Source organism: Gilvibacter sediminis (assembly GCF_028561565.1).
Classification (GTDB): domain Bacteria; phylum Bacteroidota; class Bacteroidia; order Flavobacteriales; family Flavobacteriaceae; genus Gilvibacter; species Gilvibacter sediminis.
Window position 1 is genome coordinate 1,077,241 of record NZ_JAQQTE010000001.1, and the last position, 57,332, is coordinate 1,134,572.

Consider the following 57,332-nt stretch of genomic DNA (forward strand, 5'->3'; position numbering starts at 1 on the left):
AGGTTTAAGGACCACACAGTTTCCAGCAGCTAGGGCAGGAGCCAATTTCCAAGCAGCCATCAGCAAGGGGAAGTTCCAAGGAATGATCTGAGCGACTACTCCAAGAGGCTCCCAAATATTTAAGGATACTGTTGTAGCGTCAAGCTCGGTAGCTGTGCCTTCTTCTGCACGAATGACTCCGGCGAAATATCTAAAATGATCTACGGCCAAAGGCAGATCTGCATTTACCGTCTCACGAATGGGCTTACCATTGTCCCAAGTCTCAGCACGCGCCAAAACTTCTATATTGTTTTCAATGATGTCGGCGATTTTTAATAGTAGGTTGCTGCGCTCAGCTGCGGATGTTTTATTCCACGATTTGGCAGCCAGATGCGCTGCATTCAAGGCAAGTTCAATATCTTCTTCTGTGGAGCGGGCCACTTTAGTAAAGCTGTTTCCGTCTACAGGAGAAACGCTTTGAAAATATTCGCCTTTTACTGGCGCAAGCCATTTTCCTCCTATAAAGTTGTCATAAGTATTTTTAAATGCAGGTTTTTCTATCGCTACGCCTGCTTGTGTTTTGATATCACTCATAATCGTAAAATTTTAATAGTTTAATTGCTGATTTGTAATTTGTTATAAAAGTATTTTACGAATTTGGTAGTCAATTGTACGATTCTCCAAAAAAGTGATACATATCATCATTTAAGTCGATGGAATCATTCAAATTGCGTAACATTAACCTATGGAACACTCCTTAGCCAGACATAAAGAGAGCAGAAAACTCCACACATTAGTGGAGAATCGCACGATTTACAGTGCGGATTTTTCAGAACTCAACATCTTTGAAACCCACACGGTTGCTCACAAAGTGGCACTGACTTTTGATTTTCCGGTCATTGCCAGTATGCTTACCGGGAAAAAGGTGATGCATCTTGAAGGGCTCCCGAGTTTTGACTTTCTCCCGGGTGAATCTGTGGTCATGCCCAGCGGTGAGACTATGGTTATAGACTTCCCAATTGCCAATAAAGAGACTCCTACCCAGTGTTTGGCTTTAGGAATCGATCCAACAAAGATTGATGAGGTTGCACACCGTTTTAATGAATCTGTAGCTATAGAACGGGAGAACAATAATTGGACCTTGGATCAAGGTATCGCTGCTCACCTTACCAATCAACTTGAGGTGAACTTTCTTATTGAACGCCTTGTTCGGACCTATACCCATGGAGATCGCAATAAAGACGTGCTCTTGGATCTGATGTTGCAAGAACTGATCGTGAGGCTTTTGCAGACTAAGGCACGCAAAAGTATTCTCAACGGCCTTGAGACCTTTAGTGATACGCGTATTGGCACTGTAGTTAAATACATCAAAGAGAATTTGACAGACAGCACCATCAATGTGGATACTTTGGCTACAAAAGCTTGTATGAGTACCTCGAGTTTTTACAAGAAATTCAAGAATACTTTAGGAGTATCTCCAGTCGATTTTATGAATGCAGAGAAAATCAAATTCTCCAAGAGACTCATGAAATCCAACAGAAAACTACTGATCGCTGAGGTGGCTTATAAATCCGGATTTAATAATGTGAGTTATTTCAACAGACAATTCAAGCGGATGGAGCTCATGACTCCGCAACAATTCAAGAAGTCCATTCTGGCCTAATTAAGCCCGACTAAAAAGACTTTTAAAGAATACGTATCCGAAGCCTATAAAAAGCATCAAGTGGAAGGGGAAGAGTCCAAAATCACCACCTTGGTCGCCAACCACAAAGGCCAGGTACATTCCAAATCCAAAATAGAGCATCAACAAACCTTCAATGATGATGTTTGGAGACAGGTTCTTTCTGAGGTATTTATTGCCTTTCCAACTGTCTTTTAAACTGCTGATGTTGAATTTAGGCGTTCGGATAAACTCGCTCTTTTTACCTAAATGACCTTCCAGCACGGCGATTGAATTGTGTAAGGAAAAGCCCATGGCCACGGAGAAGAATGTAAAGAACATACCTACATACTCCAGGAAATTCTTCCATCCGCCTCCATAGATATTTTTATAAGTGAACCAATAACATATAAAGAAGATCACCGTACTGATCACAAAGAAACTCATCACCACAAAGTATACCTTGAGGTGTTCGTATTCATTTTTGATATAGAGGATAGGAATACTCAAAATCGCTACGATCAATACGTTTAAGAACATGGTGCTGTTCAACAAATGCAGTATGCCGTGGACTTTAGTTTTGGCCGAGATGTTTTGGCTTTTTAAAAGACGCGAAAGCATCTTTCTAAAGTTCTCTGCGCCTCCCTTATTCCAGCGGAATTGTTGCGAGCGCGCTGCAGAAATAACCACAGGCAGTTCTGCCGGAGTTTCCACTTCTTCCAAATATTTGAACTTCCAGTCTTTGAGTTGGGCGCGGTAGGAGAGGTCAAGGTCTTCCGTTAAGGTGTCGCCTTCCCAGTTTCCAGCGTCAATGATGCACTGCTTACGCCAAACACCGGCCGTCCCGTTGAAGTTTATAAAATGTCCTTGAGAATTACGCCCAACCTGCTCGAGGGTAAAGTGCGCATCCAAAGCAAAAGCCTGTACACGAGTGAGCAACGAATAGTCTCTGTTAAGGTGCCCCCAACGGGTTTGTACTACACCAACTTGCTCATCTTTAAAGTAGGGAATGGTCTTTTTAAGCCAGTCCGATTGTGGCAGGAAATCTGCGTCAAAGATCGCAATGAATTCTCCTTTGGCAGTCTTCAGTCCTTCTTTAAGCGCTCCTGCTTTAAAGCCAACCCGATCTTCTCGACTCAGGTGAATAATATCCAACCCAGTCTTTTGAAGTTCCGCAACTTGGGCTGCAGTTTTAGCAAAGGATTCATCCGTGGAGTCGTCCAAAACCTGAATTTCCAGTTTGTCTTTTGGATATTCTAGCTTGGCAATATTGCTGAGTAGACGCTCCATGACGTACATCTCGTTGTACACAGGAAGCTGAACAGTGACGTAGGGAACTTCATCACTTTTACTCAGGTCAAACTTGGGAGAGTCTTTTTGGGTTTTTCGGGCACGCAGATAATTGAATAGTAGATTCAGCTGTGCCAAGGCGTACATGAAGATCATGATCAAGGCTGCCGAATAGACAATCAATATTAGCGTTTCAAGTATCATCCTTTAAGACTGTATTTAAAAATCCAACCCAAGATTTTTACGCCAGCAAAGATAGCACCTTTTACCGTTCCGGAAACCTTGGAAACCCCTATTCTGTTGCGATAATTCACGGGTATTTCGCGATAACTGTATTTCTTTTTTAAGGCTTTGAGTTGCATTTCCACGGTCCAGCCGTAGGTTTTGTCTTCCATATTCAAAGCCAAGAGCTTGTCGTATTTGATCGCTCTAAATGGGCCCAAATCGGTAAAGCTAGATCTAAAGAAAAGCTTCATCAATGTGGTGGCTAACCAATTCCCGAAGATTTGAGGTCCCGTCATAGAACCAGCTTCGCGCAATTCTGGGACCCGAGCTCCAATGACAAAATCTATATCGTCCTCAATAATTGGAGCTACAAGTTTAGTGAGTTCTTCAGGGTAATCGCTGTAATCTCCGTCTAAAAACACAACGATATCGGGCAAGGGTTCAGATTCTGCGATATAGTGCATCCCCTTTAAACAGGCATAACCGTATCCTTTGCGAGTTTCTTTGAGTACCGTCGCACCAGCCTGAGCTGCATTGGCTTCAGTTTGGTCCGTGGAATTGTTGCTCACCACGATCACCTCCTGCACCAGCTCGGGAATGTCTGCAATGACTTTGCCTATAGAATCTTCTTCGTTAAAGGCGGGAATAATGACTTTAATACGGGGATTCATCGAAACGAAACGTCGGGATTATCTTTTTTAAAGGCGCGAATTGAAGTCCATTGGCCCACTTTTTTGTCGGCTATATACTTCTCGGCTAAAATAAGCCTACTGCCTTCATAACGCAGGCAAAACCCGTTTTTTTGGTTGTTTTTGAATTGAAACTTGCTCTTCTTACGGCTGCCAAGTTCGTAAAAAATCCACCAATTCTCTATGCTTCCCAGGACAAAGTGGCCTTCCTTCTTCAATTTTCCCTGCGGATAGTAAAAGTGCCAATAGCCGTGCATGGTATTGGCTTGGTAATGACCTTTTGAGGCTACTTTTCCGTTGGGATGATAATAGATCCAAAAGTCAACTTTTTGAGTGTCCATCAACCAGCCTTCTGCTTTGATGGTTCCATCCGGGTAATAGCTTTTATGGTAGGACTTTTCCATACCAAATGCAGCTTGCATTCCCAGAAGGAAAAGCAAGCTGCAAAAGATTATGGTTTTTTGAAGTTTCATTACACAACCTTAGACGAAGCCTCGGGTTGACCCTAACGACTTTCTTCAATAAATTTTCAACTTTTTTAACGCTGATTCACTAAGTCCATTAGATCTACATCATTTCCTAACAATACATCATTAGAATTGATGCGTCCTTGGGTATCAGCGTTCTCTAGTTTTAGCACTCCACGTGGACAAACTGCTGAACAGATTCCGCAGCCAACACAACTAGCACGTACAATATTGGCGCCTTTTTGGGCGTAAGCACGAACGTCGATTCCCATTTCACAATAGGTAGAACAGTTCCCGCAAGAAATACATTGTCCGCCGTTGGTGGTGATTCTAAATTTAGAGAATAATCGTTGTTGTAAGCCTAGAATTGCTGCCATGGGGCAGCCCATTCTGCACCATACGCGATTCCCGAAAATAGGGTAGAATCCCGTTCCGATCACACCGCTGAAAACCGATCCAATCAAGAAGCCGTAGGTAGATCGCACCTCATGAGTTTGAAAGATCAATAAGTTGTCTGAAGCAGCACTGAAGTGCAGTCCAATTAGCGCCAAAATGATCACTAAATATCCTATTGCCCCGTAACGAGCGTCTTTTTTAAGTTCGTGTCTTTTGTACTTCCAGATCAATCCGAAGAGAACAGTAAGCACCACACCTACGGTGATCAAGAAAGTGCCGCGGCTAAACCAGTACTGGCTGCCATCGCCTAAATACGAATGAATAACTCCCGTAGTGGTCACCACAGCGAATACCAATACAGAGTGTACCACCCAGCGTTCCACACGCCACGCAGATCTGGATTTATCGCTGAGTTGTCTGAAGGAGTCTCCGGCAGTTTCGGCTAAACCTCCACAACCACATACCCAGCTACAGTACCAACGCTTTCCGTAACGGTAGGTTAGAATAGGTGTGATCACCAAAATGGAAGCAATTCCCCAGATGAGCAAGGTCAGTCCAAAGCTCCCGTTGATCAAAAGGGCGTCTACGTTCCACTGGTCAAAAAGGTAGTAGTTCAAGGGCCAAACATTCTTAAGGTCATAATACGGCAGATCGCCGTTAAGTCGCGCCATGATCTCTGGGATCAAAAAGGCAAAGACCGTTTGAAAGAACATCACGCTACCTGTACGGATCTTTTCATAACTGTTGTGGCGGTACTTCCAGATGAATTTGATTCCGAAGGCAAGAATAGCCAGTGTGTAAAGCGTTCCGTAAACAAACCATTGGCTGGCAGGTTGTCCTTTTAAGGCGTAACTCAAAGGATCAAAAAGACCGATGAGCCCTGTATTCTCCGCACCGTCAACGCCTTGCCCCAAAAGCTCCGCATAGAAATAGAGTACGATGTAAAATCCAGTTAAGGCAATTCCAGCCACCCAGGCCCAAAAGCCTCGACTCGAAACCGATTTTAACCAAACTCCGTGATTCTTTATACCCGGAAGGGTGTCTTTATACAAGGATTTGCTGTAAATTATTATTCCTCCGCCTATAGACAATAAGGCTAGGGCCAGCCACAATCCTTGGTTGGGTAGGCTCACATTAAAGGTTGCCAAGGTTAGAATTCCCAAACCGAACAAACCGAGCAGGGTTCCAATTTTTTGACCTGTTTTCATAGCTACTGGAGGTCCTCCAGCTAAGCTCATGGATTTATCAACTCTACTCATGATTATGCGGTTTGTAATTCTTTGGCGAATGCCCGATTAATATTGTTTTCAAAATGTGCAAAGAACTCGGGGTCAAAGTTCGCTTGCTTTAAATGGGACATAACGTAGTCCACATCGCGGCCTTCTGTGAGCCAGCGGTCAAAAACTTCATGACGCATGCGGATCCCAAAAGTGTTGATCCCTAAGAACAAGCGCGAGTCTTTGTGATAGGCTACGGTGATACATTTGGTGTCGTCCTCATGGGCCCAGTGGAAGTGTTGTTCGTGGTCTGCTTTGTTGCGATCACTAAACACCCAACCGTAAGTTTGGTATTCAATATCAAAGAACTTAGCAGAATTGAACCAATGACCGGGCTTGTACTCTGTAGGATTTCCGCAGAGGGTTTGAGCCAGGGTTTCGCCCATCATTCGACCGGTGTACCACACGGCTTCTATCGGGCGTCTGTTGCCAATGGCTTCTCGCTGTTCTGCGCAATCCCCAATGGCATAAACGTCTTTTGCTGAGGTCTCCAACAAACGGTTTACTTTGATTCCGCGGCCTAATTCAATGTCGCTGTCTTTTAAAAAGTCAATATTTGGAGATACCCCTGCAGTCAGTCCAACCAGGTCACAGGCCAGTTCTTCGCCAGTTTCATCAATCACTACTGCGCGAGCGCGGCCGTTTTCATCAGCGAGGATCTCACGCAGGTTGCTGCCTAATCTCAAGTCTATGTGATGGCTCACAATATGTCGGTTGATCATGCCGCTTTCTCCGCTGGGCAATACGCCGTTCCAAAAACTCTCTTCTCGAACTAAAAAGGTCACTGGAATACCACGAGTACTGAGCATTTCTGCCAATTCAATACCAATAAGTCCACCGCCCACGATCACTGCACGCTTACAGACTTTATTATTAGGAGCATTGACCTCCAACGCATCTAAGTCTTGTTTGGAATACAATCCTTGTACGCCGTCTAGGTCTTGGCCGGGCCATCCGAACTTATTCGGTTTGGAGCCTGTGGCCAATACCAGTTTGTCATAGTTTATACTGCTTCCTTCTGCAAATTGCAGGCTTTTTTTCGCAGTGTCTACAGCTTCCACGAAGCCTCGTTTAAGATCAATTCTATTTTCCTTCCAGAACCAATCCTCATAGGGCTTGGTATGTTCGTATTTCATATGACCCATATAGATATACATCAGGGCGGTACGTGAAAAGAAATGGTCGGTTTCGGCAGAGATCACGGTTATTTTATGGTTGGATAACTTGCGGATATGACGCGCTGTAGTTATGCCGGAAATACCGTTGCCAATGATTACAATGTGTTCCATTTTTGGAGAGTTAGTTGAGCGATCAGTCGTACTTAAAGTTAGTAACATTACAGAGTTCAGCAATTTAGAATGGCTTTAAATTTTGGAAGCGCTGTAAGGAATTGAAAATTATTACTACGCAAAATTTTTCAAAATATGTTGTAAGTAATGGTTCGTACCCTTCGACCTAAAAGGCATCAAAACCAAAAAGAACTATGAAAAGTCTAATCTATATAACACTACTATGGTTGCTGCTTCCAGGGATGGCTGTGGCCCAGTCTACACAAGAATTCTTTAGTGGATCAGAGCGCTTTTTTGCCGCTCATGTCGCTGACGGAAAAGTAGATTATAAAGGGATCAATGCCGATCCATCTGCCTTGAATGCACTCTTGGATCAAGCTCGAGATATTAAAGTGAACACCTCAGATGAGGATACCTATCGCGCCTTTTGGATCAACACTTACAACTTGGTAGTGATCAAAGGAATCATTGACAATTACCCTATTAATTCTCCACTAGACAAAGCCGGCTTTTTTGATAAGACGAAATACGCCGTAGGAGGAGAAAAGATCACCCTAAATGATATTGAAAATAAAAAGCTACGTGCCGTATTTAATGACGCGCGTGTGCATTTTGTCTTGGTCTGTGGTGCGCAAGGATGCCCCCCGCTCATCAGTCAGGCCTACACTCCAGCCAATGTGGATTCGCTTTTGGAACAACAAACCAAACTGGCGGTCAACAACCCAAACTTTATCAAAGTAAAGGGCAAGAAAGTTGGAGTTTCTGAGATTTTTAAATGGTACAAGGAAGATTTTGTGACGAAGGATCAAACCCTAGTTGGGTTTTTGAACAAGTACCGAACTACACCCATCGCGGATGGAGCCAAGATCAGCTATTACAGCTATGACTGGCGTCTGAACGCTCAATAATACATATCCAAAGTCTTCTGTGTGTTCAAGAGTTTGATACGATAACTCTTGAACCACAAGAAGCACAAACTAAAAAAACAACTATGCAAAAGAAAATATTGCTAACAGTCTTTCTAGGACTGATTAGCTTAGGGCTAAGCGCCCAAGACGACGATCAATCAGAAGGTTCAGTAATTCAAACCTTAACCCCTTCTAAATTGATTGGTAAAGGTCAGTATGATCTCAAATGGTTCAACAACCTCTACACGCAAACAGAGAGTACCTTTTCAGACGGAACGGAGCCTCGTGAAACCTTCTTCACATCAACCTTAGAAGCCTATACCGGTATTGGTGAGAACCGCCGTTGGAACCTAGGGGTGATCTTAGAATTTAGAAGTAATGTGATCGCAGATCGCGGCGCCTTAGAGGTGTTTCAATTTGATGGAGAACGCGGAACGGCCCGTTCTGGATTGACCTCCATTGCTCCCTCGGTAAAATTTGTTCCACTTAAGAACGTCAATAATTTCTCCATTCAGAGTTCCTTCTTTATTCCTTTGGTAGACAATGAAGTGGAAGACGGTGTCTTTTTGGATCAAGACGGATTCATTTGGCAAAACCGCTTCTTCTATGACTATACCTTTGAAGGAGGAGATTGGCAGTTATTTACAGAACTGAATTCTGAATTGAACTTTGGAGACAAACAGGCCAGTTTTGCCAATAACAGTTTGAGACTTACTCCTGGTGTATTCTTGAGTTACTTCCCAAGCAGTAAGTTCACCGTACTTGCTTTAGCACAACATTCGCAGTTGATCGATCTGGGAAGTGATTTTTCACAAGACTTTACTGCCGTTGGAGGTGGTGTAAAATACCAATTGACTAAAGAACTCAATATAGAAGGGCTGTATACCAACTTTGTTCGCGGGAACGATACCGGACTTGGAGAAACCTTTAATATTGGGTTAAGAGCGGTGTTTTAACCAGGGGTATTTTGTAAATTCATCTGCAAATAAAATTGTAGATGAAGGCTACCCTAAAGATTTTTATTGTTGGATTGCTCGGTGCGGTGACATGGAGTTGCGCCCAACAGCAAAAGCAGTTGATCAATGGTGTGAGTTATGTCGCTGCCAGGAATCCGACAGACAATACAGAGGTACAACATGTGCTGAATGTCAATGCAAACTTTGCCGCGGTGATGCCTTTTGGGTTTATTCGGTCTTTGGATAACCCGAACATCATTCACAATACCGAGCGACAGTGGTTTGGAGAGACTCGTGAAGGTGCAACTCAGTATATCAAAGTCCTCAAAGAAAATGGAATTAAGGTCATGGTCAAGCCTCAAATTTGGATTTGGCGTGGCGAATTTACCGGTTACATGAAAATGAATTCGGAAGCAGATTGGAAAACTCTGGAAGCCTCTTACAGCGCGTTCATTTTGGAGTATGCCCAAATGGCTGCAGATACCCAAGCCGAAATGTTCTGTATTGGGACGGAGTTGGAGCAGTTCATTGTAAACAGACCGGAATATTGGAGCTCATTGATTCAGCAGATAAAAACGATTTATAAAGGCGAATTGACCTATGCAGCCAATTGGGATGAGTACAAACGTGTTCCCTTTTGGTCAGAACTGGATTATATCGGCGTAGATGCTTATTTCCCCGTCGCGGATAGTAAAACGCCAAGCGTGGAAGAAGCCAAAGCAGGCTGGTTGCCATGGAAGCAGGAATTGGCCTCGGTAAGTGCGCGAGAAGAGCGACCGATCATCTTTACGGAGTACGGATACAGATCCACGGACTTCTCTGGGAAGGAACCTTGGGATAGCGACCATACTAAAACGGTTGTGAATCTGGAGGCACAGACCAATACCACTCAGGCCTTGTTTGAATCGGTTTGGTCAGAACCTTGGTTTGCGGGAGGTTTCATTTGGAAGTGGTTCACCTTTGATGAACGCATTGACGGCGAGACCGACAGTCAGTTTACGCCACAAAACAAACCGGTAGAAAAAATCATTCAACAACAGTACGGCAAACAGTGAGAGCAATACTTTGCATGGCGTTTTTGCTGCTAAGCGCAGCCAGTTTTGGACAAGAGGTCTCTGAGATCGTCTTTCAAGAGAACAAACGCTCTAAGACCGCTTTTTTGAAGAACTTGGTGGAGCTTCGCCCGGGAATGAAATTAGACTCGGCCCAACTGGAACGCGATGTGAATTTTATGATCCGCTTGGCGGGAGTTTCTCACGCCTATTTCCAAGTGCATCCCAAAGAAGACGGCACAGTCAAAGTGGTTTTTGGGGTTCAGGACAATTTTACGCTCATTCCTCAGCTCAATGTCTATACCACCAATGATGATGAATTTGCGTATCGGATCGGCCTTTACGAGTACAATTTTTTAGGCCGAAATATTACGATAGGCGGGTTTTATCAAGACGATATCTTTTCTTCCTTCGGATTGAATTTTAGAGCTCCTAACCTCTTTTCACGCAAGTTTGGTTTGGCTGTAAACTTCGGAGACATCACTACGCTAGAACCGGTGTTTTTAGACGATGGAGATGCAGATTATCGCTATAATAACACCTCCATTGAGGCCTTAGCGCTTTATCAATTCAATTTCTTCCACAGTGCCCAGCTAGGAATCAATTTCTTTAATGAGGATTACGATTATGTGGATGGAGCAACCCAGGATGGAGTTCCCTTGGATTTCGACGTAGATAAGGTCCTTTTCAAGGGTATTTATGAATACCGCAACGTCGATTTCTACTTTCAATATTTAGAGGGATTCCGCAGTACGCTCAACCTCCAATACGTCTTGAGTTCAGATCCTGTTCTGCCTGATTTTGTTATTGGTTGGAATGATTTTATCTACTACAAACGCGTGGGTAAACGTGGAAACTGGGCTTCTCGACTACGCGTGGGGTTAGCTAGTAATGACGAATCTCCTTTTGCCCCTTTTGCTGTAGATAACAACTTGAACATTCGCGGGGTGGGGAACATCATTGATCGCGGTACTGGAGTGATCGTGCTTAACACCGAATACCGCCACACCTTAGTCGACAAAGATTGGTTTGTGCTGCAAGGCAATGTCTTTGTCGACAGTGGAAGTTGGCGCAATCCTGGGGGAGACCTCAGTGATTTTGGCGACAGTCAGAACGTTCGGATTTATCCAGGTGTGGGCTTGCGATTTATTCACAAAAGAATCTTCAACGCAATTTTCAGGATTGATTACGGCTATGGGATCTCTGATAAGGCAACCCGCGGATTTGTCTTCGGAATAGGGCAATACTTCTAGAATCGATTCGGGAAACTCAGCACACCCTTCAAATTAAAGGCATCTGCAATGGCCTGATCTTTCAGCTTTGTGAAAATACTCGGCGAGTTATAGGTAATACCGTAGGCCGTACGATCAAGTTCAGCATCAAAAGTTATGGTGATCAGTTTATCGGTAATATTGATCCAAGCTGGAATCTGCTCAGTTACCGCTTTATTCTTAATAGACATTACGCCTTGTAATTGACAGTTTCCGTTGTTGAGGTCTACCGGAGCCGTCAGAGTGAAAACAGCTTGAGGAAAGACCTTCACATCAAAGAAGTCTTCATTGCGCAAATGTCTTTGCAGTTTTTTATTCTCTTGAGATAGGCTTTTCATATCTACGGCAACGGTCAAGGCGGTAATTTGGTCGTTTTCTATAGTGATGATGGCCTTGTCAATATCCAAGGTTCCTTCTGGTGCGTAGCTGCCCATGGCTGCCTTACCTTGCCAGGTTAGGGGTTTGGTGTTTTTGAGTTCGAGGGTTTGTTGTCCCAGTCCCAAGTAAGGAAACAACATCAAAGTGAATAGAAAAACAATAGCTTTCATAACAAGTCTTTTAAGGGTTTAATAATTGATCGGTGGTGTGAATAGTGGCGAAACCGCAAACGCGCTGTCCATCCTCAGTCTCTGCAATGAAATACCACATGGCCCATCCGCCAAAGAGTCTGTCATCTGTGCGCCAATTGTCTGTCCAAACATAAGGATGACCTTGCAACAACGCTTGATCTTTGATCCCAAAGCTCTTCTTGAGTTCTTTGAGCGGGTATTTCTTTCTGAGGTTCCATTGGTCGTTGTAATACAGATAAGCGCCGTATTCAATGATCTTTGCGGGAGCCTGATTGCTCATCACTCCGGTAGCGTGTTTCCAATAGTAACGCTCATCAATCTTGACCGGGTGGTTCACTTTAGGGAAGTGCATGACTTCCAAAGCTTGCGGAATCCCTTCCAAGGCTTTCGGGATGAGCCCCTCGGGCGGGGTGCCGTAATTGACTTGAGCAAAGCTCACGGCAGTTAACAAAAGAATCAGGTGCAGCAAGGTTCTCATTAGTTCTGGGTTTTAGTAGCGATCCAAACGGCTAGAAAGTTTCTGTCAATAGCATGAGTAGTGCCGTAAAGCTTTCCTTCTTTGAGGTAGAAGGTGGTGTTGTAAGAACCGCTATTGTCTCCAGAGACCAGTGCGCCGTATACAATCCCAAGTTGTGTATTCAACTGGCCGTTGGTCAATTTGACTCCTTCTCTGTAAAAGGTGCCTTCAAAACTGTTGCCCTTGATTTTTTCAATGCGCATCATGGCAAAATTGTCATCCGTGGTGTCTTGTGGACTCATATCGAGTTTCCAGGTGCCAATGAGTTCTTGAGTTTGTGCGTTGTTCTGTGCGCAGGCACTTAAGGGAATTAAAAAGCAAAGCAGTAAAAGGGTCTTGAATGTGTTTTTCATTAGATTGAATTTTTTAAGCGATCTCCAATGGGTGATTCGCAATGATAAGCCAAAGATGCGATAAGATGTGACGCCAATCGTCTCAATTGGAGAAATGAGACCTGATTGGAAGGTTTTGTTTGGTGTCGTTTTGAAAAATGAGACTCAGAAAAGCCCTATTTTAGGGCGCTAGGAGATTTTCCAGTGATTTTTTTAACGGCGCGATTAAAAGAAGCTTTGGAGTTGAATCCGGCATCAAAAGCCAAACTTAAAAGGGTGAATTGTTCGTTTTTTGGGTCAGACAAAAGCGTTTTTACTGCTTCAATTCGATAGCCGTTGACCAGATCACTGAACTTGGTTTTAAGCACTACATTGAGCGCCTTGGTGATCAAATACGATTTAGTGTCTAAAAGATCAGCCAGCTTTTTTACACTCAATTCAGGGTCTTTATAAAGCTGCTGCTCTTCCATGGCTGTGGTGATCTTATCCGCAACTTGTTGCAGCTGATCCAAATTCTTTTCAGATACCGTGGCATTGCTCCTAAAGGCGTCTTCATTGCGGCGGGAGAACCCTTCCAATCCCATCCAATAGGTGATGGCTGCCATCCCCACAAAAACAGGATGCCCGTAAAACAGATTGCTGTTGTAGCTGAAAAAGAAGTAATCGATCCCAATACCAATTAAATAGAGCGCTGTAAAAACGAGCAACACTTGAATCACCCGCTTGATCCAAACCACCCGTTCCGGAATGATCCTTATTTGCGGATCGTTCAAGGCTTCATTGAGCACTTTGACGGACTTGCGCGCATAAATAATGATCAAGGTTGCAGAGATCACGAACATGGTCGGGTAGTGCATCCAAACTACATAACCCCAATAGCCTAGCCAACTCAGACTTTCTCGTGTACCGTCCCAATAAAAGTTCTGACTTTTGATAAAGAAACTCCAAATGACCTCGATAATAACAGGCAGGAAGTGTAAAAGGTGAATGCGTTCCAGTTTGAACTTTGGCCGCACATAACTCAGCACAAACAAATAAAGCAAAGGGCCGTAGATCCAGTTATATTCCAAGAGCACATGATACCAGAAGTCGTAGCGTCCCAGCTCAAAGATCTTCATGGTCTCCACAATGAGACGGTAGGAGAAAAAGAAAAGGATTGCGGCCAAAAATTGATTGGCCAAGGCGTGTGGTCCTTGACTGCGCCAGAGAATGATCCCAAAGGTTATGCCTTGAATAGCTCCTGCACAGAGCAATACGACCAATAATACTTCCCAAACTTCCACTTCTTTAAAGATAGTGAAGTTGGGCTATTTCGCAAGGTGTTTTTGATAGTAGGCGTAAAGATGTTCCGGTCCAGCGCCGCGGCGGTGTTTGAGTTGGATCATCCAGAAATGGTACTGCAGTTTCCAAATGCCCGTCTTTTCGTAACGACGGCAAGAAGTAATCAGCGTTTTGGGTATGACCGTGAATTGCCCGCGCTCGTAAAGGGCTTCTATGAGCATATTGTCCTCAAAGATTATATAGGATTCATCAAAGCCTCCTATACTCTCAAAGAGCTCACGGGTGATGAATTGACTTTGATCTCCACCGCGGCAGATCTTCCAGTTCAGTCTAGTGAGCCATCCGGCCAAGCGAAGCCACCAATGAGAAGAATCAAAACGCATTCTAAAACAGCCGGCTAGCTTATCTCGATCCACCTCTTTATAAATCAGGGCATCAAATCCCACGGGAGGTAAACTGTCCGCGTGTAAGAAGTAGAATATTTTACCAACAGCCTTTTGTGCTCCTAAATTCATTTGCACTGCTCTTCCTTTTTCAGAGGAGTTTATCCATCGGATATTAAACTCCTTGTGCTGATTGTGGTAGCGCTCGAATTCTTGAACGGATGCGTCTTTGCTACCACCGTCTATGAGCAACACTTCCGCCTGCTCGGGGAAACTCATTTGCTGATACAGATGTTGTAAAAGGGTATAAATTTGGTCGGCCTCATTGAGCACCGGAACAATTATACTGAGTTTGGGTCTGTTATTGTTCATTTAGGGACCAATCGTACTCCAGGAATTCCAAAGTGGTCTCTGGAGCAATTTGCACATCGCTATATCGATTGATAAATTCTTTTACACTTTCGGTGCCATTGGCTAAATAATCTTTAGCGTACCAATTAAATAACTGAGATACTTTGGCCTGATTTTTCTTGATCTCATTGCGTTCAGAGTTGATGAAGTCACGGGTGACCAACTCTAGCTGAGCATCAATATCATCGGCAGTGAAAGCTTCATTGAGCAATTTTGGGCATGAAAAAGACGCGCAGTTGATCGCAAAGTGGATCCGCGGCTCGTTCATTTTGCGCAGCAAACTGTTCTCTATGCCACCTAGACTGAGGTTCTTATTCCCAACAGGGACAAAGGCTTTGGTCCAAGGTCCGTCCAAGTCTTTGATGCTTGCCGTTGGGTAATTTTCCAAGATCAACTTTATAGTGTAGGCATTGTACAGGTTGATATAGTAAGCCAATTGCTCTTGCACCGACCAGGTCTCGTCAGGCTGATAGCTTGAGAGGTAATTACAGTAAGCGTCTAGATCTTTTTTGTCCTTTTGGAATCCTTTGTAATCTACAAATCCCGCTTCATTCACGTGACGCTGCAGCAAAGTGGTCCAACTGCTGTGGTCCAACATCTCAGAAGAAGTTTTACGGGCCGCAGTAAGGTTTGCAGGTGCTTTCTTAGCGGACAGTCCTTGCTTGCTAAGTCCGGCAGCTCCTAGGAGGCCACAAGATTGCAGACTCAAAGCCATAAAGCCAACTAAGGCAAATCGAATAAGTAGGTTTAGGGTTTTCATGGGATTTGTATTAGCAACAACCGCCACCGTCGTAATGCCAGGTAGACTCGCTGATGTAAATATCATCACGGCCTAGATCTGCCAAATTACCAGCGGTTTTATCACAAACGGCAATGGGTTGATTCTTTAATAGGATGTGTCCTTTTTTATCATCCAAGTATTCGTCTTCTCCAAAGTAGATCGCAGCTTTTCCTGTGAAGACACAGGGGCCGTCTTCTGGCATAGGGTCTTTGATGGCCGCTACCTCTATACTTTCAATGTAGATTAACTCATCGGTTGGATAATTCTTTGGATCCAAGATGCGATAAGGCTTACGCGCTCTGATCTCGATAGTTCCAAAACCAGCATCAGTCAAGGCTTTTACATATTCCGAGATTGGTAGACTACCACTTAAACAAAGTGCACGTAAACGCTCGTCATTTCGGAGAGTATCATTCATAGGTTGCTCGCAAGTCGGGTCGCTCATCACCAAGCGTCCGTGTGGTTTTAGCACGCGATACATTTCTGCGATAGCTTGTTTAAGATCGTCTTCTTTAAAGATGTTGAACAAACAATTCTGAGCCGCCACGTCCACGCTATTGTCTTCTAGTGGAAGGTTCATCGCGTCACCTTTACGCAACTCAACAAACTCACTTTTAAACCAAGGGTTTTGAGCTTCTGCTTCAATAAAGTTCTTCTTAGAGGCTTCCAACATTTCATCCACCACATCCACACCGATCACTCCGCCTTTTTGGCGTGAGAAGTAGCTGAACTGCAACAGCTCCATACCTCCACCAACTCCTACGTAAAGGATCTTTGGCTCGTTGACCAGATCACGAGCGTGAACCGTGCTTCCGCAGCCGTAGTTCATCTCTTGCATGATCTTTGGGATCTTCAGTCCAGGCAATTCCCAGATTGGATTGGTGGTACAACACAGCCCTACATCTGGAGTAAGTGCTGCTTCTTTATATACGTCGTGGGTTGTCTCTAAGTAACTCATAGTGGTTTGTTAACGTAAGTCTCAGTCGTTTTTGATTAGCTGAACTTACTGAATTTTAAAGTGATTCTATTAGGCCTTTAAATAAGGCGATCATATCCGGTTCTGCTTTTTCTGCCATGGCGATGATCTCCGGAATATCAACGGGCTGCAAATTGTCTGGGTCACATTCGTCTGTCAAAACAGAAACTGCGACTACTGGCAAGCGCAAGTGATTGGCTACAATGACCTCAGGCACGGTACTCATGCCTACAGCATCGGCCCCAATGATCTTGAGGTAACGATATTCTGCACGCGTCTCCAATTGCGGGCCAACAACGCTGGCATAAACTCCTTTGTGCAATTGAACACCAGATGCTTTGGCCAATGATTCAAGTGTATTGTTCATCTCGGTGTCATAAGGCGCCGCCATGTCTACAAACCGATCTCCTAATTGATCCACGCCGTTGAAAGCAAGGGGGGAGCCTCCTTGCAGATTGATATGGTCATCAATAAGCATCAATTCTCCTTTTTTAAAGTTGAGGTTGATGGCACCCGCTGCGTTAGAAACCAAGAGTTTCTTAATGCCCAAAGCATGCATGATACGCACACCGTAGGTCACATCTTGCAAGGTGTATCCCTCATAGACGTGAAAGCGTCCTTGCATGATGATCACGCGTTTGCCCGCTAAAGTTCCATACAAAAGTTTGCCTTTGTGGAAGGCCACGGTAGCCGTTGGGAAATTCGGGATCAAATTATAAGAGATCTCTTTTTGAATCTCGACGTGTTCTGGCAAGCGTTCTAAGCCAGTTCCTAAAATGATTCCGATCTCCGGATTGTCAAATCCTTTGCCCTTTAAAAAATCAGTGGTTTGTTCTATCAGGTTTATCATTGCAAGTGTTCAGGTATAAATCTTTGGAATTCCGCTTTGTCCTTAATGTCCTCAAAATAGTCAATATCATTGCGAACCGGAAGACTACTGAAGTTTTTATTCAATAAATCGTTGATGGTGTCCATCAGCACGGTATCGGTTCCCCATTCTTTCTTCTCAAAGATCTCAGGGATGAGATGAGTCATTCCTAAAAAGTAATAGCCGCCATCCTGCGCAGGGCCGATCACGGCTTCGTGCTGGTCTAAAAGGGCTAAACCATCAATTAGGTCTTTACTCTGTAGATCAAAAAGATCGCTTCCTATTATGGCTAGTTTCTTATAGCCTTTAGCAAACAATTGCTCAAAGGCGGAGCGCATTTTTAGCCCTAGATCTCCTTCACTTTGCACCTCTTTTTGATAGATGTTTTCATCCCAACGGTCGTTGTTATGGACTTTCTCGGAATAAAAAACATATTTATCAAAAGGCAAGTCACGAGTAATGGAAACCGTATGGTCCAACAAAAATTGATAAACCTCCAAAGCGTTTTGATCACCTATGGTAGCGGCTAAACGTGTTTTGCATTTGCCCAATTCTGGGTTGCGCGTAAATATGATCAAAGCTGAATCAGTCATGTACAGCAGTTCCTTTAATTAAATATTTCCCCCAGCTCGGGCCGTAAACGTGCACCGCTTCTGTGGGCTGCTGATTCATATCGTAGACTTCAAATTCGTTGTTCTTCCAAGAGAGAATTCCACCTTTTAGGTTTTGAACGTTGGTGTATCCTTTTTGCAGTAGGAGTGCACCTATGTCTTCAGATCGAACCCCAACGGTACAATAGACGATGATTTGATCGGCTTCTTTCAATGATTTTTTTGCCTCTTTGCTCAGTTCAAAATCGTCATAACCCACAAAAATGGCATCGGGCAAATGACTGGTTTGGTACTCCTCAGCTTCACGCGCATCCAACACTACCACTTTTTTTCCTGACGTTAAGGCAGTCGCGGTTTGGGTGGCCGTGATATAAGGCACAGTGTCTTCGTTGTACTTTTGGAGCAACGCATCCCAATCCTGTTGGCCATAAGCCAAAGAACTGATCAGTAGCAATAAAAACAGCAATCTTTTCATTAGGCAACGGTTCCCTGACAACTGCTTCCTGCGCCGGCCGTGCAGCCATAGCAGTGTTGGGAGATCACAATATTTCTGTTTTGTAGTAAGTCTTCGTTGTACTCTGAGATGTGTTTTACCTTGGAGTTCACCGGCAAACCGAGCATCTGATTGAAGTCACAATCATAAAGGTAGCCGTCCCAACTTATGGAAAGCGTATTGGTACACATCACATTGGCAACCGCCGCTGGATTAAAAGCTTCCACCAACTGATACATATAATCCTCGTAATTGTCTGAGGCGATCAAATAATCCAAAAAGCGGGAGATCGGCAAATTGGTAATGGCAAACAAGTTGTGGAATTGAATTCCAAAATCTTCCATCAAAGCTTTTTTAAAATCCTTTTCCATGCTGGCCTGATCGCCAGGCAAGAAGGCTCCAGAAGGATTGTAAACTAAATCTAAGCGCAACGAGCTGTCCGGCATTCCGTAACCGCGGTCGTTGAGTTCTTGCAGAGCTTTTATGGATTTGTCAAAAACACCGTCTCCGCGTTGCTTGTCTGTTTTACCACGCGTCCAGTGCGGCATAGAAGACACTACGTGAATGTTGTGTTTCTTAAAGAAATCGGGGAGGTCGTAGTACTTTTTATTGGCGCGGATGATCGTTAGGTTAGATCGAACAATAAAATCCTTGATCCCTGCTTTGGCGGCTTCTTCTACGAACCATCTAAAATCTGGGTTCATCTCAGGAGCGCCTCCAGTCAGATCCAAAGTGTGCGCACCAGTGTTGCGGATCACCTCCAAACATTGCTGCATGGTCTCTCGGGTCATGATCTCTTTCCGATCCGGACCTGCATCCACGTGGCAGTGTTCGCAAACCTGATTACACATATACCCAACATTGATCTGCAGGATCTCCAATTTGTTTGGGCGCAAGGGAAAATGTCCTACGCCTTTGATCTTCTCGGCAAAAGTGGGCAATTCTCCATCGGCAAAGATACCGTTGGACAAAAGTTCCAATTGCCTTTGGGCATTGGCCAATTCGCTTTCGCGTTTCTTTAAGGATTTTGTCGCCATAAAGCAGTGAGCTACATGCTCAGTTTATTGTATTTGTTCATCATTTGAACACCGTGAACGAGTGTGGCTCCGCTCTCAATAGCAGCGCCAGCATGAACCGCTTCCATCATTTCTTCCTTGGTGATTCCGCGCTGCAAACCGTCTTTGGTATAGGCATCAATGCAATATGGGCATTTAACCACATGGGATACGGCTAAGGCGATCAATGATTTCTCACGGGCAGACAGGGCGCCTTCTTCAAAGACTTTTCCGTAGTAATCAAAGAATTTGGTGCCGAGTTCTTCACTCCATTCGGTGATCTTTCCAAATTTGCGCAGATCGGCAGGATCGTAATAAGAATTTGCCATAAGTTCTCTTTGTTTTATATACGAGATTTTGCTCGTTCTGGTTTTGTAATTCGTAAAGATACAAAGGTAGTCTCGCTATGGGGGAATAGCTTACGCAGAATTATGACTTTTTTAGCCCTTTCGGTAAAAGGCGCTCATTTCTAGTCAAATGTATAGGTTACCCCAGTGCTGAAGCTGTATTGCGAGTTTGGAATCCCTATGGCTGGAAAGGCGTCATAAATGAAAACATAAGTAACGTTTAGGTTGAAGTTTTCAAACATTTTGACCAGCAGGGTAGATTCTGATGAGATCCTAAAGTCCGACCATTTGTCCAGCTGTGGTTGGTAATAAGTGGTGCTGACCAAACTGAAGTTGTCATTGGGAAAGAGACTAAAAGATAAATATGAGCTCAAACGCACATCGCGCTGGTTTGGGGTGATTCCATCGGCTACCTCCTCGTATTCAAACATCACCAGATTCCCAAAATAGAATTTGTAATCCTCAGAGCTGGAGATCTTGTAGCGCGGTCCGGTCCCTAAAAGACCTCTAAAGTCAATCAAAGCCACACGGTTGTACTGCCCTTGAGCAAAGGCTTCCCAACGCCAACGGTCAGAAAGTACATAATTATAGCGCAGGTGGGTAATTCCAAAATTGGAGAAATCATCATCATTGAGTTTTCTAAAGGCGATCTGGTTTTTAAGCAAGAAAAGATGTTTCTCGGTCTTGTATTGCACGTGAATATCAGATCCCAAACTGATGATATCATTCACGTTTCTCACCAAGGCAAAGTTCACGGTTGCAGAACCAGACCAGCCTGAGGTATCGGTTACTTTTCTTAAAGATTCAGCGTTTAGAATTTGAGCTTGTGCTGCAGAAGAGAACAGCAACAAAAGCATCAGCAGCTTTTTCATGGTTGTTTGGTTGGTGCTGCCAATGTACTAAATTCTGCTTTTTTAATGCGGAAGATTATCCCTGATTAAGCCGTAGACAAAGGTGCCCAACAAACCACTCGCTATAACAACAAGCATGCTGGCATAGCCACTGCCTAAAAGGGTAAACATTGGGCCAGGGCAAGCTCCGGCCAAGGCCCAGCCCAATCCAAAGAGTATTCCTCCTAAAAGATAGCGGTATCGTCTGTTTTCTTTAGGGTTGATTTGAATTTGAGCGCCATTGAATCCCTTGAGTTTTTTGCGTTTGATGAGCTGAACTACTAGGACTCCAAGGCCAACTGCCGTACCGATGATCCCATACATATGAAAGGAATCAAATTGAAACATCTCGTAAATTCTAAACCAAGAAGCAGCTTCCGACTTAAACAAGGTAATACCCAATAGTAGTCCGACGGCTAAAAAATAGATCGTGCGCATTTTAAAAAAGAATTGGAAAGATTAAATGAACCATCACTAAACCCCCAATAAAAAAGCCCATTACGGCTAGTAGTGAAGGCAATTGTAAATTGCTCAGGCCAGAGATGGCGTGTCCAGAGGTGCAGCCACCGGCATAGCGCGCGCCAAATCCAACGAGGAATCCACCTATGATCAATAAGGCCAATGATTTTGGTTCCGTTAATGCTTCGGTTCCAAACAAAAATTCTGGCAAGTAGGCTTTACCGGCATCTGTGGCTCCAATTTGTTGGAGTTTTTCTACGGAGGATTCGTTGATCGAAACAGCACTGTCATTACTCAAAAAGTTGGCTCCGATAAATCCGCCCAAAATAGTTCCAACCATCACCCAGAGGTTCCAGCGTTGTGCCCTCCAATCAAACTTGAAAAATGAAGCTTTTTTATTCGCGCCGCACAGAGTACACAGGGTTCTGAAGTTTCCCGAAACTCCAAAACTCTTGTTTCCCCATAACAGCAGGGCCATGACCCCGGTGATCAAAATACCCGAAATATACCAGGGCCATGGTTCCATAAATATGTTCATACCTGTAGGATTTCTGCCAAAATTAGCAGCCCAGGACGGGAACTACGGTAACTTGAGTTACACTTAAGGAAAAAAGCCCGGAGTCTCCACCCCAGGCGTGCAACAACTAAAAAAAAACTACAAGAGCGTGGTTGGGCAGACATAGTCTGTGTAAGGCACAGAGGTCTCCTTAATCGCTGCAAAACCACCTTGTACATCGGTAATATTTTCCCAGCCTCTTTGTTTGAGCATGGAAGCCGCTATCATGCTTCTATAACCTCCGGCGCAATGCAAAACCAGCGGTTTGTCTTTAGGGAAGCTCGCCAAGTGTTGATTGAGTTCATTCAGAGGAATGTTTGTGGCTTCCAAAACATGTTGGGAGTTGAATTCACTTCTTTTTCTAACGTCAAAAAGTTCAATGCCGTTAGTGATCATCATGTTTTCAAAGGTCTTGGCGTTAATTCGGCCAATGCTGTCAATTTCATTGCCGGAGTCTTTCCAAGTAGGGAAACCGCCAGTTAAAAAGCCAATGACCCCATCATAACCAACACGAGACAATCGCGTAATAGCTTCTCTTTCTTTGCCTGGTTCTGTAATCAGTAGAATCTCTTGTTTTACACTCGGGATCAGTTCTCCCACCCATTGCGCAAAGTTTCCGTTGAGGCCTATGTTGATGCTGTTGGGAATAAAGCCTTTGGCAAATTCCTCTGGATTGCGAACATCCAAGATCAAAGCACACGTCTCATTGGCGGCAGCTTCAAAAGCTTCAGGCCCTAGTGGTCTATCGGCTCGTTGCATAACGTTTTCCAAGGAATCATATCCTTTGAGATTCATGAGTACATTCTGAGGAAAGTATCCTGGAGGCGTAGTGAGTCCTGTGAGCAATTCATCAATAAATTCCTCTTTGGTCATGTCTGCTCTTAGGGCGTAGTTTACTTTTTTCTGATTCCCCAAAGTATCTGTGGTCTCTTTACTCATCATTTTACCACAAGCAGATCCGGCACCGTGATTCGGATACACGATCAAATGATCGGGAAGTGTCATTATTTTATTGCGGAGGGAATCAAACAGCAAGGCTGCCAGTTTTTCTTCTGTGAGATCTGCAATTACGTGTTGGGCCAGATCCGGTCGGCCTACATCGCCAATAAACAAAGTGTCTCCCGTGATGATCCCGTGCATCTCCCCATTTTGATTTATTAAGAGGTAAGTAGTACTCTCTAAAGTGTGACCCGGAGTGTGGATCACGCGTACGGTATAGCGGCCTACCTTAAATTCTTGGCCGTCTTCAGCAACTATAGCCTCGTAACCTGGTTTGGCAGAAGGGCCATAGACAATGTCCGCTCCTGTTTGTTTTTGAAGGTCTAAATGCCCACTTACAAAGTCTGCGTGGAAATGTGTTTCAAAGACGTATTTGATCTGAGCCTTATCTTTTTTAGCCCGATTTATATAAGGACCAACTTCTCGTAAAGGGTCAAAGATTGCTGCTTCGCCTTGGTCTTCTAAGTAGTAGGCGGCATGGGCTAAGCATCCGGTATATATCTGTTCTATTCGCATCGTTTTGAACGTTTTAAGAGTTTGATAGTTCAAAATTAGGGCGGCGAATCGAGCTAAAAAGTGACCAATGTTACCTTAGCCTATTTATTTTTAGAAAAAGTGATGAAATTGGAGGAAAACAAGTCGTTTTAGGCAGAAATCTCCATAAAAATGATGTAAAAAGCCATTCCAAGTACAAACCAACCGAAGGCTTTTTTGAGCTTTTTGCCGTCAATGAATCCTCCGAGCCAGATTCCCAAAAAGATCCCGATTACAGACATTGCAGTAAAAGATAGCAGGAAGCCCCAATCGATCTGTAAATTCTCAACATCGCCAATAAAACCTATTAAAGACTTAATTGCAATGATCAAAAGGGAAGTGGCTACCGCTTTTTTCATAGGCAGCTTGGCCAGCAGAACAAGTGCGGGAATGATCAAAAATCCGCCACCGGCTCCAACCAATCCGGTTAAAACACCCACGGCCAATCCTTCAATGACAATAAGCGGATAGTTGTACTGCACCTCCTCATTTTCATCGGGATCGCCTTTTTTAGAACGAATCATTGAAAAGGAAGCCAAAAGCATGATCACAGCAAAGAAGATCATGATGGCAATGTCCTTGGTAACCACAAATTCTCCAACATTGGTTAAGCTATCAGGAATTGCCGGAATGATGAATTTGCGCGTTATATAAACCGCGATAAATGCAGGAATTGCGAAAACAATAGCGGTTCTAAAGTCTACCAGACCTTTTTGCATATTTCTAAAAGCTCCTACTAGAGCAGAGACCCCAACAACGAATAGGGAGTATGCCGTTGCTAGAATCGGGTTGTAGCCCAGAAGATAAACCATAACAGGCACTGTGAGGATGGATCCACCACCACCTACCAGGCCTAAAACCAATCCAACCACTAAGGCTGCCATATACCCTAAAACGTCCACGAGTTCCATTATTGATTAACAGGGCAAAATTAGATCGGCCAGCGCCGAGATTTGGTAACTAAAGTCACACATCAGCTTCAATTAAGGTGATGTGACTTCTATGGAGGCTGATACGGCCTTCGTTTTCAAGCTTTTTTAGAATTCTAGAGATCACTACCCGAGAAGTGTGCAGTTCTTGGGCTAATTCTTTATGAGTGTTGTAAACCTCTTTGTTCTGAACGATCTGGGCTTTCTCTTGCAATAGCTTCATCACCCGATCTTCCAGATTCATAAAGGCAATGGAATCTATAGCGTCTAGCATTTCCATCATGCGGTCGTGATAACTGTCCATGACAAATCCCCGCCAACTTTTGTATTTTCCTAACCAACTTTCCATGTGTTGGACGGGGATTAATATCAATTGGGTGTCTGTTTCCGTAACCGCTCGGATCTCACTTTTTGTAGCGCCCATGCAACAACTCAAGGTCATGGCACAGGTGTCGCCTTTCTCTAAAAAGTACAGCAGGAGCTCATCACCCTGCTGATCCTCTCGCATGATTTTAATAGCACCCTGGAGTAGAAGCGGCATGGATTTGACGTATTGACCAAAATCCATCAAGATCGTATCGGCAGGAATGTCTTTATAGACTCCAACTGCCGCGATCTCTTCGAGGAGTTCGCGCTCAAATTGCCCGCCGTATAAATCAATGAGTAATTCTTCCATTTTTGCTAGCACTAAGGTACATTCTTATGCGGATTTAAATCCTATCGGGGTGGTGGGTTAATGCACAATCATTGCGCCTGAGGATTATTAGGAGTATTTTTGTAGCTTAACCATTCAAACAAAACAACTTACACCATGACCCAATTGAAAAACCTAATTGTGCTGCCCATTTTGGCCCTGCTTATTTCTGGATGTTCTTCTACCAAAGTATTGGAAAGCTGGAAGGCTACAGACGCTGGAGATGTCAAGTCGAAGAACTTTTTAGTGATCGCTCGGACAGACAATCCTACGGTGCGTAAGGCCTTTGAAGATGCCATGCTCAGAGAGCTGCGCAATAACAAAATGAAAGGTATGGTGAGTTATGATTTTATGGAAGATCTCAAGCCTGACAAACAACTCAGTGAGGCTGAGATTGAGGCTGCAAAACAGATGATCCGCGATAAAGGTTTTGAGGCTGTGGTGATCACAGTATTAAAGGACAAGAAACAAACGGTTAATATCAAAAAGGAAGGTGGATACTATTCGGGAGCGACCTATTCAAGCTCCATAGATCCCTACTTATATACGTTCTACAATTATTACAACCACCCGAATTCTGCGCCAACGGTTCGTTATTCTGGAAATTATGTGGAGCCGAGTATCAATGAAGAGCGTTCTGTAACCTATGTAGTGGAAACTCTTGTTTTTGATCTGGAAAAGCCGGCCAAGCAACAATTAGTTGGGCAAGTGACCTCAAGTTTACAAGATCCGGACAGTGCTGCTGACGTAGCCAACGGTTATGCGCGTAGTGTGGCTAGGGCGTTGAGGGAGTAGTTTGGTTTTTTGGGCGCTTCCTTCAATGTGTTGAGGTTTGGCTACTAACGGTCATCGAGTGATTTTCATGAAATGAAAATTGTATCGAGATGACATTTTAATTTGAAGGGTTGTTTTTAGGGCGCCTGCCTTCGGCACCGCGCTATTCGCTACAACTCCTCGCTCGCAGGCTCGCTGTGGGGTTTTCGCTGCTATCGCTGGCGCGGGGTGAGGTCTTCAGAGTCAGGTATGGTCCGGTGAAACCAAATACACTATATTTAAGCGTGAATAGAAATCTCCTAACACAATACTGGATTGAGGTAGATACAAATAATCCATCTTTTAAAAAGATTGGTGTGACGGCCTATTCTTTAGACGACGCCTTCAATATTCTTAAGGATCATCTGCCAGTTAACTTTGATGATGATTTAGCCTTTGAGGTCACAGAGGACATTAGCTTCGAAGAACTTGATCATAATCATGTTGTGCCAAACATGGGTCCTATTTCTGAAAGAGGCATTTGGTATCCCAGGATTCTTTGACCTTCGGCCAAAGTTCCTTAAGTACCATTTTTGCAAATGCAAAACTCCACCGACTTCGGGTTGAGTTAACAGCGTGTTTACCTTTGCTAGCGACAGACTCTGTCTGGTGCTGAGAAAGCCAGGATTGTTTTGCTTCGCAAAACTTCCTTTAGCAGCCAAAGTTGCAAATGCAAACCTCACAGCCTACCGGCCGTGTTGCTTTTTTTACCGCTGCTAGCGACAGACTCTGTCTGGTGCTTAAAAAGCCAGGATTCTTTGGCCTACCGCCAAAGTTCCTTTGCTCCGCACTTCTGCAAATGCAAACCCTTACCGAACGATGTTTTGAAAAAACCAAACATCCTGTGGATGTTTGAGTAAGGAACCCGCGGTAGCGGCAGTCCAGGATTCATTTGCTGGCGCAAATGTTCCTTCGTTCCCACTACTGCAAATGCAAAACTCCACGGCCTACCGGCCGTGTTGCTTTTTTACCTCTGCTAGCGACAGACTCTGTCTGGTGCTTAAAAAGCCAGGATTCTTTGGCCTACCGCCAAAGTTCCTTTGGTAACCAAAGTTGCAAATGCAAAACTCCACCGCCTTCGGCGTTGAGTTTTTTTATACTCTTCCGCTTTCGCAAGCGAGCTTGCGACGCGTGCGAGCATAAAAAAACCCACTCTTCTCAGAGTGGGTTTTGCGCTTGTTGTGGTACCTCCAGTACTAAATTTAATTTCATGCTGTTACACAATAATTCATATAATACTTAATGACATTGCTATATATCCAGTGTTTAAAGGTGTTTTCAAAGATACTCTTTTTGAATTAAGATGAACACATGTGAAATATATTTGGCACTTTATTTGGCACTGATACTATTGAGTTGTAATTTTGATTAAACTATTTTTCCATGCCAAAAGGGAATCACAGAACTAAAGGAACGTTGCGCTTTGCTCTTAAGGAGCCAAGTTCAACAAAGGAATCTCCAATTCAATTGGATTACAGTTTGGGATCAACCCGAATAAGAAAAAGTACAGGTTATAAAATTCTTCCTGCCTATTGGGATCGAGACAAACAGCGAGTAAAGAATGTTATTAAGGCTGTTAGGAAGGATGAAATTAACCGAGAGTTAAATGACCTTGCCAATCACATCGAAGACGGAATTAGCGATCTAAGAAAAACTAAGGCTAATATTTCTAAGAAAGATGTTGAGTCTATTATAGAATCTTACAAGTCAGATGAAGAAGATGAAAAGGATTTAGGATTCTTCGAGCTGTTTGAGAAATTTATAGGACTTAAGGAGAAAATGCTTCCTCCAAATCGAGGGAGTAAGAATCAAACAGTTGAGGTTTACAAACAAGGGTTGAAATTTGTACAAGACTTTCAGAGGCAAACCTCATTTAAGGTAGATTTTAATACCATAGATTTAGACTTCTACGCATCATTTAGAAAGTACATGCAATCATTAAAAAAGAAGGACGGTACAAGTTATTCCTTAAATACGATTGGTAAACATCTTAAAACCCTAAAGACGTTTTTAAATTACGCCTCAAATAATGGTTACAATACCAACTTGAAATATAAAAGCCCTGAATTCAAAATTCTTAAAGAAGAGACAACAGCTGTTTACTTAACCAAAGAAGAGAAACGACTTCTTTTTGAGTATAACTACTGTAAATACCCTAAGCTAGAATTGGCAAGAGACATCTTTTTTATTGGCTGTGAGATTGGACAACGGGTATCAGATTACAACAATCTCTCGAAAGCAGAGATCGTCAAGATCGAAGGAAGAGACTTTTTCAAGATTCGTCAACAGAAGACGGGGCAAGAAGTATACTGTTTGATAACAGATGGGATAAGAAAGATCATGGATGATCGATATGATGGAAAACCTCCAAAATCGATACCCGATCAATACTTGAACAATTGGATTAAAGAGGCTGCTCAAATGTGCGGTATTGATAGTGAAATAAGATTTGAAAGAACAGAGGGAGGTAAAAGGAAAATATCAAAGGTTCCTAAATACGAGTTGATCTCATCTCATACAGCAAGAAGAACCTTTTGTACTCTTCTTTACAGCGAGGGGTTAAGTGTTCATTCAATCATGACTCAAAGTGGGCACAAAACGGAGCGAGAGTTTCTAAACTACATCCGAGTTTCTAAGGAGCAAGAGGTTGCTCAAATAACGCAACAAGAAGAGTTTAAAAAAGCCTTTCTGTCGGTTTAGTTTCCTTTGGCATAGGCTTCAATATCAGATCGTAAAAACCTAACGCTACGCGCACCTACTGTATTTACTCTGGATATGTGACCATTTTCTTCAAGATTATAGATTTGTCGACGAGTCACTTTTAAATATTCAGCTACCTCGTTTATGGTCATTAACTCACTTTTACCGTTTCCTGAGTTCCGAGTATTTTCTTGATTGCTTGAATTGAGTTTCCAATCTATCATCAATTCAATTTCCTCAGCAAAATGATCTTCTGCTAATTCTTTCAATTGAACAATAAGCCTTTTGTATAATTCTGCGTATTCGAAGTAATAATCGTAGGCTATTAACTTCCACGGTGAAGCGGAATGTTCTTCTCTGAAACTATGTTCATTCTGAATTTTGGTTTTCCAAATCTCACGTTGTTTGCTGATTCCTTGTAGATGATTTTCAACGATTGAAAACGAGGTTTTGTCCATGCGTAAGATTTCATCTTTAGCATCATGAAGCAAGGTTTCCATTTGAGCTGTTTGTCTCAATAGGAAGAAGGAATGAAAGTTCTTCTGGTGGGCATTATCAAGTGTGTCAATTGACCCAGCTGATAGGTTGTTTTCTTTGAGGTATTGATTAAACTCATTGAGAAACAGCCTCTCAAATTTGTGGTAGTTAAAAAGACTTTTGATTTCGCCCATATTCATGCTGTGAAAGTATGAAAATCTTATCAATAGAATTTTTAATGGGTAATGACATAAGCACATCCCTAATGAAGCCAACAAACACAGTTGTTTGTAGTGAATATCCTTTTTGAAAACAGAGCAATTTGTCTGTCAAACTCGAAGGTAGTGTTGAGGTGGCTCGGATTATCCAAGTTGCTTTCAAATGAGGCTCTAAGATCGATTTTAAAGCAACAATGAGGTTGGTTATCAATCCTGACATAAAAAGGGCTTAAAACGCCTTATTTTAGCTTAGGAGGATTGTTTGGGTTTTCTCCAAAAGATTGCGAACATAACAATACTAATACTCCAGATTAAGAGCTGATAAAAGTGACTAATATCACTTGCAATAGCAATAGCTGTTGCGATTGGAATAATATGTATTTGCCACTTCTTAGAAATTACAATGACATTCTTAAAAAACTCTATGAAATAGATTTTCGAAAGTGATTCGATCATCTCTTTTTTCTTGTCACGAATATGCTGTTTTGAATATGGCAAAGGTTCAGCAACAATACCACAGGCAATAAGAAGAAAAAGGAGGTAAAGACAAAAGGCAATAAAATATTTCATAGTTGAATGTTTTTACTGTTCAGTCCCTTAACAGATAGTATAAAATGAATCAGCGTGGGACTTACAGCTTACCGAGAGACTAGGATCGCCAGACCCCAAACCACAATAAACCAGCCCACGCCTTTGCATGAGCGTCGATCTATTGTTCTAGTGGTTTAATTAAACTGGCGATTTAGTCTCCCTTGAACAACAGCTAACGCTGAATTTTATGTCTTGTAAATAAAAATTACTACGTCAATTTTCTCAGTTCTATAACTGCAAAATTGAATGAACGAATTTAACTAAAATATTGCTGTTGAGATTTAATTTGAAAAAGTTCTGGTTAATTCGATGGAGAATGAGACCCCACCCCTTTGTAGAATCGTTTTTCTTTTTGTCGGGGGTGTTTAATTATCAAGGGTTGCTTCTTGTTTTGAGCAAAATAGATTAAATTAGTTGGATTGGATTAATTGTATTAAACAAGGAAGGAAATAAAAACTCCTACAACATGTAAAACAAAAACATGATAACCAATTTACCCAGCGCTGAAGATTATAAAGATGTTGCATTTGAATGTCTAATACAGGCCTATAAAAGCATATGTAAAGTAGATAATGAAGAGCTTGAGGAAGGAGTTGATCGTGCGGATATTTGGGATTACAATGAGATTGTTCTAAAAACATCCGTTATTCTGACCCATCAGGCTATTGAAGCATTATTGAAATCAAAGATAACAGAACAAACTCCAATATTATTGATTGAACAAAAAAGAGAATATTGGAAAACTCTACCTAATAGCGATGATGTAGACTTTGCGAGTTTATATACCATATCAGGTCAGGAGTTAATAAGAACATTTTTTGCTACCGTTGCTCCTGATCAATATGGTCAGGACTTGGTGAATCATTGTGAAGAAGTTCGGTTATTAAGAAATAAATTAGTTCATGGAATAGGAGCTGATAAGTTAGTTCCTGAGCCTGTCTTAATACTTATTCTAAAAACGTTTAGTTTGTTATGCGGAAAAGATTCTTTTTGGTTGGCATTAGCGGATAAATTTTATGATCATCCTGCTCAATTTGAAGGTGAACCAATCTTTGTTTTCGGTCCAGCAGAACACTATATTCATCTAGATTATTTGGAGGCATTGTTGGGTAGAGGCGAAATGAATAGGCACTTCAAACATGATTTTAAAGCAAGAAGGTATCTGTGTCCAGATTGTACTGGAGCTGAGGGAGTGTTGGTGACACAAGACGGACAGGCTGACTTATATCCAAAATTTAGATATACTTTTTTAAGACCCAACGAGCCTACATCAACTAATGTTAACTGTTTAGTATGTCATCAAGATTTTGAGGTCGAAAGAAATGACTGCAACAAAGAAGGATGTCAAGGAAATGTAATTTTTATAAATCGAGAAGAAGAAGATATTGATGAAGAAACTGGAGAGGTTTATGTAGAAGCAACTAAATTTTGTCTAACATGTTTCGAAACACAATAAAGACAAATTAAAAGGTAGTTATATAGTATATATATTAAGTATATAATGACTTAATATTGTAATTACGCTATAAGGAACAGGGTACAGGAATCCCTAAGAAATTAGGGACTTTTCCTTTTAAGCACATTGAAGTAATTTCGCTCTCAGTGTACAGGCTAGAGTACTAGAACTGCCAAACAATGTACTCATTTCGGGCTTCTTCGGTCACAGTTTTTATACCAACAGTTGTGATCCCTTTTAGGTGTTCCCTTAGTCTACCTCGAACCTCATTTCTTTTCTTAGGTTCATTTTCGCTCTAATATCTGTTGCCGAAAACAGAGTCTCGACATATAAAAACAACAGACTTGTGAGAGCTTTTGCAATTTTGAGATAATTGCGAAACTCCTATATAAGATACGAAATATTTTTGTCAAATCCTGAAATGAAGCTGTGAGGGAAGGAAGCTGTGAGGTATTGATTTTACTGGTGATTAGGAGCGTTGAAATTTAATAGCAGAAAATAATTCCAATTCTTCGTTCTAGATTACAGTGAATTTCTTCTAATATTTACTCATACCATGAGTCTGTATTAACTTCTAAAAACTCAAACTCGAACTCTTCTAATGGGAAGGTATCGACTATCGCATAATTAATCATACCAGAAAATGGAAATGATACATTTAAATCTAGACCATCATCTCTTTTTCTTTCTTCTTTAGATCCGTATTCTAAAGTGGTCATCAACTCTCCAATGAACTCAACCTTGATTTCAGAGCAATTAACCTCATTTACTCTATAATCACCGAGGACGGCGTATTTTACAATGTGCGTAGGTGCTAATGGCGCTAGGTCTTCGATATGATTAAAAATTAATTTTGTGAGGACTTGACTGTCTATCGTATTTCTCAACGTTAACTTTAAGTTGTTTCTATGTTCGACAATAGTATTGGCGAAGTCGGCAAAAACATCTAAAACTTCTTTGCTCTTTGAAGCTACCTCTTTCTTTGGAATGTCGAATACTTCTGGATTAATATGAGTGTATTTACTCAAAGAAGAAATTGTTTCTTTAGTCTTTTTAATTACTCTTAATGTGTCCTCTGGATTAATTCCAATCTTGCTCAATAAGTTCTCTGAGAGGCCTCCTTGAATAGAATACTTAATCCTTTGAGCTCTAGTTGGTCTAGTTTGATCTTCTTCAAGTTCAAACCATTCACAGGACTCAATTTTATCATCTGGGGCTAAAGAGTGCAAAAAGTGTCGAGAAAGCTCTCTTATCGCATAAGCGAAGTTGTTATACCTTAGTTTATTTTCAGGTTCAATTAAGTTTTTGAGTGCTGATTCGAAAAGAGCTAATTGAAATTCAGATTTTAGGATTTTTTTAATTTCTGGTATTCTCACTTCTAATTGATTACATCATAAGTTCGTTTCTGAAGAAGCCTGTTCTGTTTTGTTATCCTCTGGAAAACTTTACTGTCCATTTCTTTAGGGTATTTGTTTTGGCCAGTTGTAAGTATAATCTGAGCTTCTTGGATCCCAGTTTGATCTGTTCCAATTTCATTAATTAATCTCAGCATTTTAATTAAGTCATTGTCATCGATACCCATGTTTTCTGGAGTGTCTATTAGCAAGAACTTGGGGTATTTGATATTGAAAGTCAGGGATAAATCTAAAAGAGTGAAAAAGTACATTAATCTTTTACTCACATTGGAACTAGCCTCTTTATAAGCACCAGAATTAATTATTGGCATATAGTCGTCTGGCGAAATTCGAGCAGAACGACAATCATAAAGAGCCTTTTCCATGAGCGAGAAGTATTTTTTGTTGAAATTAGCTATTACGCTGTCCATACTTTTTCCAGCTTCATTCTTAAGTGACTCAAGGTCTCTCTTTATCGATTGAATTTTTAATTCAATTGAGTTCTTTTGCTCATCAAGAGAAGCCCTTTTTTCTTCAATTTTTATTTGTTGCCTATAACCCGTTATCGCTTTTTCTAGATTAATGATTTTGTTATTTATCTCCTTTAGCTCTTGGTTTTTTACAATTTTTCTTCCGCGTACTAATTGATTAATTTCTGTTTTTTGCTCAGCTAACCTCATGTCGAAGAGGGCAATTTTCGTATCCAGTGATCTTATATCTTCACTATATGACTCCAAAGCTTGATTTACTGTGTCAATGTTCTTTTGTTTTGACTTTAAGATATTGAAGTATTCTTCCTTTGAATAAAAAAACTTCTGATATTGTTCGTCCGTCACAGTGTTACCGCAAATACATGTATTTTTTTCTCTTTTAGCTTTCTGCAAGCAATAGGGGCAAGTATCAGGTGAGAAAAGATCAAGTCTTTCATTGGCAATCATTATTTTTTTCATTTGAGTCACCTCAAGTATGAGATCTTCGTGTAGTCGACTTACTTTTCGGTAGTCTAGAACCAACGATTTTTTTTCTTGCTTTAACTTAAGAAGTTGTTCTTCTCTTTGGATATAGCTCCTTCTTTTGGAAGAAATGATTTCTGTATTAGACTTTGAAGATTCAACATTTGAGTTTATTGATTCTCGATAATCCTCTAACCTTATCAACTGATCTATTAGCTCTTGAAGCTCGTTCTTAAGGGTGAATACATTTTTTGAATCATAAAGTTCAGTACTGTCCAGGTTTATACTATCAAAGTTTGAAATTAAACCGTTTAGCGCTGTTCGCTCGTTCAATGCCTTGCGGTAATCAGCGTTCTTTGTGTAGTATTCTTCAAACGAATTACCGGTTAGGATTTCAAAAATTGCTTTTTTAAGGATTGCTGAATCTGTTATGAAATTTTCACTGTCTGGGCGCTTGTATATTCGATCTGAGGAGGTGTTCTGATCATGGTAAAACAGCCTCGCTAAATCATAAAAGTTTATTTTATAAAATTCTGTTCCCTGATAAATATCTACAACCTTAATGTTTAGCTTATTCAATATCCAATCGGAAAAAGTAAAATCTTTTTTTGGCCCTCTATTTACAGGCAGAGATTGGACTTCATCTGTGCCTACGATATTTATTTCGTTTTTATAGAAATATCTTGACAATACAAAAGGCTCATCATCTATTTCGATAGTTAATTCTACATAATTTGAATTATCATCTGTTATCTGTTTATGCTCGTTAATGTTGTCTTTTTTGAACCATTTTACATTACCTCCAAATCCGAAGTAAATGAGACTAGAAAAGGTGGTTTTTCCTGAACCATTTTCTCCTTCGAGTATATTGATTCCTTTAGTTAGTATGGGGGACTCATACAAGTAATCAGAACCAATATATTTGACTTGTTTAATTAATAAGTTCTTCATTTATAACGCCATGTTTATAATACAGTTCTTGTAGCATGTTACCTATATCCAAAATGGAAATTCTTTGTACAACGGATTTCAGTCTTTTCATATTTTCTCGTTCGATTTTAAACATACTACCTCGAAGAAAATCAGATGAAACTTTTTCCTTATTTAGTGCAATATTCAATTTGTCTAACTTCCTATTCCGAACAATCAAATAGTCTTCATTTGTAAGTGTAAAAACAAGTTGATTGATTGTCTTTAATCTCAGGAGCGAATTCGTAAATGATTGATTTAATAAATCCCTGTCAATTTCGTTGATAATTTCTCCCTCAACACTTTGATTTTCAATGATGTCAATCAATTTACTGTCCGACACAAAATCAATTAAAAACGAAAGCTTTCGATGATCTTTTAATGCACTTTTATCATTAACGCAACCTAGAGAATTTAAAATGATGAAAATATTGTAAGTGAGAAAGTTGTAATCCTCTCTCAATATGAACATCATCCGTTTTTTTAATAGTATATCGTCGCTCATGAATCAAATGCTAAATAACAGCTGTCTATAAATTCAATAAAAAGTTCAAAAATAATTCCTCGACGTTCAACACCATAGTCAAACTGCCTCTTGAGATCGTCAAATTCTACCGAGCATTCTTTTTGAATTTTATCTATAATTGACTCTATTTCAACCTCGGTAAATGTAGCAGTTGTTCTCTTCGATATTATTTCATCAAGACGTCTGTCGCAAAAGGCGAAAATTCGATACTTAAGTGCTAAGTATTTAGGGGAATTTTTAACCTTGCTTTCCGCCACTTTTGCCATAGCTGCCGTTCGATCAAGATGTTTTAGTTTTAATTTGCTATACTCAGGGCAAACGTCTAGAATTTTATCGGTTAAATTTCGAGTATCGGTTGGCTTGTCTATCTGTTCCCAAAGCTTAAAAACTGGGTCTATCTCCAAAGCTGTTGTTTGATAGATGGCGTCATTGAAAACTACTTTGATATCTGACAGTGATACTATTCTAAAATACTTGCTGTCTTTTAAGGTCTTTTTTTCGATCAAATCGACAAGCCCTGACTTAATTAGTTCTTCCTTATCTTGATCGTCGTATTTACTGTAAAGTCTTGATGTTTTGATTTTTTCAAGAACAATTTTGTCAAGTTCTTCCACCGATGTGAATCCAAATACCCAATTAATTTGGTTAAGAAATCCAGTCCAAGATTCATCTGAAACCCCTTTTAAAGCTGAAATCGTTTTTGCCGCTTCAGGGTTGGTAGAGTAGTTTTCTTTGTAATAGTCAAAGACAATTTTCTTAACAATCGGGCTAACTTTTTTTATCCTTTCGGAGTCAGAACTTGCTAGTTCTTTAAGAATAGAGACTCCTTTTGGAAGTTCGATTTGCAGTTTTTTAATTCGAGAAGTACTCTTTTCTTTACCAACCTTATTGGTGCTTAAAAAACAAAAACTGAGTTCGGCAGAAAGTTGATTGTCCACCCATATTTCGATAAAACTTGAGAACGAATTTAATATCTCTTCAGTGTTCAGAGTGAATTTTGTCTCTGGATCATAGTCTTTGTTCTGCTCAAATAATTCTCCTTCTCCAGAGACCTTGTAAACGTCTTCTAAAATCTCAACCGCAACGCCAATTTCATCATCGTTAGGTGAAGCTTCAATATGATCTAAAATGTGGACAATGGCCCTTAGTTTCTGCAATCGCATTGCCTGAAACAAGTCCTTAGCTTCTCTCTTTATCATTAAGTAAACTGTAATGTCCTAGGGGAGGTTGATCGGACGGTTAATACAAACTTAAGAATAATTAAGTTTAATATAAAATTGACCCTAATTCTGACACCGTTTTAAAACAAGAAAACCGCAATATCCTTTTAATCAGATATATGCGGTTTTTCTATGTGGTACCTCCAGGAATCGAACCAGGGACACACGGATTTTCAGTCCGTTGCTCTACCAACTGAGCTAAGGTACCATCGCTAAAAGCGGAGGCAAATATAATCCTTATTTGGATTGTACAAAACATAAAGTTAAAAAATTTGACGTTTTTGGGCTGAGGTTTTTAGCAATGGATTAACAGTTGGTTCTGTATCAGAATTGTACATTTACCGCTTTAGTCCTCACAATGAATCTTATTGTAGACATAGGAAATACGCGAACTAAATTTGCCGTGTTCCACGATGGAGCCCTGCAAGAGTTGAAGTTCGCAGACCAGGGAGCAGAGCCCAAGGTTCTGGATGAGCTGTTGGAAAACTATCCGCAGCTAGATAAAGCCATACTTTCTGCTACGGGACATATTCCGGATCCGCTTTACAATAAACTCAATCAATCCTTGGCGCTGATTCCGCTGAGTCATCATTTGCTTTTGCCATTTCAAAACAAATACGCCACCCCAGAGACTTTGGGCTTGGATCGTATTGCGCTTATGGCTGCAGCTGTGAAGCATTGTCCGGGGCAAAATGTTCTGGTAATTGATACGGGAACCTGTGTGACCTTTGATATTCTTGAGGCCGATGGAAGCTACCACGGAGGGGCCATAGCTCCAGGACTACGCATGCGCTATGAGGCCATGCATCAGTTTACGGCCAAGCTTCCGCTTTTGGAGCCCAAGGCCCTAGAAACCTACCAAGGCAGCTCTACAGCTGATGCGATGCACGCGGGAGCATTTCGGGGTCTTGTTCATGAATTGAACGGGGCGATAGACGAGACTAAAGCCCGCTTTGACGATTTAACAGTGATTTTAACAGGAGGAGATGCTCAAATCTTGCGAGATCACTTAAAAAATGGCATATTTGCCAACTCAAATTTTTTGTTGGAAGGCCTAGACTTCCTTCTCGAATTGAATGCTTTACATGAATAGATGCTTCCTAATAGCAGTTTGTTTGCTGCTTAGTTTTAGTGCTGTTTCTCAAAACAACACTGCTTCTCCTTATTCATTTGGTGGAATTGGTTTGATCAAATTCCGCGGAACTGTTGATCTGGAATCTATGGGGGGCATGAGTGTGTTTTCTGATAGCATTCACACCAACGTAATGAATCCTGCGACTTACGCGAACCTGCGCTACACCAACTATTCCGTTGGAGGGCAGTTCAATAGCACGAACCTGGAGGAAGACGGTAACAAAGAAAAAACGCAGATCACTTCATTAGACTATGTGATCATTGGCGTGCCTATGGGTAAATTTGGAGCCAGTTTTGGACTCTATCCTTACAGTGCCGTAGGATACGATCTGGAAAATACTACGGACACCCAACTCAATAGGTTTACTGGAACGGGAGGACTGACCAAAGTTTACCTCGGTTTAGGTTATAATCTATTTGATGGCTTTAACGTGGGTGTTGAGGCGCAGTATAATTTTGGAAACATCAGAAATCAAGGCTTGTTCAACGATACAGGCATTCAGTTTGGAACCCAAGAGGTAAACCGATCTGATATCTCTGGTTTGAACTTTGTGCTCGGCGCACATTATATAAAGGCCATTAACGAGAAGCTGGAATTACAAGCCAGCCTGACCTATACACCAAGTAGTGATCTAACGGTTTCTAACTTTAGAGAGATCGCAACAGTGCTAGTAACTGAAACCGGAGGTATTGGAGGTGCGGAGATCACTGAAGTAAGTGTTCAAGATTCCGAAATTCAGTTCCCAAGCCGTTTGAGTTTTGGTGCAGGTGTTGGAGAAAAGAACAAATGGTTTGTGGGTGGTGAATACATCAGCCAAGGCACTGGAGTGCTCAACAACAGAAGCTTTGACTTACCAAACATTACCTATCAAGATGCAACCAAGATTCGTCTGGGAGGATTTTACGTTCCTAAATACAATTCATTGACAAGTTACTGGAGCCGAGTGACATACCGCGCTGGTGTTCGTTTTGAAGACACCGGTATCGTTGTGGCTGGAGAGGGCATTAATGAGTTTGGCATGTCTTTTGGATTAGGATTCCCAGTTGGACGACGCATTTCGAATATAAACCTCGGAGTAGAGCTTGGAAGACGCGGTACAACCGACTTCCAATTGGTTCAGGAAAATTTCGTAAATGTGTTTATTAGCTTATCTTTGAACGATAAGTGGTTCATTAAGAGAAAATATGATTAACCAGAGAAATAAAAGAGCGATGAAAACTAGACTAACAGTAGCGTTAGTAGCGTTACTTACTATGAGTAGCTTGAGCGTAAACGCACAGCTAAGTGCAGAGGATTGCGCCACTACTGGATCTGTATTTTATGAAAGCGCAAAAGTAGGGAACTACGATGCCGCTTACGAGCCTTTTATGCAATTGCGTAAGGATTGTCCAAAATGGAGTTTGGCTCTTTACCAATTGGGTGAGAAGCTATTGAAAGATAGAATCAAAAAAGGAGTTAATAAGGCTGCAGATGTTGCTGACCTTATGAAGTTGTATGAAGAGCGTATGACGCATTTCCCATCTAAGACCAAGAAAGGTGACGTAATGGGAGATATCGCTCAGTTGAAGTACGACAATAAAATGGGAACTACTATGGAGCAGTTCAAAGCCTTTGATATGGCAGAGAAGACTGACTCTAAGAACTTCACCAGTCCAAAGCAATTATACATCTACTTCAATTTGGCAACTGAGCTTGTTGATAAGAATGAAATGCCTTTGGAAGACTACTTTGAGCTTTACGATCTATTGATCTCAAAGATTGAAGGTAAGGAAAGTGATATGGCAAAGATCATCTCTACTTTAGGAGAGAAAGAAGAAGCCGGTACTATTACTTCTAAAGAGTCTAAGAAACTAAAAGCTGCTAGCAAGAACTCAGAAAGCTACGGAAAGATCAAGGGATCTATCAACACTTTGTTGGGTCAGCGTGCAGATTGTGAGAACTTGGTTCCACTATATGAAAAGCAATTTGAAGAGCGTAAAGGAGACATCAAGTGGGTACGCGTTGCTGCAGGTCGTTTGAGTGCTAAAGACTGTAACGATGGAGATATTTTCTTCCGATTGGTGCAGCAACTGCACAACCTAGAGCCTTCTGCTAAGTCTGCATTTTACTTAGGTAAATTGGCAGAGAAAGACGGAAACAGTACGCAAGCTTTAGAATACTACAACCAGTCTGCTGAGTTGGAAACCAACCCAAGCGATCAGGCTAAAGTATACTATCAGATCGCAGAGAACTTCCGGAAGAAAGGAAGCTTTGGTAAAGCTAGAACTTACTACAACAAGGCCCTTGAGGTGAAGCCATCTATGGGAATCTGCTACTTGCGCATCGCTAAGATGTACGCAGACAGTGCTAACAACTGTGGTACTGATGTATTCTCTAAGCGTGCTGTATACTGGAAGGCTGCCGATATGGCTCGTAAAGCCGGACGTGTAGACGGTTCATTGGCTGGAACAGCCAACGCTACTGCATCTTCTTACCAAGGACGTGCACCGAGCAAGCAAGACATTTTCACCAGCGGACGTGCAGGAGAGACCATCTCTTTTGGATGTTGGATGGGAGGATCAGTGAAAGTTCCTAGTCTATAAGGATGTCATTGACAAATAAAAACTTAAGAGGCGTGATCGCAGTGTTAGCTGTGATCGCGCTTTTTTCATGTCAGGAAGACTTCGACAAGGTCAGAAACATCAATCTGGCCAGCGAGGATCCTGTAGGCATTGGTGAGAACGCCAATGCCATCCACACCGATTCTGGAAAGGTGGTGGCCAATCTTTTGGCTCCCAAATTGCTAGACTACAGCAATCGAAAATTCTCCTACTCTGAATTTCCAGATGGAGTGACCGTCTACTTTTATGAAGACGATAAAAAGAGTACCATTACTGCAGATTACGCCATTCGATACGATCAAACCGGTTTGGTGGATATGCGCGGCAATGTGGTGTTGATCACTTCAGACAGCACCCAACTTTTGGCAGATCAGGTCTATTGGGATCAGAATGACAGTTGGATCTTTTCCGATCAGCCTTACCGAATTAAATTCAACGACGGTTCCTACAACGACGGAAGCAGTTTTGATTCTAACAAAGATTTCACGACCTTTCTGTCACGTAAGAACACTGGCGTACAACTCATAGAAAACGAAAATCCTCCAGAAGACGATGGGATCTAAAATCTTTCAACTTTTTGAATACGTGTATTTGGCTATGGCTGCCTTTTCAATTTACTTGGTAGTTATCAACTGGGAAGTAGACCGAGGTCGCGCGTACATGTTCGGGATGTTTGCTGTTGTCGCGGTGTTTATGTTCTTCTTCAGACGCAAGTTCAGGCGTAAGATGGAAGACCACAAGCGCAACCAATAATGGAGATCACACTGCTCATTATTCTTGTTTCGATCTTGCTATCTGCATTCTTCTCAGGAATGGAGATCGCCTATATTTCATCGAACAAAATCCACATAGAGATAGAAAAGAAGCAGAACGACTTTATGGCCGGACTGCTCAAAAGAATCACCAAAAGACCCTCTAAATTCATTGCGACCATGCTGGTGGGCAACAATATTGCCTTGGTGGTCTATGGATTCTATATGGGAGATCTCTTGGTAGAACTGGTCCCCATTGAAGGGCCAGGGAAACTGCTTTTACACACCCTGATCTCAACAATCGTGATTTTGATCACTGCGGAGTTTTTGCCCAAAGTATTCTTCCAAGTCTATGCCAATACCTTTGTAAAGCTCTTTGCGCTACCCGCATATATTTTCTATTTGCTCTTCTCGGTTATTTCTGAGTTTGTGATCTGGATCTCAGACTTGGTGTTGAAGTATATTTTTAGAACAGAGGGCGATGCGGTTCAGATGAGTTTTTCCAAAACAGAGCTGGGTAATTATATCTCGGAGCAAATGGAGATCGTCAATGAGGATGATGACATCGATACGGAGATTCAGATCTTTCAAAATGCGCTAGAATTCTCTGAAGTAAAATCTAGAGAGGTCATGGTGCCGCGTACAGAAATTGAGGCGGTAGATATCTCGACCTCCACCGAAGATCTCACAGAGACCTTTGTAAATACAGGTTATTCCAAGATATTGATCTATAAAGAGAATATTGACAATATTGTGGGCTACGTCCACTCTTTTGATCTGTTCAAAAAGCCACAGAACATCAAAAAAGTATTGATGCCGGTAATCTTTGTGCCAGAGACCATGTTGGTCAAAGACGTCTTGAACATTTTGACCAAAAAGCGTAAAAGTATTGCAGTGGTCTTGGATGAATATGGCGGAACTTCTGGGATGATGACCGTTGAAGATATTGTTGAAGAGCTCTTTGGAGAGATCCAAGATGAGCATGACAGCGATGATCTCCACGAGGAAGTTCTGGCAGAGGGTCACTACAAATTCTCTGCCCGTTTGGAAGTGGATTACATCAACGAAACTCACAAAATTGGACTGCCAGAACACGACGATTTTGAAACCCTGGGCGGAATGATCGTTTACTACACAGAAGGGATTCCACAGCAGGGAGACAGCCTGCGCATTGAGCAATTCCAAGTAGACATCCTAGAGGTGTCTAACACCAAAATTGAATTGGTCGAAATAAAACTCTTAGAGGAAGACTGATTTTTGGTCAAAAAGCCGTGAATTTTAGGGATTCAAGCTTTTATTAATCCATCAAAAACAGTACTTTCGCACCCTATAAATTTTCGAGTAAAATGGCAATTTTAAATAGTATTCGCAAACGAGGTATCTTTTTGATCATCATCATCGCAATGGCCTTGTTTGCATTTGTGATCTCTGGTATCATTGATAACGGCGGCCTTAAGGGCGGAACAGTTAGCAATAGTGTAGCCACTGTAAACGGTACAGACATTGACCGTGTGGCATTCAATAACTTGGTTGAAGCTCAGTCTAGACAATACGGTGGAGCGGCTAGTCAATCACAGGTTCGCAATATCGTTTGGGAACAACAGGTTCGCAAAGCGATCATCGAAGGGAAATTAGAAGATCTGGGATTCACTGCAGAATCTAACTTCACAAAGAAAGCCCTTACTGATGCCTTCCAAAACCAACCGGACTTCTTCAATGAAGCAGGAGTATTTGACTACGCCAAATTGGAAGAATACATCAGATTCCAACAAGAAAACGACGTTACTTACGCCAACTGGCTAGCTCAAGAGAACCAAATCGTTTCTCAAGCCATGGAGCAAGCTTACTTCAGTATGGTACAGGGAGCTGCTTCTCCTTCTACTATTGATGGTAAGTGGGAGTATCACTTAGAGAATGACAAAGTGGACATTCAATACGTACAAGTGCCTTACAGCAGCATTCCAGATGATCAAGCTGTGATCACTGATGCGGAGATCGAGGCGTATATGCGTGATCACCAAGAGCGCTTTACTGTTGACCCACGTGTGGATATTCAATATGTATTGTTCGCAGGAAACGCTTCTGCCGCTGATGAATTGGCTACTACAGAAGAAGTAAATCAATTGGTAAACGATACGATCAACGGTTTAGCCATTACCGAAGATGTTGAGGCCTTGGTTAACGCCAACTCAGAAGTGCCTTACCAAGACCGATTCTTATTCAAGAATCAGGTGCCTTCTACTATCGCTGATTCAATCTTCGCGAGAGAAGCTGGATCTGTTTACGGTCCTTACAAGGAGCGTGGAAACGTAATGGCAACTCGTATTGTTGAAAGACGTACCCTTCCAGACTCTGTAAAGGCTCGTCACATCTTGATTCCAATCGGAAGCAATCCAACAGACAATATTGTACGTGATGAGGCTCAGGCTAAAACCACTGCAGACAGCTTAATGACCATTTTGAAAAGCGACCTTTCTCGTTTTGAGGAGTTCGTGACAGCATATAGTTCAGACCAAGGATCTATCGAGCGCGGTGGATTGTACGACTGGTACCCATACAACCGTATGGTTCCTGCCTTCCGTGATTTTACTTTTGAAGAGGAAGTAGGAGCACTAGGTGTTGTTAAGTCTGACTTTGGATTCCACATCATTGAGGTGTTGGATCAGAAAAACCCACAAGAGGCTGTTAAGTTGGCAACCATTGCCAAGCCATTACGCGCCTCACAAGAGACTATTAACAACCTCTTCTCAGACGCTACCAACTTTGAGTTGGCTGCGCGTAAAGGAGATTTTGCAGCCGTTGCTCAAGAAAGCGTTTACGGAGTACGTCCGGTAAATGCTGTTGGACAATTGGATGAGAATATTACCGGTCTTGGTCCTCAGCGAACTTTGGTGAACTGGGCCTTTAATGAAGAAACTGCCGTTGGAGACATCAAGCGTTTTGACGTAGGTGATGGATTCGCAGTAGTGCAATTGGTTCGTAGAAATCTAGAAGAAGCGCTAATGAGTAATGCAGAAGGATCTGCAATTGTAACCCCTATCCTTCGCGCTCAGAAAAAAGCGAAGATGATTCGCGAGCAGTTGAGTGGATCTACCTTAGAGGAGATCGCACAAAGCCAATCACAGACTGTTCAGTCTGCGCAGGCGATCAACAGAAAATCTCCAACAATTGCTGGAGCCGGAACAGAACCTAAAGTTGTAGGTGCTGCTTTTGGATTGAAGCCAGGAGAAGTTTCTGGACCTATTGATGGAAAGACAGGAGTATTCGTGGTACGTCTTACGGCCAAGAATGTAGCTCCAGACCTAGAAGATTACAGTGCATTTGTAACTCGCGCTCGTCAGGCGCAAGGGACTCAAGCTGCTTTGAATGCGTATAACGCGCTGAAGAAAGCCGCTGACATTGAAGATAACCGCGCGACTTTTTATTAAGTCGAATACTTTTAAGACGAGAGACCCTGAAGCTTTAGCTTCGGGGTTTTTTTATGAGCATATCCCAAAATGGGATCACCGTATTGAAGCCTTTGGATTTGAAGTAGTCCGGACTCTTCTCATTGCCACTCACCATAACAAAATCTCCGCCCCAGGCTCCTAAGCTTTTAATGACTCCGTCTTGATAATCCGGGAAAAGAGTGGTCTGTATTCTTAGCTGATCGATCACTCGGGCAATGATGGATTCGTGTTCGTTTAAAAGGCGATCAAATTCATTCTTGGTAGTTGTTTTGATCAATGCTTCGGTGATGTGGTCAAGGGTGCTAAAAACGCCTGGATCAGGCATATTTTGGCTTCTGTAGCGTTGAATGCCCAGTTTGCTATCCATCTTTTGGTTGAGATGAACAAAGTAGAGCTGATCTGCAAAAGGCCAATCAATAGCCACAGGGGTTATTGTTCTACTGTTGTCAGGATTCTTTCTATAACTGATTGGGCCATCGCTAAACGCGCAAGCAATGTCATATCCACTGCCGCCAAATCCCAGATCCAGCAACTCAAAAGGGTTCACAGCCGCCCACTGCGCCAAATTATTGATAAGGGTAGAGGAGCTCCCTAAACCCCAATCCCGCGGAAATTCCAAATGTGTTTGCACCTCTTTACCTGCTAATTGTTCTTTGAAATCAGGATTCAAACGAACACAGCTCAACAGCAATTTTCGGAGCTTTTCTTCAACGGGATCGGTAGCGGTTTGGTCCAAACGGTCCACGTCAATATCAGCAGTAAACCAAAGATTTCCATCCTTATTGAAACTCTTCCAATGGAGTTGCTTATTCGAGTTGTCCTTTATTTGCAAACGCTGTCCATAAGCACTGGGTACAGCTAAGGCTAAAGCTCCGTCAAGTACCATATACTCGCCAGTAAGGAGCAGTTTGCCGTTGCTGTGAAAGGAGCTTTGCATCTTTAGGGTCTAAGGCTTTCTAAAAAGGCTACAGCTGCGGCATGACTCACCGTATTGGCTTTAAAGTGTTCTACAGCTGCTTCTTTCTCTTGAGGTGTTGCTTCAAGCTGATTGAGAATATTCATCAAATGCATTTTCATATGCCCTTTTTGAATACCTGTTGTGGTGAGTGATCGCAAAGCGGCAAAGTTCTGGGCTAAGCCAGCCACGGCCATGATTTGCATGAGTTCTTTAGCGCCTGGGTTGCCGAGCATTTCAAAACATAAACGCACCAAGGGATGCAATTTGGTCAAGCCTCCAACGGTGCCAATGGCCAGGGGAATCTCGATCCAAAAGTGGAAGTTGTCATCTTCAATCTTAGCATGCGTCAAACTTCCGTAATGTCCATTTTTACTCGCGTAAGCGTGAACTCCAGCTTCAACAGCTCTAAAGTCGTTTCCGGTGGCTAACACCACGGCATCAATACCGTTCATAATTCCTTTATTGTGAGTCACCGCTCTGCGGACCTCTGTTTGCGCTATTTGAACAGCGCGTACAAATTTAGTAGCAAACTCTTGTCCGCTCATACCGGCTTGCGCTAGTTGGTCTAACGGACAACTCACTTCTGCTTTCACAATACACTCTGGCACGTAGTTGGACAGTATACTCATCACCACTTCCAAGCGGTCTTGTTCTAAAATAAGGTCAGAATTGCTAGCTTCTCGCAATAAAGAAGTAGCGAACTGCTCCAAGCAACTGTTGATGAAGTTGGCCCCCATGGCGTCCAAAGTCTCAAAAGTGGCATGTAATTGATAGTATCCATCGAGTTCAGCGGTCTTGTCGCGCAATTCTAAGCTGATGATACCACCACCTCTTTTTCGCATATTGGCAGTGATCTGCTCACAATCTTTCAGCAATGTAGGTTTGACCTGTTCAAAGAATTGCTGCAAACGCTTGGCATCGCCATAAAAGTTCAAATGAACCTGACCGTTCTTCAAAGTAGAGATGATACTCGCTTTAAATCCGCCTTTGTCTAACCAAAATTTAGCCGCATTACTCGCCGCAGCCACTACCGAGCTTTCTTCTATGGCCATTGGAATGGCATAGAGTTTGTCGTTAATGGAAAAGTTGGGCGCAATGCCTAAAGGTAAGTAGTAGTTGGTCAGGGTGTTCTCTATGAACTCGTCGTGAAGCTGCTGCAGCTTGGTATCTGAATTCCAATACTGCTCTAAAACAGCGATTCCAGCTTGAGGATCATTAAAATAGTTTTCAGCCAACCAGCTGATTTTTTGACTTTTGCTCAACTTGGAAAAGCCAGAAATTGGAGTACTCATATGTGCGAAATAAATCCACTGCAAATATACTATTTTGAAAATGGAGGACTCTTAGAAAATTAGCGTGTTTTCTGCGTATTTAACACCAAAACAGCCCCTTTTTTGATGAATTTTTAGTAAACTTGGCCTTACAATTTTTTAACTCTTTAGACTATGCAGGGTTCAAAATGGATCTTGGGCGTTTTTCTACTTTGCGCCTCCTTCGGAATTGCACAAAAAAAACAAATAACCTTAGAAGACATATGGAAAGGAGCGTTCCGAACCGAGTACATGGATCGCCTGCAATCCCTCAATAACGGAAAGGAATACGTAGTACTAAATTACGATCGTAAGGCGAGAGCTTCTACCGTAGATGTCTATGATTACGCCACTTCTCAGAAGGTGCGTACTTTGGTCAATACACAGTCCTTAGACGGTGTGGATTACATCATCAGTTATGAACTTAGTGATGATGAGACCAAAATGCTTATTGCCACTCAGCTACAATCCATTTACAGACGATCAACTCTAGGAACCTATTACGTTTATGACCTGGATTCAGAATCCTTGGAGCTGGTTGCAGATATGCCTATTCAAGAGCCAACTTTTAGCCCAGACGGGTCAAAAGTAGCCTATGGTTTCAACAACAATATTTATGTGAAGGATCTAGTCGGAGGGGAGACCACAGAGGTCACCAAAGACGGCAAAAAGAATAAGATCATTAACGGAATTACGGATTGGGTTTACGAAGAGGAGTTTGGCTTTGTACGCGCCTTTGATTGGAACGCTGCCGGAACTCACATCGCCTTTATTCGATTTGACGAGACTGAGGTTCCTGAATTCTCTATGGATGTTTACGGAAAAGATCTGTATCAGTCCCAACAAGTATTCAAATACCCAAAGGCAGGAGAGGCCAACGCTAAAGTGAGCTTGCATATGTATGAGCTCAGCAGTGGAAACAAGTCAAACATTGATGTTACTGCTTACAACTCCTATTATATTCCACGCATCAAATGGACCAAAGACCCAGACGTGCTTTCGGTACAACTTACCAACAGAAAGCAAAATACGGTGGATCTGGTTTTGGTCAATACAAAAGACAACAGCAGTAAGCTGGTACTTCAAGACACCGATGATGCCTATGTAGACATAACCGACAATCTAACCTTCTTGGCCAATAACAGTTTTATTTGGACCAGTGAAAAAGACGGATGGAATCACATCTATCACTATGACAAGAACGGAAAGTTGCTCAATCAGGTTACCGATGGTGAGTGGGAAGTAACGCGTTACTACGGTTTTGATACCAAAACAGGTCGTATTTATTACCAAAGTTCAGAGCGAGGGAGCATGTACCGCGATGTGTATTCAATTCTTCCAAGCGGTAAGAACAAAGTGCAATTGACATCGCGTCCAGGGACGAACTCGGCTTCCTTTTCTGCGGATTTCAGTTATTTCATCAACACTTTTTCTAGTGCTATGGTACCGCCTGTGTACACCTTGCACAATGCCTTAGATGGTGAAAAGGTGCGTGAGATCTTGAACAACACCGAGCTGAGAACTAAACTGCTCGCTTACGATATGTCTCCAAAGGAGTTCTCAACCATTAATGTCAATGGCAATGAACTCAATATGTATATGATCAAACCTTCTGATTTTGATCCGGAGAAAAAATATCCAATTTTCATGTATCAATATTCTGGACCGGGATCGCAAAATGTTGCAGACCGCTGGGGAGGATCTAATGATTACTGGCACCAAATGCTAGCTCAGCAAGACATCATTGTTGTTTGTGTAGACGGCCGCGGAACAGGATTGAAAGGACGCGACTTTAAAAAAGTAACACAATTGGAGCTCGGTAAATACGAGGTTCAGGATCAGATCGGTGCTGCGCAACAATTGGCAGAGCTGCCGTACATTGATGGTGATCGTATTGGAATTTGGGGTTGGAGTTACGGTGGATTCATGTCTGCCAACTGTCTGTTCCAAGGTGCTGATACCTTTAGTATGGCTATCGCGGTAGCTCCTGTGGGAAGCTGGCGTTTTTATGATACCATTTATACGGAGCGTTATATGAGTACGCCTCAAGAGAATCCGGGAGGCTATGATAACAACTCGCCAATTTCACATGTAGATAAGCTCAAAGGCGATTTCCTTTTAGTTCACGGTACTGCAGATGACAACGTTCATGTGCAAAACTCTACGCGCTTGGTGGAAGCCTTGGTACAAGCCAACAAGCAATTTGATTGGGCCATGTACCCCGATAAAAATCACGGCATATACGGCGGGAACACCCGTTTGCATCTATACACCAAAATGACCAACTTCATTTTGGACAACCTATAAAACGAAAAACTAACTAAAACGAGATTTATGGAATTTAAATACGGAGGCTCGGAAACCAACCAACGAACGGTCTTAGGTCATCCTTCTGGACTGTTTGTATTGTTCTTCACAGAGATGTGGGAACGATTCTCTTATTACGGCATGCGCGCTTTGCTTGTACTGTTCTTAACAGCTGCAATCCTTGGCGAAGGCGGCTGGGGTTGGGAACGCTCTGAGGCCTTGATACTTTATGGATGGTATACTGGTTTGGTATACATTACCCCCATCATAGGTGGTTTCATTGCAGATAAGATCATGGGCTATCGCAATGCGGTGGTACTGGGAGCCTTTTTAATGACCTTGGGTCACGCCTCCATGGCATTAGAGGTGACGGCAGACCTGTTCTTTTATGCGGGGCTAGGTCTCTTGATCATTGGTAACGGACTCTTTAAGCCTAATATCTCGTCTATTGTAGGACAATTGTACAAAACTCAAGGCAAGGAAAAAGATGCAGGTTATACTATTTTCTACATGGGTATTAACGCCGGTGCCTTCCTCGGAATTGGTCTATGTGGATATATCGGAGAGACTGTTGGCTGGCATTACGGTTTTGGTTTAGCTGGAATCTTTATGTTCTTCGGAATGTTGCAGTTCTACTTTGCACAGAAGATCTTCGGAAATATTGGACTCAAGCCAAATCAGACTGATGATCTAGACGACGTTGTAGAAGACGCTGTGGAAGACATGAAAGACCATGTAGAAGACGCGATGGATGAAGCTAATAAGTCTAAGGTAGTTTCTGACCGCTTGAAAGTGATTGGAGTATTTGCCTTCTTTACCGTATTCTTCTGGTGGGCCTTTGAACAGGCCGGTGGTTCTATGACCATTTTCGCTGCAGATTATACCGACCGATTGTTGGAGGGTAGTGGTGCTATGACCTTTAAGGTGGTAAATGCTGTATTGACGGTAGTACCGCTGATGATCATTACCTACGTACTGTATTTATTATTTAAACAGACTTTTGCCAAATACGCCCTTTCTAATATTCTATTGGGCTCCAGTTTTGTGATCATATGGGGAATTGTGATCTGGATGTTAAAGAACGAGTTCAGCGCAGATATCGCTGAAGTTAAAGCTTCTTGGTTCGGGATTCTGAATTCCTTCTTCATCATTGCTTTTGCACCGCTGTTCTCCAAGATATGGACCAGTAAGTACAATCCGTCAGGACCTGTGAAGTTCGCGATTGGATTGATGCTGTTGGGTCTTGGTTTTGCCATATTGGCCTTTGGTTCTATGGGAATCCCATTAGGGGCTAAAACGGCCTCTGTGAGCATGATCTTCTTGGTATTGGCTTATTTATTCCACACCTTAGGAGAGCTGTGTATTTCTCCTGTAGGACTTTCTTATGTGAGTAAATTAGCTCCGCTTAAGTTGGTTGGACTCATGTTTGGAGTTTGGTTTGTGGCCAACTTCATCGCAAACCTAACAGCAGGTTGGACCGGTAGTTATATCGATCCTATTGTGGAAGAGTACGGAATGAGTACCTTCTTCTTGATCTTTACTTTGATCCCTGTTGGAGCCGGTATAGTTATGCTGATCCTCAACAAGACCTTGATCAGAATGATGCACGGCATCCGCTAGGTCCTGTTAAACAATACATAAAGCAAAAAAGCGTTCCTTTAAAACGGAACGCTTTTTGCTATTTTTGTAATGCACCCCAAGTTTTGCGACTGATAGAGAAATGACTGAGTGATGAAAAATTACCTTACCCTACTGCTTCTAATGCTTGCTACGGCAACATTTGCTCAAGACAAAATTCAATGGATGACCATGAATGATGCGCTTGCAGCTCAAAAGGAAGAACCCAAAAAGATCTTTATGGATGTCTACACCAACTGGTGTGGACCTTGTAAATTGATGGATCGCGACACCTTTGGCAATGCTCAAGTGGCTCAATTCATCAATGAGAATTACTATCCGGTAAAATTCAATGCAGAAGGGACAGAGCCTGTGGACTATCAAGGCTTTGTGTATACCAACCCCAACTATCAGGAAGGGCGCCGTGGGCGCAACGCTACCCACTTTTTTGCAGATGCTTTGCGTTTACAAGGGTATCCCAGTATTGTTTTCTTTGAAGAAGATGGAACCTTAATTCAAGCCTTGCCTGGCTTTAGATCACCATCTCAAATTGAGATCTATTTGAAGATGATTGCCAACGATGACTACAAAGACCTTACAACAGTAGAAGCTTGGGAGGATTATCAGAAAAACTTTAAAGGCACATTTGAGTAGTATTTATTTAGCAAAATTTTCCATTACTCAAATACAAAGGCTCCTTGCTGCGAAGTATCGTAGAACGGGAGCCTTTCTTTTTTAGCTGTTCTTGCCCAACACTCTTTGTAGTTCGCGTAAGAGCTGCCATCACAAAGGATCAATTTAGGGCTGTAGATACGGATCCATCGTGATAAATGGACCTTGGCATTCTGAGTGAGTATTAAGATGTCTACAGGCTTTATTCCATTATCTGGGGGATAGCTTCCATCCACAACCAAAATTCTTTGCCCCTTATACTTAAAATAAGCGGGTAGCGAATTCCTGCTGCTGGTATTGATTAGATTGAGCGCTTTAAAATTTTTCAGGCTGTAGCTCTCATTTATTGAATCTGTGCTAAATACGGCAAGAGATCTGCCGTTGATCTGCCAAAGCGTAGTTTGTCCAAACTGTTCACTGAGGATCAATTGGTGTTTTACTTTTGGACGCTCTAGGTGCCAAATGCAGGCGGTCAAAATAATCACGAAAACTAAGAGAGGTAAAGCCCGTTTACTTCGCCAAGCAAAATGGTATCCTAACAATAGACTTGATAGTAATATTATTGTCAAGGTATAGATCCCAAAATAGGGCATTGTAATTGTGGATGCGGGCAATTGTCCGACCCACTCGACAATTCCTCCAAGTGCTTCGGCCAAAAAATTTAGCCCCAAACTCGGGAGTTCAAATGCGGGCCAAAATGCAAGGAGTCCCAAACAAAGTAATCCGCCTATCAAGGCAGAGCCTATCAGCGGGACCACAATCAAATTGCTCAACAGAAAATAAGTGGGGAATTCGTGAAAATAGTACAAACTTAAGGGAGCAGTTCCCAATTGCGCAATTATTGACAAACCAATCCACTGCCAAAACCGCAAGCCAATTGGATGGGAGACTGGACTGTACGCAGTCCATTTGGGTAGGAGCCAAAGGATGAAGAAAACGGCCAGATAGCTGAGTTGAAAACCCACTTGAAACGCATAGAAAGGATCTATGAGCAGTAAGATCCACAGCGATACAAATAGACTGTTTATTCCGTGCGAGCGCCCTATAAGTTTTCCTGCGATCAAAAAACTGAACATAGTTGCTGCGCGTAATACTGAGGTGCTGGCGCCACTGAATAAAGCAAATACCCAGATGCTGCATAAAACACAAAAACCGTGAATGTACCTACCGTGAGGAAGTCTCTTAAAAGGCCCCAAGATCCAGCTAGCAAAGAGCGCAATGATGCCTAAATGCAAGCCAGAAACAGCTAAAATATGTGCGATCCCGGCTTGAGCAAATTGCGATTTTGTCTCTGGTTTTAGCTGTGCTTTGTATCCCAAGAGGAGCGCCGCTAAGAGTTCAGAATGACCAGGCTTAGTAAGGGTCTTTTGCAGCAACAATGCCCAATGATTCTGCCAGAACTTGAAGTGTTGGCCAATAGATAGTTTGCTGTTGGGTAAGAGTAGAAGTTGGCTGGCATCGGCCTTTATGCTCAATGCGATATGCTGATACTTTAAGTACTTGGCATAGTTAAAATCCGCAGGGTTCTTAGGGCCTTCAACGGTTTGAATTGTGGCTTTGGTTTGCCATTTTGTTCCTACTTGAAAGTAAAAGCAATCCTTTCTTTTTTTAATTTTCAAAAGCGCCTTGATGTCCTTAACGGACCCAGAATAATTAAGGCGAACTTTATAATTTACGTAGTAGGCGGTTTCAGAAAGTAGTTGGTCTATTTCAATATTGACAAGGTTTTGAGGCTGGTAGTGTTTTAGATGATGCTTTTGAATGCTTCGAAAACCTTCATTAGTATAGCTAAAGAGCAGGAGTCCGCAGCCAAAACTTAGCGCATAGGCTATGGTAGAAAAGCTCCACTTCTTGTGGTGGGTTGCCAATTTAGCCACTTTTGATGTGCACAACAGTAGGAGCAATGAAAAGCAGCTCCATGCAATCGAGCTTAAAGAAAAATTGAAATGATCACCCAGCAGGATTCCACCGAGAAAGAACAGCCCGAGACGGACTAGAGGAAAGCTTAAAAATTCCATAGCAATTCACCATAGTGGGAAGGGCTACGGACCTTATGAAGTTAGTGAATTAAAGCACGCGTCTAGCACCTACAAAAGCACTGCGCCAATAATTCTCTGTTAATTTAGATACAATTACACCTCTAGAAGTTGTGGCGTGTATAAAGGAAATTTCGCCGCCGCTATTGGAAACGATAAGTCCCACGTGGTTGATCACATTTCTGCTCTTATTGGTTTGAAAGAACAACAGATCTCCAGGGTTGATCTGTGAAAGTGAAATTGCCTTGCCCCGTGTAGCCATATCACGAGATACTCGAGGCAGCTGCAAACCCGCTTGCTTAAAGGCGGTAAATATTAGTCCTGAACAGTCCATCCCAGATCTTGAGGTGCCTCCATAACGGTATTTCACACCTTCAAAACTCTTGGCATAACTGATGATCTGATCCGCTCTTGCGTTAGAATTTGTTGCACTGCTTGTAGTGCGCGTAGTGGTTTTTGTTGTGCGAGAAGTTCTTGTGTTTTGCTTGGATCCACATGCGATCATAAGCAACAATAAAGGCAGCAAGTAGTATTTTTTCATGTAAGGTTAAGATTTTGGGCTGCTTAAACTTACGTAAAATTATTCAATGGATTTATAAATTAAAGCTGCTGTTTTGGCGCTAGCACCCGTTCCGCCCAGCTTTTGCTCTAAGTTGTAGTAGTCTAAAAACAGCTCTTTTCTATGGTCTTCATCCAAAATCTTGTCAAGTTCTTCGGATAACTTTTTGGTGTTGAATTCTCCTTGGATCAGTTCGGTTACGGCGGGTTTATCCAAGATCAAATTAACGAGTGAAATATAGTCTAGTTTGATCAGTCGTTTGGCGATCTGATAGGAGATCCAACTCCCTTTATAGCAAACCACTTGCGGGATTTTAAACAGAGCTGTTTCAAGCGTGGCTGTTCCTGAGGTCACCAAGGCTGCTTCTGCCACACTCAAAAGGTCATAGGTCTTATTTTGAATAAAGGCCGCCTTTCTTCCCTTAACGATTTGCTCGTAAAAACTGGCATCCTGGCTTGGAGCCCCCGCAATTACGAATTGATGGTCTGGGTATTGAGGTACAAGATCCAGCATAACATCGAGCATAGTGGTGATTTCCTGCTTGCGACTACCCGGCAATAAAGCAATTATAGGACGGCTGTCCAAACCGTGCTCTTTTCTAAATTTTTCAGGATTCACGGTGGGTCTGTCTGCTATAGCGTCCAACAGCGGATGGCCCACAAAATGAACCGGGTATTGATGTTTTTGCTCGTAAAAATCCTTTTCAAACGGAAGGATCACATACATGGCATCCACATCTCTTTTCACCTTTTTGATGCGTCCCTCTTTCCAAGCCCAAAGTTGTGGAGAGATATAATAATGCGTTGGGTAGCCTTCTTTTTTAGCCCATTCAGCAATGCGAAAATTGAATCCGGGGTAATCGATGAAGATCAAAACATCGGGCGCAAATGCAGTAATGTCTGCCTTGCAAAACTTGATGTTCTTTAAAATGGTACCCAGATTAGCAACAACCTCAATAAAGCCCATAAAGGCCAGTTCTTTGATGTGTTTCACTACGGTAGCTCCCTCAGCAGCCATCAGATCGCCACCCCAACAACGGATCTCCGCCTGAGGGTCTTCCTTGCGTAAGGCCTTGATCAGGTTGGAGCCGTGCAGGTCTCCAGAAGCTTCTCCAGCAATGATATAATACTTCATCGGCTAGGCTATAAAATAGAGGATATAGGTGGTGATTGCGGCAATAAAAGTCGCCATAACTACTCCACGGGCCTCGTACTCTTTGTTGCGTTTTAAAAGTCCGAAAAACAACAGCAGGTTGGGAAGCGCTCCCAGTGCGAGGATCATCCAAAAGGCATCAGAATTCCAAAACACCCTAAATGTGGAAGCAAATCCACGACCCTTTACCTGTGCAATAATGAAAATACAAAGGCTGATTCCAATGATGTTGGTCACCAATCCAGCGAGCAGCCCTTTGAGGATTCGTTGTTTCATAAATCAGGCGTATCGAATTAAATTCGAACTTAGTTTATCCCTGCTAAAGTAAGCATTTTAAGCGCGATTTAAACCCATTTTGGTTTAACAAAAAATTAGTACCAACACTGCCGATTGGCACGGTTTTTTCTATAATTTAGAGAGCTTATAAAAGATGATGTAATGCGATTAATGAAAAAGAATTTTAAACTGTTGATGTTGGCCGTCTTTGTGGCCGCTGCATCTTGCAGTTTTACTACTAAAAGTTTTGAAGATCCCGATAAAGATAAACTCCTTGTTGACCTGATCACTTATGTGTTAGAAAGAGGTCATTACGATGCCAAATCCTTGGATGATGATTTCTCCATCGCTGTATACGAGGACTTTATTGACAATGTGGATCCGATCAAAAGATATTTCCTAGCTTCTGATATTGAAGAGTTTGAGCAGTACAAGACCTCTATTGACGATCAGCTCTTGGCTAAAGAGTTGGATTTCTTCAATTTGGTATACAGCCGTTTGGATCAGCGAATTCAAGAAGCACAAACCTATTATCCGGAGATCTTGGATTCACCTTTCGATTTCGAAAAGGAGGAAGAGATCAACGTAGATTATGACAATATGCCTTATGCGGATAGCAAAAAGGCTTTAAAGGACCGTTGGAGAAAGCAGTTAAAGTACACGACGCTTTCTACCTACTACGACAATATTGAAGACAACCTTTTCAAAGTTGAGAATGAAGAAGATTACACGCCAAAGTCCAAAGCACAGCTTGAGGCGGATGCGCGTGAGACTACTTTGAATAGCTTTAATGACAACTACAGTTTTGTAAATGACCTAGAGCGCAAAGATTACTTTGCCGTTTTCTTGAATTCTGTGGTCATGCAGTTTGACCCTCACACCAATTACTTTGCTCCGCCAGATCGCGATCGTTTTGATCTGCAAATGTCTGGACGATTGGAAGGAATTGGGGCGCGTCTTCAAAAGCAAAACGACTACATCAAAGTAGTGGAGATCATCAACGGAGGTCCTGCCTGGAGAGGGGAGCACATCAAGGCGGGTGACATCATCATGAAAGTAAAACAAGAAGATGAGGAAGACCCGGTGAGTATTGTTGGAATGCGTGTAGATGATGCCGTGAAGCTCATCAAAGGGCCCAAGGGAACTAAAGTGACTTTGACCATCAAACGTGTTGACGGTACCATTGAAGAAGAAACCATTACGCGTGATGTGGTAGAGATCGGAGAGACCTACGCCAAATCGGCATTGATCCAAAAAGAGGATCGCAAATTTGGTTTGATCAATCTACCAGCTTTCTATTTCACAATGGAAGATTATGAAGAGCGAAACGCCGCTGCGGACGTAAAGAAACAGATCATTGCTTTGAAAGAGCAAGGTGTGGAAGGTCTAGTATTAGACCTGAGAAATAACGGTGGAGGTTCTTTGAGAACTGCTGTAGATATTGCTGGATTGTTCATCAAAGACGGACCGGTGGTGCAAGTTGCTTCTAACGGAAAGCGCAAAGAAGTGCTTTCAGATCGCGATAGTGAAGTTGTTTGGGACGGACCATTAGTGATCTTGGTGAATGATGCCTCTGCATCAGCTTCTGAGATCCTAGCAGCTGCTATGCAAGATTATAAACGTGCCGTGATTATCGGTAGCAAGCAGACCTACGGTAAAGGAACAGTTCAGAATCTATTGGATCTAAACCAATGGTTACGCAATAACGATATGGGCGATATGGGTGCCTTAAAATTGACCACACAGAAATACTACCGCGTTAACGGGGGTTCTACTCAGCTAGAAGGAGTAAAGAGTGATGTGGTTATGCCTGGGCGCTATGCGTATCTAGATATCGGGGAGAAGGAGTACGACAATCCGCTTCCTTATGATAAGATCACGCCTGCTGATTATACACCTTATGACGGGTATATCGACTATGAAGCTACCATCAAGCGCAGTAATGAGCGTATGGCTAAAAGTGCAGAGCTCAAATTGATTGATGAGAATGCTAAGTGGATCAAGCAACGTCAAGATGAGAACGTGGTTTCTCTAAACCTGAATGCTTA

The 57,332-nt window shown here is 42.3% G+C and carries 55 protein-coding genes and 1 tRNA gene (2 of these 56 only partly in view); 19 read left to right on the plus strand and 37 right to left on the minus strand.

Annotated elements, in window-relative coordinates:
• A protein-coding gene (locus POW22_RS04860) for an aldehyde dehydrogenase family protein (protein WP_272831499.1) crosses the window boundary here: on the minus strand, positions 1–573 show its start. 951 nt of this gene lie to the left of the window's left edge; only the first 573 of its 1,524 coding nucleotides appear in the window; it begins with the start codon at positions 571–573; its stop codon lies off the left edge, out of view.
• A gap of 151 nt (positions 574–724) precedes the next feature.
• Here POW22_RS04860 and POW22_RS04865 point away from each other — a divergent pair, with 151 nt between their 5' ends.
• Positions 725–1,642, plus strand: a complete 918-nt coding sequence (locus tag POW22_RS04865) for an AraC family transcriptional regulator (RefSeq protein WP_272831500.1) — start codon at positions 725–727, stop codon at positions 1,640–1,642.
• Here POW22_RS04865 and POW22_RS04870 read toward each other — a convergent pair whose 3' ends face one another.
• The 5 genes from POW22_RS04870 to POW22_RS04890 form a co-directional block, all read right to left on the minus strand.
• Positions 1,643–3,133, minus strand: coding sequence for a cellulose synthase family protein (locus tag POW22_RS04870; RefSeq protein ID WP_272831501.1), 1,491 nt, complete (start codon positions 3,131–3,133; stop codon positions 1,643–1,645).
• The gene (locus POW22_RS04875) at positions 3,130–3,825 is read right to left on the minus strand and encodes a glycosyltransferase family 2 protein (RefSeq protein ID WP_272831502.1); all 696 of its coding nucleotides are present in this window, start codon (positions 3,823–3,825) and stop codon (positions 3,130–3,132) included. Before POW22_RS04875 ends, POW22_RS04870 begins: the two co-directional genes overlap by 4 nt.
• Positions 3,822–4,247, minus strand: coding sequence for a toxin-antitoxin system YwqK family antitoxin (locus POW22_RS04880; protein WP_272831503.1), 426 nt, complete (start codon positions 4,245–4,247; stop codon positions 3,822–3,824). The genes POW22_RS04875 and POW22_RS04880 overlap by 4 nt, the downstream gene beginning before the upstream one ends.
• 134 nt (positions 4,248–4,381) lie before the next feature.
• Positions 4,382–5,965: a 4Fe-4S binding protein gene (locus POW22_RS04885; protein WP_272831504.1), complete on the minus strand. Its 1,584-nt coding sequence runs from the start codon at positions 5,963–5,965 to the stop codon at positions 4,382–4,384.
• Between the two features lie 2 nt (positions 5,966–5,967).
• Positions 5,968–7,272, minus strand: coding sequence for an NAD(P)/FAD-dependent oxidoreductase (locus POW22_RS04890; RefSeq protein WP_272831505.1), 1,305 nt, complete (start codon positions 7,270–7,272; stop codon positions 5,968–5,970).
• Positions 7,273–7,466: 194 nt separating this feature from the next.
• Here POW22_RS04890 and POW22_RS04895 point away from each other — a divergent pair, with 194 nt between their 5' ends.
• From POW22_RS04895 to POW22_RS04910, 4 genes are all read left to right on the plus strand, one after another.
• Positions 7,467–8,180 carry a DUF547 domain-containing protein gene (locus POW22_RS04895; protein WP_272831506.1) on the plus strand — a complete coding sequence of 238 codons (714 nt, stop codon included), beginning with the start codon at positions 7,467–7,469 and terminating at the stop codon, positions 8,178–8,180.
• An 83-nt stretch (positions 8,181–8,263) separates the two neighbouring features.
• Entirely contained in the window at positions 8,264–9,136 is an 873-nt protein-coding gene (locus POW22_RS04900) for a hypothetical protein (protein WP_272831507.1), read from the plus strand.
• Between the two features lie 41 nt (positions 9,137–9,177).
• Positions 9,178–10,191, plus strand: coding sequence for a glycoside hydrolase family 113 (locus tag POW22_RS04905; protein WP_272831508.1), 1,014 nt, complete (start codon positions 9,178–9,180; stop codon positions 10,189–10,191).
• A 14-nt stretch (positions 10,192–10,205) separates the two neighbouring features.
• Positions 10,206–11,441 carry a POTRA domain-containing protein gene (locus POW22_RS04910; RefSeq protein ID WP_272831509.1) on the plus strand — a complete coding sequence of 412 codons (1,236 nt, stop codon included), beginning with the start codon at positions 10,206–10,208 and terminating at the stop codon, positions 11,439–11,441.
• Here the strand turns inward: POW22_RS04910 and POW22_RS04915 are convergent.
• The 18 genes from POW22_RS04915 to POW22_RS05000 all read right to left on the minus strand — a co-directional run bounded on the left by POW22_RS04915 (position 11,438) and on the right by POW22_RS05000 (position 25,126).
• Entirely contained in the window at positions 11,438–12,007 is a 570-nt protein-coding gene (locus tag POW22_RS04915) for a YceI family protein (RefSeq protein WP_272831510.1), read from the minus strand. The two genes, POW22_RS04910 and POW22_RS04915, sit on opposite strands and share 4 nt — an antisense overlap.
• Positions 12,008–12,017: 10 nt before the next feature.
• Entirely contained in the window at positions 12,018–12,506 is a 489-nt protein-coding gene (locus POW22_RS04920; protein WP_272831511.1) for a hypothetical protein, read from the minus strand.
• Positions 12,506–12,898: a hypothetical protein gene (locus POW22_RS04925; RefSeq protein ID WP_272831512.1), complete on the minus strand. Its 393-nt coding sequence runs from the start codon at positions 12,896–12,898 to the stop codon at positions 12,506–12,508. Before POW22_RS04925 ends, POW22_RS04920 begins: the two co-directional genes overlap by 1 nt.
• Positions 12,899–13,053: 155 nt before the next feature.
• Positions 13,054–14,160, minus strand: a complete 1,107-nt coding sequence (locus POW22_RS04930) for a helix-turn-helix domain-containing protein (protein ID WP_272831513.1) — start codon at positions 14,158–14,160, stop codon at positions 13,054–13,056.
• Positions 14,161–14,184: 24 nt separating this feature from the next.
• Positions 14,185–14,913 carry a TIGR04283 family arsenosugar biosynthesis glycosyltransferase gene (locus POW22_RS04935; protein ID WP_272831514.1) on the minus strand — a complete coding sequence of 243 codons (729 nt, stop codon included), beginning with the start codon at positions 14,911–14,913 and terminating at the stop codon, positions 14,185–14,187.
• Positions 14,903–15,712, minus strand: coding sequence for a DUF547 domain-containing protein (locus tag POW22_RS04940; protein ID WP_272831515.1), 810 nt, complete (start codon positions 15,710–15,712; stop codon positions 14,903–14,905). The genes POW22_RS04935 and POW22_RS04940 overlap by 11 nt, the downstream gene beginning before the upstream one ends.
• Before the next feature lie 10 nt (positions 15,713–15,722).
• Positions 15,723–16,691 (minus strand): arsenosugar biosynthesis arsenite methyltransferase ArsM, encoded by a 969-nt coding sequence (gene arsM / locus POW22_RS04945; protein WP_272831516.1) that lies wholly within the window; start codon positions 16,689–16,691, stop codon positions 15,723–15,725.
• A gap of 55 nt (positions 16,692–16,746) precedes the next feature.
• Positions 16,747–17,559, minus strand: a complete 813-nt coding sequence (locus tag POW22_RS04950) for a purine-nucleoside phosphorylase (RefSeq protein ID WP_272831517.1) — start codon at positions 17,557–17,559, stop codon at positions 16,747–16,749.
• Positions 17,556–18,170 carry a TIGR04282 family arsenosugar biosynthesis glycosyltransferase gene (locus tag POW22_RS04955; protein WP_272831518.1) on the minus strand — a complete coding sequence of 205 codons (615 nt, stop codon included), beginning with the start codon at positions 18,168–18,170 and terminating at the stop codon, positions 17,556–17,558. The genes POW22_RS04950 and POW22_RS04955 overlap by 4 nt, the downstream gene beginning before the upstream one ends.
• Positions 18,163–18,663, minus strand: a complete 501-nt coding sequence (locus POW22_RS04960) for a rhodanese-like domain-containing protein (protein WP_272831519.1) — start codon at positions 18,661–18,663, stop codon at positions 18,163–18,165. Before POW22_RS04960 ends, POW22_RS04955 begins: the two co-directional genes overlap by 8 nt.
• Entirely contained in the window at positions 18,663–19,718 is a 1,056-nt protein-coding gene (arsS, locus tag POW22_RS04965; protein WP_272831520.1) for an arsenosugar biosynthesis radical SAM (seleno)protein ArsS, read from the minus strand. Before arsS ends, POW22_RS04960 begins: the two co-directional genes overlap by 1 nt.
• An 11-nt stretch (positions 19,719–19,729) precedes the next feature.
• On the minus strand, positions 19,730–20,065 hold the full coding sequence (locus tag POW22_RS04970; RefSeq protein ID WP_272831521.1) for an arsenosugar biosynthesis-associated peroxidase-like protein: 336 nt from the start codon (positions 20,063–20,065) through the stop codon (positions 19,730–19,732).
• Positions 20,066–20,205: 140 nt separating this feature from the next.
• Positions 20,206–20,955 (minus strand): DUF481 domain-containing protein, encoded by a 750-nt coding sequence (locus POW22_RS04975; protein WP_272831522.1) that lies wholly within the window; start codon positions 20,953–20,955, stop codon positions 20,206–20,208.
• Positions 20,956–20,997: 42 nt separating this feature from the next.
• Entirely contained in the window at positions 20,998–21,411 is a 414-nt protein-coding gene (locus tag POW22_RS04980; protein WP_272831523.1) for a DUF6691 family protein, read from the minus strand.
• A 1-nt stretch (position 21,412) separates the two neighbouring features.
• The gene (locus POW22_RS04985) at positions 21,413–21,970 is read right to left on the minus strand and encodes a YeeE/YedE family protein (RefSeq protein WP_272831524.1); all 558 of its coding nucleotides are present in this window, start codon (positions 21,968–21,970) and stop codon (positions 21,413–21,415) included.
• A 117-nt stretch (positions 21,971–22,087) separates the two neighbouring features.
• Entirely contained in the window at positions 22,088–23,503 is a 1,416-nt protein-coding gene (locus tag POW22_RS04990; protein ID WP_272831525.1) for an MBL fold metallo-hydrolase, read from the minus strand.
• A 128-nt stretch (positions 23,504–23,631) separates the two neighbouring features.
• Complete coding sequence (locus POW22_RS04995; RefSeq protein WP_272831526.1) at positions 23,632–24,432, minus strand: sulfite exporter TauE/SafE family protein; 801 nt, start codon at positions 24,430–24,432, stop codon at positions 23,632–23,634.
• Between the two features lie 55 nt (positions 24,433–24,487).
• Positions 24,488–25,126 (minus strand): Crp/Fnr family transcriptional regulator, encoded by a 639-nt coding sequence (locus tag POW22_RS05000; RefSeq protein WP_272831527.1) that lies wholly within the window; start codon positions 25,124–25,126, stop codon positions 24,488–24,490.
• A 135-nt stretch (positions 25,127–25,261) separates the two neighbouring features.
• Between POW22_RS05000 and POW22_RS05005 the strand changes: the two genes are divergently transcribed.
• Together POW22_RS05005 and POW22_RS05010 are read left to right on the plus strand one after the other, a co-directional pair.
• Positions 25,262–25,939: a hypothetical protein gene (locus tag POW22_RS05005; protein ID WP_272831528.1), complete on the plus strand. Its 678-nt coding sequence runs from the start codon at positions 25,262–25,264 to the stop codon at positions 25,937–25,939.
• A 1,401-nt stretch (positions 25,940–27,340) separates the two neighbouring features.
• Complete coding sequence (locus POW22_RS05010; protein ID WP_272831529.1) at positions 27,341–28,657, plus strand: site-specific integrase; 1,317 nt, start codon at positions 27,341–27,343, stop codon at positions 28,655–28,657.
• Here POW22_RS05010 and POW22_RS05015 read toward each other — a convergent pair.
• The gene (locus POW22_RS05015; protein ID WP_272831530.1) at positions 28,654–29,334 is read right to left on the minus strand and encodes a helix-turn-helix transcriptional regulator; all 681 of its coding nucleotides are present in this window, start codon (positions 29,332–29,334) and stop codon (positions 28,654–28,656) included. The two genes, POW22_RS05010 and POW22_RS05015, sit on opposite strands and share 4 nt — an antisense overlap.
• A 267-nt stretch (positions 29,335–29,601) precedes the next feature.
• The gene (locus POW22_RS05020) at positions 29,602–29,922 is read right to left on the minus strand and encodes a hypothetical protein (protein ID WP_272831531.1); all 321 of its coding nucleotides are present in this window, start codon (positions 29,920–29,922) and stop codon (positions 29,602–29,604) included.
• Positions 29,923–30,424: 502 nt separating this feature from the next.
• Between POW22_RS05020 and POW22_RS05025 the strand changes: the two genes are divergently transcribed.
• Positions 30,425–31,399 carry a hypothetical protein gene (locus POW22_RS05025; protein WP_272831532.1) on the plus strand — a complete coding sequence of 325 codons (975 nt, stop codon included), beginning with the start codon at positions 30,425–30,427 and terminating at the stop codon, positions 31,397–31,399.
• Between the two features lie 545 nt (positions 31,400–31,944).
• Here POW22_RS05025 and POW22_RS05030 read toward each other — a convergent pair.
• From POW22_RS05030 to POW22_RS05050, 5 genes are all read right to left on the minus strand, one after another.
• Entirely contained in the window at positions 31,945–32,775 is an 831-nt protein-coding gene (locus POW22_RS05030) for a pPIWI-associating nuclease domain-containing protein (RefSeq protein WP_272831533.1), read from the minus strand.
• Positions 32,776–32,777: 2 nt separating this feature from the next.
• Complete coding sequence (locus tag POW22_RS05035) at positions 32,778–34,697, minus strand: hypothetical protein (RefSeq protein WP_272831534.1); 1,920 nt, start codon at positions 34,695–34,697, stop codon at positions 32,778–32,780.
• Positions 34,678–35,220 (minus strand): hypothetical protein, encoded by a 543-nt coding sequence (locus POW22_RS05040; protein WP_272831535.1) that lies wholly within the window; start codon positions 35,218–35,220, stop codon positions 34,678–34,680. Before POW22_RS05040 ends, POW22_RS05035 begins: the two co-directional genes overlap by 20 nt.
• Positions 35,217–36,440, minus strand: a complete 1,224-nt coding sequence (locus tag POW22_RS05045; protein WP_272831536.1) for a hypothetical protein — start codon at positions 36,438–36,440, stop codon at positions 35,217–35,219. Before POW22_RS05045 ends, POW22_RS05040 begins: the two co-directional genes overlap by 4 nt.
• Before the next feature lie 156 nt (positions 36,441–36,596).
• A tRNA-Phe gene (locus POW22_RS05050) sits at positions 36,597–36,669 on the minus strand.
• Positions 36,670–36,819: 150 nt separating this feature from the next.
• Here POW22_RS05050 and POW22_RS05055 point away from each other — a divergent pair.
• The 7 genes from POW22_RS05055 (at position 36,820) to POW22_RS05085 (ending at position 44,376) form a co-directional block, all read left to right on the plus strand.
• Positions 36,820–37,554 (plus strand): type III pantothenate kinase, encoded by a 735-nt coding sequence (locus POW22_RS05055; RefSeq protein ID WP_272831537.1) that lies wholly within the window; start codon positions 36,820–36,822, stop codon positions 37,552–37,554.
• Entirely contained in the window at positions 37,547–38,788 is a 1,242-nt protein-coding gene (locus POW22_RS05060) for a BamG family beta-barrel-assembly machinery protein (RefSeq protein ID WP_272831538.1), read from the plus strand. Before POW22_RS05055 ends, POW22_RS05060 begins: the two co-directional genes overlap by 8 nt.
• A 19-nt stretch (positions 38,789–38,807) precedes the next feature.
• Positions 38,808–40,178 (plus strand): hypothetical protein, encoded by a 1,371-nt coding sequence (locus POW22_RS05065; protein WP_272831539.1) that lies wholly within the window; start codon positions 38,808–38,810, stop codon positions 40,176–40,178.
• A 32-nt stretch (positions 40,179–40,210) separates the two neighbouring features.
• Positions 40,211–40,759: an LPS export ABC transporter periplasmic protein LptC gene (gene lptC, locus POW22_RS05070; RefSeq protein WP_272831540.1), complete on the plus strand. Its 549-nt coding sequence runs from the start codon at positions 40,211–40,213 to the stop codon at positions 40,757–40,759.
• Complete coding sequence (locus POW22_RS05075; protein WP_272831541.1) at positions 40,749–40,949, plus strand: hypothetical protein; 201 nt, start codon at positions 40,749–40,751, stop codon at positions 40,947–40,949. Before lptC ends, POW22_RS05075 begins: the two co-directional genes overlap by 11 nt.
• A complete protein-coding gene (locus tag POW22_RS05080; protein WP_272831542.1) occupies positions 40,949–42,202 on the plus strand; it encodes a hemolysin family protein in 1,254 nt (417 codons plus the stop codon). Before POW22_RS05075 ends, POW22_RS05080 begins: the two co-directional genes overlap by 1 nt.
• A gap of 92 nt (positions 42,203–42,294) precedes the next feature.
• Positions 42,295–44,376: a peptidylprolyl isomerase gene (locus POW22_RS05085; protein WP_272831543.1), complete on the plus strand. Its 2,082-nt coding sequence runs from the start codon at positions 42,295–42,297 to the stop codon at positions 44,374–44,376.
• Between the two features lie 34 nt (positions 44,377–44,410).
• On the opposite strand, the gene POW22_RS05090 is transcribed toward POW22_RS05085, so the two are convergent.
• Positions 44,411–45,334 (minus strand): GYDIA family GHMP kinase, encoded by a 924-nt coding sequence (locus tag POW22_RS05090; RefSeq protein WP_272831544.1) that lies wholly within the window; start codon positions 45,332–45,334, stop codon positions 44,411–44,413.
• Between the two features lie 2 nt (positions 45,335–45,336).
• Complete coding sequence (locus POW22_RS05095) at positions 45,337–46,647, minus strand: hydroxymethylglutaryl-CoA reductase, degradative (RefSeq protein ID WP_272831545.1); 1,311 nt, start codon at positions 46,645–46,647, stop codon at positions 45,337–45,339.
• A 153-nt stretch (positions 46,648–46,800) separates the two neighbouring features.
• Between POW22_RS05095 and POW22_RS05100 the strand changes: the two genes are divergently transcribed.
• From POW22_RS05100 to POW22_RS05110, 3 genes are all read left to right on the plus strand, one after another.
• On the plus strand, positions 46,801–48,972 hold the full coding sequence (locus POW22_RS05100) for a S9 family peptidase (protein ID WP_272831546.1): 2,172 nt from the start codon (positions 46,801–46,803) through the stop codon (positions 48,970–48,972).
• 27 nt (positions 48,973–48,999) lie between these two features.
• Positions 49,000–50,592 carry a peptide MFS transporter gene (locus POW22_RS05105; RefSeq protein ID WP_272831547.1) on the plus strand — a complete coding sequence of 531 codons (1,593 nt, stop codon included), beginning with the start codon at positions 49,000–49,002 and terminating at the stop codon, positions 50,590–50,592.
• Positions 50,593–50,703: 111 nt separating this feature from the next.
• Complete coding sequence (locus tag POW22_RS05110; RefSeq protein ID WP_272831548.1) at positions 50,704–51,243, plus strand: thioredoxin family protein; 540 nt, start codon at positions 50,704–50,706, stop codon at positions 51,241–51,243.
• Positions 51,244–51,266: 23 nt separating this feature from the next.
• Here the strand turns inward: POW22_RS05110 and POW22_RS05115 are convergent, their stop codons facing one another.
• Genes POW22_RS05115 through POW22_RS05130 form a run of 4 tightly spaced genes read right to left on the minus strand, consistent with a single transcriptional unit; the run spans position 51,267 to position 55,284 of the window.
• Positions 51,267–53,279 carry a ComEC/Rec2 family competence protein gene (locus tag POW22_RS05115; protein WP_272831549.1) on the minus strand — a complete coding sequence of 671 codons (2,013 nt, stop codon included), beginning with the start codon at positions 53,277–53,279 and terminating at the stop codon, positions 51,267–51,269.
• A gap of 49 nt (positions 53,280–53,328) precedes the next feature.
• Positions 53,329–53,838, minus strand: a complete 510-nt coding sequence (locus POW22_RS05120) for a C40 family peptidase (RefSeq protein WP_272831550.1) — start codon at positions 53,836–53,838, stop codon at positions 53,329–53,331.
• A 39-nt stretch (positions 53,839–53,877) separates the two neighbouring features.
• The gene (gene lpxB, locus POW22_RS05125; protein WP_272831551.1) at positions 53,878–54,990 is read right to left on the minus strand and encodes a lipid-A-disaccharide synthase; all 1,113 of its coding nucleotides are present in this window, start codon (positions 54,988–54,990) and stop codon (positions 53,878–53,880) included.
• A 3-nt stretch (positions 54,991–54,993) separates the two neighbouring features.
• On the minus strand, positions 54,994–55,284 hold the full coding sequence (locus POW22_RS05130) for a hypothetical protein (RefSeq protein WP_272831552.1): 291 nt from the start codon (positions 55,282–55,284) through the stop codon (positions 54,994–54,996).
• Positions 55,285–55,446: 162 nt separating this feature from the next.
• On the opposite strand from POW22_RS05130, the gene POW22_RS05135 reads away from it, so the two are divergent.
• A protein-coding gene (locus tag POW22_RS05135) for a carboxy terminal-processing peptidase (RefSeq protein WP_336407703.1) crosses the window boundary here: on the plus strand, positions 55,447–57,332 show its 5' portion. It continues 256 nt past the right edge of the window; 1,886 of the gene's 2,142 nt are visible here — the first part of the coding sequence; its start codon is at positions 55,447–55,449; its stop codon lies off the right edge, out of view.

Bases quoted from the DNA above. Each gene is read 5' to 3' on its own strand.
- POW22_RS04865 (WP_272831500.1), top strand. From the start codon at position 725: ATGGAACACTCCTTAGCCAGACATAAAGAGAGCAGAAAACTCCACACA.
- POW22_RS04870 (WP_272831501.1), bottom strand. From the start codon at position 3,133: ATGATACTTGAAACGCTAATATTGATTGTCTATTCGGCAGCCTTGATC.
- POW22_RS04875 (WP_272831502.1), bottom strand. From the start codon at position 3,825: ATGAATCCCCGTATTAAAGTCATTATTCCCGCCTTTAACGAAGAAGAT.
- POW22_RS04880 (WP_272831503.1), bottom strand. From the start codon at position 4,247: ATGGAAAAGTCCTACCATAAAAGCTATTACCCGGATGGAACCATCAAA.
- POW22_RS04885 (WP_272831504.1), bottom strand. From the start codon at position 5,965: ATGAGTAGAGTTGATAAATCCATGAGCTTAGCTGGAGGACCTCCAGTA.
- POW22_RS04890 (WP_272831505.1), bottom strand. From the start codon at position 7,272: ATGGAACACATTGTAATCATTGGCAACGGTATTTCCGGCATAACTACA.
- POW22_RS04895 (WP_272831506.1), top strand. From the start codon at position 7,467: ATGAAAAGTCTAATCTATATAACACTACTATGGTTGCTGCTTCCAGGG.
- POW22_RS04900 (WP_272831507.1), top strand. From the start codon at position 8,264: ATGCAAAAGAAAATATTGCTAACAGTCTTTCTAGGACTGATTAGCTTA.
- POW22_RS04905 (WP_272831508.1), top strand. From the start codon at position 9,178: ATGAAGGCTACCCTAAAGATTTTTATTGTTGGATTGCTCGGTGCGGTG.
- POW22_RS04910 (WP_272831509.1), top strand. From the start codon at position 10,206: ATGGCGTTTTTGCTGCTAAGCGCAGCCAGTTTTGGACAAGAGGTCTCT.
- POW22_RS04915 (WP_272831510.1), bottom strand. From the start codon at position 12,007: ATGAAAGCTATTGTTTTTCTATTCACTTTGATGTTGTTTCCTTACTTG.
- POW22_RS04920 (WP_272831511.1), bottom strand. From the start codon at position 12,506: ATGAGAACCTTGCTGCACCTGATTCTTTTGTTAACTGCCGTGAGCTTT.
- POW22_RS04925 (WP_272831512.1), bottom strand. From the start codon at position 12,898: ATGAAAAACACATTCAAGACCCTTTTACTGCTTTGCTTTTTAATTCCC.
- POW22_RS04935 (WP_272831514.1), bottom strand. From the start codon at position 14,913: ATGAACAATAACAGACCCAAACTCAGTATAATTGTTCCGGTGCTCAAT.
- POW22_RS04940 (WP_272831515.1), bottom strand. From the start codon at position 15,712: ATGAAAACCCTAAACCTACTTATTCGATTTGCCTTAGTTGGCTTTATG.
- arsM (WP_272831516.1), bottom strand. From the start codon at position 16,691: ATGAGTTACTTAGAGACAACCCACGACGTATATAAAGAAGCAGCACTT.
- POW22_RS04950 (WP_272831517.1), bottom strand. From the start codon at position 17,559: ATGATAAACCTGATAGAACAAACCACTGATTTTTTAAAGGGCAAAGGA.
- POW22_RS04955 (WP_272831518.1), bottom strand. From the start codon at position 18,170: ATGACTGATTCAGCTTTGATCATATTTACGCGCAACCCAGAATTGGGC.
- POW22_RS04960 (WP_272831519.1), bottom strand. From the start codon at position 18,663: ATGAAAAGATTGCTGTTTTTATTGCTACTGATCAGTTCTTTGGCTTAT.
- arsS (WP_272831520.1), bottom strand. From the start codon at position 19,718: ATGGCGACAAAATCCTTAAAGAAACGCGAAAGCGAATTGGCCAATGCC.
- POW22_RS04970 (WP_272831521.1), bottom strand. From the start codon at position 20,065: ATGGCAAATTCTTATTACGATCCTGCCGATCTGCGCAAATTTGGAAAG.
- POW22_RS04975 (WP_272831522.1), bottom strand. From the start codon at position 20,955: ATGAAAAAGCTGCTGATGCTTTTGTTGCTGTTCTCTTCTGCAGCACAA.
- POW22_RS04980 (WP_272831523.1), bottom strand. From the start codon at position 21,411: ATGCGCACGATCTATTTTTTAGCCGTCGGACTACTATTGGGTATTACC.
- POW22_RS04985 (WP_272831524.1), bottom strand. From the start codon at position 21,970: ATGAACATATTTATGGAACCATGGCCCTGGTATATTTCGGGTATTTTG.
- POW22_RS04990 (WP_272831525.1), bottom strand. From the start codon at position 23,503: ATGCGAATAGAACAGATATATACCGGATGCTTAGCCCATGCCGCCTAC.
- POW22_RS04995 (WP_272831526.1), bottom strand. From the start codon at position 24,432: ATGGAACTCGTGGACGTTTTAGGGTATATGGCAGCCTTAGTGGTTGGA.
- POW22_RS05000 (WP_272831527.1), bottom strand. From the start codon at position 25,126: ATGGAAGAATTACTCATTGATTTATACGGCGGGCAATTTGAGCGCGAA.
- POW22_RS05005 (WP_272831528.1), top strand. From the start codon at position 25,262: ATGACCCAATTGAAAAACCTAATTGTGCTGCCCATTTTGGCCCTGCTT.
- POW22_RS05010 (WP_272831529.1), top strand. From the start codon at position 27,341: ATGCCAAAAGGGAATCACAGAACTAAAGGAACGTTGCGCTTTGCTCTT.
- POW22_RS05015 (WP_272831530.1), bottom strand. From the start codon at position 29,334: ATGAATATGGGCGAAATCAAAAGTCTTTTTAACTACCACAAATTTGAG.
- POW22_RS05020 (WP_272831531.1), bottom strand. From the start codon at position 29,922: ATGAAATATTTTATTGCCTTTTGTCTTTACCTCCTTTTTCTTCTTATT.
- POW22_RS05025 (WP_272831532.1), top strand. From the start codon at position 30,425: ATGATAACCAATTTACCCAGCGCTGAAGATTATAAAGATGTTGCATTT.
- POW22_RS05035 (WP_272831534.1), bottom strand. From the start codon at position 34,697: ATGAAGAACTTATTAATTAAACAAGTCAAATATATTGGTTCTGATTAC.
- POW22_RS05040 (WP_272831535.1), bottom strand. From the start codon at position 35,220: ATGAGCGACGATATACTATTAAAAAAACGGATGATGTTCATATTGAGA.
- POW22_RS05045 (WP_272831536.1), bottom strand. From the start codon at position 36,440: ATGATAAAGAGAGAAGCTAAGGACTTGTTTCAGGCAATGCGATTGCAG.
- POW22_RS05055 (WP_272831537.1), top strand. From the start codon at position 36,820: ATGAATCTTATTGTAGACATAGGAAATACGCGAACTAAATTTGCCGTG.
- POW22_RS05060 (WP_272831538.1), top strand. From the start codon at position 37,547: ATGAATAGATGCTTCCTAATAGCAGTTTGTTTGCTGCTTAGTTTTAGT.
- POW22_RS05065 (WP_272831539.1), top strand. From the start codon at position 38,808: ATGAAAACTAGACTAACAGTAGCGTTAGTAGCGTTACTTACTATGAGT.
- POW22_RS05075 (WP_272831541.1), top strand. From the start codon at position 40,749: ATGGGATCTAAAATCTTTCAACTTTTTGAATACGTGTATTTGGCTATG.
- POW22_RS05080 (WP_272831542.1), top strand. From the start codon at position 40,949: ATGGAGATCACACTGCTCATTATTCTTGTTTCGATCTTGCTATCTGCA.
- POW22_RS05085 (WP_272831543.1), top strand. From the start codon at position 42,295: ATGGCAATTTTAAATAGTATTCGCAAACGAGGTATCTTTTTGATCATC.
- POW22_RS05090 (WP_272831544.1), bottom strand. From the start codon at position 45,334: ATGCAAAGCTCCTTTCACAGCAACGGCAAACTGCTCCTTACTGGCGAG.
- POW22_RS05095 (WP_272831545.1), bottom strand. From the start codon at position 46,647: ATGAGTACTCCAATTTCTGGCTTTTCCAAGTTGAGCAAAAGTCAAAAA.
- POW22_RS05100 (WP_272831546.1), top strand. From the start codon at position 46,801: ATGCAGGGTTCAAAATGGATCTTGGGCGTTTTTCTACTTTGCGCCTCC.
- POW22_RS05105 (WP_272831547.1), top strand. From the start codon at position 49,000: ATGGAATTTAAATACGGAGGCTCGGAAACCAACCAACGAACGGTCTTA.
- POW22_RS05110 (WP_272831548.1), top strand. From the start codon at position 50,704: ATGAAAAATTACCTTACCCTACTGCTTCTAATGCTTGCTACGGCAACA.
- POW22_RS05115 (WP_272831549.1), bottom strand. From the start codon at position 53,279: ATGGAATTTTTAAGCTTTCCTCTAGTCCGTCTCGGGCTGTTCTTTCTC.
- POW22_RS05120 (WP_272831550.1), bottom strand. From the start codon at position 53,838: ATGAAAAAATACTACTTGCTGCCTTTATTGTTGCTTATGATCGCATGT.
- lpxB (WP_272831551.1), bottom strand. From the start codon at position 54,990: ATGAAGTATTATATCATTGCTGGAGAAGCTTCTGGAGACCTGCACGGC.
- POW22_RS05130 (WP_272831552.1), bottom strand. From the start codon at position 55,284: ATGAAACAACGAATCCTCAAAGGGCTGCTCGCTGGATTGGTGACCAAC.